The organism is Nostoc sp. (assembly GCF_036919555.1).
Classification (GTDB): domain Bacteria; phylum Cyanobacteriota; class Cyanobacteriia; order Cyanobacteriales; family Nostocaceae; genus Nostoc.
Genome location: NZ_JBALCS010000009.1, coordinates 1 through 51,569 on the forward strand (window position 1 = coordinate 1; position 51,569 = coordinate 51,569).

Sequence of the window (51,569 nt, forward strand, 5' to 3'; positions counted from 1 at the left end):
TAATAAAACAATGGCTAAACCTTTTAAGTGGACTTACAAGGGTAAAGTCCTGGCTATCTAATAGTCTGTTTATTTCCGCCAAGCTGTACTAGTCGCTTGCCTGTTCTGATTATAGCTGCTGCTTACCAAGCGGCTTCGGCTTATTTGGGACAAAGCTATCTAGCTCTTGCAAGCCATAATGCTGCGGATGAGTAAACAGGGGCACTTGGAGATGTAGAAATTATACTTCTCAACGAAGAGAATGTAATCACTAGCTATGAAATGAAAATGAAGAAGGTTACGGTGGATGATATTAACCGTGCCATCCAGAAAATTAGAAATTATCGTCAAAATATTGACAACTACATTTTTATAACTACAGACTTGATTGATCAATCTGTTCAAGAATATGCTTCAGGCATTTATGAACAAACAGGTGGAATTGAAGTTGTAGTTCTAGATTGTATCAGTTTTATTCGTCATTTTCTACATCTTTTTCATCGATTACGAATGGTTTTTTTGGAGGCATATCAACAATTAGTACTTGATGAACCTGATAGTGCTGTCAGCCAACCTTTAAAAGAAGCATTCCTCGCACTACGCCAAGCCGCTGAAAGTAGCAAAGAGGAGTTAGAAGAATGAATGTCTATTTATGATTACAGGACGGTATCCTTTGAGATTTCCTTACAAGATTTATACAACAAGGTGAAGTTTGAGCTTGTTTAGTCGCAAGGGGAAAGTAGTGATGTTGAGGGATTGGGGTAAGGTGCGTAGGCGTAGCCCATCGTACCCCTACGGGGAAGCAAGCTACGCGTAGGTCTGGCAGAGAAGATATCGCCCTACGCAAACCATCTAAAAAAGATTTAAGCCACTTTTAATGGTTTCTGAGGAAAAGTAATTGGCTCTGGCAAAGGTTTTCCTTGCTCTTTATACCATTCAATCAGAGACTCAATTACTTCCTATCCATGTTTAGCCGCTTCTTCATAAGTCTTACCATGAGTGTGGAATTGCTGCCAAGGAAATTCTGGTAAGTGTACTAAGTAGCAATTATCCTCATCTGACCATTGAATTACCATACTATAGCGATCGCTCATTATTCTTCCTCTATTTCTCCTAATTGCTTTAAAACACGATTGCCTTGCTTTTCCAAATATCGGGGTGCATCGTCTCCATCTTTTCTAGCAATAGTAACTGGTTTATCAGGTATCAATGGGTAAGTCCAGAAGGTATGACTAGCTTTTGCAGGACGATAGACAAACCCGGTCTTCAACAAAATTGCTTTTAACTCTCTAATTTTCTTGGGCATCTACCCTTAATCTAAATCCCCATACTGATTATTGTCCATTAAGCTGAGGAAGCGATCGCTTAATTTCAGTAGACCAAAAAGTTCTACAATCGCCAAAAAAAGTAGTTTACGATACCGTTTTTTAGTGTAGTTATTACTTAAACCGCTTTGATGTAAGAGGATAAATTAGTTACTCGGTGAAAAGTAGAGTTACAATGCGGCATTGCCCATTGCTTCTAGCTAGGGGGCATTGTCTAACCTACTTTCACATAACACAGCAATGATGGACTGGAAGCAACTCCTGACACCAAAAAGACTTGGCAAGATTGAACCAGAAGACCTCCAGTTTGATCGTACTCCCTTTCAAAGAGACTATGATCGCCTAGTGTTTTCTTCACCTTTTCGTCGTCTCAAAGATAAAACTCAGGTTTTTTCTTTGTCCACAAATGATTACATTCGCACTCGTCTCATTCATAGCCTTGAAGTTTCTTGTGTCGGTCGCTCTCTTGGCAGAATAGTGGGTGAGGCAATTGTAAAAAAATATGACTTTAATCAGGATGGATTACGTGCTTCAGACTTTGGTGATATCGTATCTGTTGCTTGTCTAGCTCATGATATCGGTAATCCTCCGTTCGGTCATTCTGGAGAGGATGCTATCCGTACAGGATTTGAATCGTGGTACAACACTGTTAATCATGTAGGAGAGGAACTTCTCAGCAAGTCTCAAAAAGCTGACTTTGATTCATTTGAGGGCAATGCACAAGGTTTTCGTATTCTAACTAAGCTTGAAATGCCCCCCAGCAAAGGTGGAATGCAACTCACCTGCCCAACTTTAGCTGCTTTTACAAAGTACCCTAGAGAATCATTACTATCAGAATCTACTTTAAACGGTTACTCAGGTAGAAGTGTTAAAAAATATGGTTTCTTTCAGGCAGAAAAAGATTTATTTGCTGAGGTAGCAGAGACAGTTGGGCTAATTCGCCGTCATGATAATGCAGCATGGTGGTCTCGACACCCGCTTGCTTTTCTTGTTGAAGCAGCAGATGATATTTGTTACTCAATTGTTGATGTAGAAGACGGTCATCGGATGAAGTACATCTCCTTTGAAAAACCGAGTACTTGCTTAATAAAATTGCAAATATTGATATTAATAAGCATGATGAAAGCGAGGAAGAAAAAGTTAAGCAACTTCGTGCCAAAGCTATCCACAATCTTATAAAGCAGACAACTGATATTTTCTTCGCACACGAAGAAGATATACTTTCTGGAAAGTTTGATAAAGACTTGTTATCTCTAAGCAGTTATGCAAACCATCTAGAAGAAATTGCAAAGGAAACCCGTGAGGCTGTTTTCCAACATCGTGATGTTGTTAGTATCCAGATTGCTGGGTATGAAGTTTTAGGGAAACTATTTGCTGAATTTGTTAATGCCGTTCTTCACAACAGTAAGAAAGATAATTTGGTCTATCATATGCTTCCCAAAGAATATAATAATCCGAATTCGGGCGAAGATACCTATAAGAAAATTCTTAGAGTTACAGACTATATCTCTGGCATGACTGATTCTTACGCTACCAGTTTATTCCAACAATTTAGCGGTATTTCCTTGGGATAAAATGACTGCGATCGCACCCTCCCCCACGAACTTAGATAAAATCACTATGGTACTATAGGACTAGTATTTGATTTCTGAAAAGATACCTAGGGGAGCCAGTGCGTTGCGGAGGTCCCCTCCGTTGTAGCAACTGGCGTTGTGTTAGCGACAGCGTAACGCACCATCATCAAGGGTTTGGTGCGTTACGAACTGCGTTCTAACACACCCTACAATACCTAATTTTGTTCAAAAATCAAATATGATTCCTATAGTTAACCCTTTCTAAATCTAATGAAAAGCGATCGCTCTTGTTTTTGCACCCTTTGATATTTCCCGAATTAACCCAAGTTGCTAGTTACTCTCCGTTAGCACTTTGCATTGGCGTATTCATAATAAAATCCCCTCCAGATAGAAAAAACAAGGGATGAAAGCTGCCAGAAGGTGTTTACGCCGCAGTGTTACATGGTAAAATACTCCCATCAGTACAAGATTTAAAAACCTACTCCCGGACTGGGAGAAAGTCACGCCCGAAAAACCTTGAGGAGATATCACTACGCTCTATGAGCAAACGTAGTGAGCCTAGGAACCTGAGTAATCAGGATATTAAAACAGCGATGTTTTAAGAATCTCTGACCCTTTAGGGCAGAGAGGGTCAACGTGCTAAATTACTAACACTTCGAGTTGGGAAACTCCGGTGAAATTCCGGGACTGTGCCGCAGCTGTGATGGGATCACCCAAGTCAGAATGCCAACTCTCAAGGACACACACACTATCTACTCTCTGCGTTGCACGGGGAAGGAGTTCCAAATTTGCTTTCTGGATTTGCCACTTGTCCTGGCCTGTTTTATGCTACACCTGCCGCAGATGGGATATTATCTCGCATTAGAATACCAGGTGGGATTATTAGTAGTCAGCAGTGCCGTGCGATCGCAGATATAGCAGAACAGCACGGTGGCGGCTATGTGGATGTGACTAATCGAGCTAACCTCCAAGTCCGCGAAATCCGCACAGGAATAAATGCTGAGATTCTCAAGTACCTACAAGATATCGGATTGGGTTCTGCTAATCCTGTTGTAGACCACATCCGCAATATTATGACCAGTCCAACTGCTGGTATCGACCCCCAGGAATTAATCGACACTCGCCCTTTTGTCCAAGGTTGGGATGATTATATTGCTGCACATCCGGCGCTTTCGGGACTGTCAGCAAAATTTAGCGTTTGCTTTGATGGTGGTGGGATAATTCGGGTGTGCGATCGCTTGAATGATATCGCCTTTGCTGCTGTCTTAGTTAACGGTAATGTTTACTTTCGTCTCCATCTCAGTGTGGGCGCAAAGGGTCAACCGCCTAGCGATATGGGAATTTTATTACCACCAGATGAATGTTTGCCCGTCTTGGCAGCTTTGGCGGATGTCTATCTAGCTCATAGTAATACTACAAGTAAGGGTCGGCTACGTCTCTTAGAGTTATTAAATACTTTCGGTTGTGAAAATTATCTCCAGGAAGTTAAGCAACGTCTACCTTTCCCTCTTTTATACAGTGAAACAAAAAAAGACTTAACTCCCCAACCCCCTTCCCTGCGTTCGCGAAGCGTGCCGAAGGCAGGGAAGGGGGAGGAATTTTCACTGCAAGGAGAGGGGAAGTATCAGCATATTGGCATCCACCCACAACGTCAGCAAGGCTTATTTTACCTTGGTATTGTCTTGCCCTTGGGGCGATTGGAAAGTAGACAGATAAAGGGTTTGGCAGATATAGCAGCAAAATACGGTAGCGGCACTCTGAGGTTAACCCCGTGGCAAAATTTACTCCTCACAGATATTCCTCAGCAATGGGTTGATGATGTCCAAAGTGAAATCGCTTTCTTAGGATTAAATACCTCTGCAACCAACATTAAGAGTGCATTAGTTGCCTGTTCTGGCAAAAAGGGTTGCGCCGCATCTGCCACAGATACCAAGGATCATGCGTTGGCATTGGCAGAATATCTTGAAACTCGCCTGACTCTGGATTGCCCAGTTAATATTCACTTTAGCGGCTGCGAAAAATCCTGCGCCCAGCATAGCAAGAGTGATATTACTCTCCTCGGTGTCAGCATTGAGGCTGACAATGGAACTGTTGAAGGATATCACGTTTATGTTGGTGATAGCAAGCATAAATTCGGACGTGAAATCTATCAATATGTGACTTTTGCCGAACTACCTGCATTAATAAAGCGGATGCTATATGTATATAAAATTCAACGCCTAAATTATAATGAGTCCTTTGGGGAATTTGCTAATCGATATGCGATCGCCCAATTACATCAATTATTTACGCTATTTTCAGGTAAATAGACCACGCAGTAAGGGCACAGTATTGCTGTGCCCCGACGACAGATGTGGTTCAAATACTTGAATTCTGCTGTAAGTAATCACAATTCAATCTAAAATCTAAAATCCCAAATTGAATGCCCGACTACATCCGAGATGCCAACGAAATTTACCGTAATTCCTTTGCAATCATTCGGTCAGAAGCGAACCTAGATGCGCTGCCACCAGATGTAGCAAAAGTTGCTGTGCGTCTCATTCATGCCTGTGGGATGACAGATATTGTCACTGACTTGGGATATTCACCAACAGCAGTACAATCTGCCAGGGCAGCACTGGCACAGGGAGCGCCAATTCTGTGCGATTGCCGGATGGTTGCTGAAGGTGTTACCAGACGGCGGTTGTCTGCAAACAATCAAGTTATCTGCACTCTCAATGAGCCAGAAGTGCCAGAAATTGCCCAGCGTCTAAATACTACAAGGTCGGCAGCAGCTTTAGAATTATGGCGATCGCACCTTGAAGGAGCAGTGATTGCAATTGGTAATGCGCCCACAGCACTGTTTCGGCTGTTAGAAATGCTCGATGAATTAGCTCACAAACCTGCTATAATCTTAGGCTTCCCAGTGGGGTTTGTAGGTGCAGCAGAATCGAAAGCAGCACTGGCAGCAGACAGCAGAAATGTACCATTTTTGACATTACATGGTCGGCGCGGTGGAAGTGCGATCGCGGCAGCAGCAGTTAACGCCCTGGCAACGGAGGAAGAATGATGATGAAAACCAAAGGTCGTCTCTATGGAATTGGTGTCGGCCCAGGCGACCCGGAACTATTGACTCTGAAAGCGCTGCGGTTATTGCGTGCGGCTCCCGTGGTAGCCTATCAATCAGCCACAGATAAGGCAAGTATTGCTAGAGCGATCGTGGCGCAGTATCTTCCTGGTAATCAAATCGAAGTGCTATTTCACCTCCCCCGCGCTTTGGAGCCAGAAAAGGCAAAGTCTATTTATGACAAGGAAATTGAACCAATTGCTGACCATTTAGCTGCGGGTCGAGATGTCGTGGTGCTATGTGAGGGTGATCCGTTTTTCTATGGCTCATTCATGTACCTGTTCACGCGGTTATCTGACCAATACGAAACAGAAGTTGTCCCCGGAGTTTCCTCACTGATGGCTTGTCCGGTAGCCTTGGGTGTACCTTTCACCTACTACACCGATATTCTTACCGTCTTACCCGCCCCATTACCAGCAGAAGAACTGACTACACATCTGCTGATTACCGACGCCGCCGCAATTATGAAGCTGGGTCGTCACTTTACCAAAGTACGAGATATCCTGCATAAATTAGGGCTAGCATCACGAGCAAGATATATTGAGCGGGCATCAACGTCACAGCAACGTATCGTACCCCTGGATGAAGTTGATCCAGATAAAGTACCCTATTTCTCAATGATTGTGATTCCAACTAAGAACCGACTGTGACATTACCCCGACCTAAAGGTGCGGGGCTTCCAAGAATTACTTCAAGGTTTTCCTAGTTGCTCCCTTACGGGTTTTCGACTTTGACCTAGACCGAGATATCTCAGTACAAGAGCAAACCGTCTGCATAGGCGTTTTGGATTCCGACGTGTCCCGCCGTACTAATTAGTTCTAACTATTTTAGCATATTTAGTGGCAGGTACGACGCTAGTAAATATAAAGCCGTGCTTCTAGCACGGGGTTTTAAACCCAATTCTCTAATAAACCAAAAACTAATACAGTTGAGTTAAGCATTTCTGTTCTTTTAGGAATGCGTTCTACTTCAAAATATCTGTTTTACCAGGGGCGATCGCATTTCCTGGATTTGGATAAATTCACAAAACGCATAAGCACCCCTTTTTGGAAGCAAAGCTACGGTGTACACACAAGTTTTTGAGAGTTGCCCCACAAGCTTTTGATCCCTTCAACCCCCTTAAAAAGGGGGACAAGAACCCTGAAAGTCCTCCAATTTATCGCGGAATTTAGGAGGATCTAGACGATTTTGGTTTTGTGCATTGTGTACCTCATTTACTTGCAACCTTCTGTAGTTCACAACACAAGTCTGTTGGTTCACAATACAAGTCTGTTGGTTCACAACACAAGTCTGTTGGTTCACAACACAAGTCTGTTGGTTCACAACACAAGTCTGTTGGTTCACAACACAAGTCTGTTGGTTCACAACACAAGTCTATTGGTTCACAACACAAGTCTGTTGGTTCACAACACAAGTCTGTTGGTTCACAACACAAGTCTGTTGGTTCACAACACAAGTCTGTTGGTTCACAACACAAGTCTGTTCTCAACCATTTGTTGTCTAGGGAAGAACCCCACCCCCAACCCCCTCCCCGCAAGCGAGGAGGGGGCTATGATGTGCGTTATGTGATTAGGAAACGTTATAATTACTGAGCTAGAAATTCAATCTTATTAAAAAAAATATATTTTTTGCAAGTTTTACTGAACCACTATATTGTCTTTTTAAGGCACTCTAGAAAAATAAAGTTTAGTAAAAAGTATGCATTGATGCCACGCAAAAAAAGAAGCTCTCCCGTGCTAGAAAAAACCGAAGAGAAAGTAATCGGATTTAAATCGATTAATTCCAACCTCGACTTTGGTGATTCCATCAGTTTAAACCATTTAACCCAGTTAACCGGGCAACTCCGCAACCAGATTGACCAGTATAATATGATGTTAACCGCCCTTGACTCCGCAAAGGCAGAAATAGAAACCCTTGAAAAGACCATTCGAGAAACTTCAGAACGCTTAGTTAATGGTGTGGCCTTTAAGTATGGCAAAGACAGCCGAGAATACGAAATGACAGGCGGAGTACGCAAAAGCGATCGCATTCGTAAAGCTATTATTACCCGATTAAAATCAACCGCAGACTTAAAAGCAACTTCTACACAGACGGCGTAACGAGCAATAAGTAGGCATCATTACACCATGAGTGATGCCCATTGCTTTACGATGATTTAGACTTTAGCATTAAGAAATACTTCAAAAAAAGTTGATGGCTCTTAATAGCACCCTCACTCCTGATGCAATCGCTGCTAACTTTCATGCCCTGTCTGACCCCCTACGGATTCAAGTATTAGAACTGCTGCGCTCTCAAGAACTATGCGTGTGTGACCTGTGCGACCACCTGGGAACCACTCAGTCTAAACTGTCTTTTCACCTCAAAACCCTGAAAGAAGCTGGTTTAGTTCGCCCTCGTCAAGAAGGGCGCTGGATTTACTACAGCCTCAATCTGCCGCAGTTTATTGCCTTAGAGCAGTATCTAGCAGAATTCCGCCGCTTTAGCCCAATATTACCTATTCGTCCTCCCTGCGAGACTTAAAAATTCATCAATTTTTTTTGTAATGTTTTGTTTACTTCTAGCTCTATAGTCATTGATAAATCAATTTTTTTTGATATGATATAAGTATATCGGCACGATAAAACCCATGTATATTTAGTTTTATAAAAACTGTGTGATCAGCGATTTATAAGCTGTTTGCTGATTTTACATTTCGTCATATAGGTTAATTTTTTAACGCCAACTTACTTAGATATACTGTTGATATAACTCACAGGGATGGTGTCTATGAAGACAACAGCAAAGGAATTGGCGATGCCTGGGTTGGGCTACGCCTACGCACTGGGAATATTAGCTTTAACGACTAGTTGCACAGTAGCATCTAACACATCTGCTCAAACTCAGGAGTTACAGAATGAAGCTAAGGTAAGAAATTCTGGTAAGGCTGCAACAACAATAATCGAAATTGATGGTTCCAGCACGGTCTATCCCATTACACAAGCGATCGTCAAAGACTATCAAGCTAACCCAAAGAATCAGGTACAGGTTGCAGTTAACATTTCCGGTACTACTGGTGGGTTTGAAAAATTCTGTGCTGGAGAAACCGATATTAGCGACGCTTCCCGACCGATTTTGAAGGCGGAGATGGAAACTTGCAAGAAAAATGGTGTGGCGTATATGGAGTTTCCTATTGCCTTTGATGCGCTTACCGTCGCCGTTAATCCGCAAAACAATTGGGCAAAAGACATCACAGTAGCAGAATTGAAAAAGATTTGGGAACCGGAAGCCCAAGGGAAAATTACTCGCTGGAACCAAGTACGTGCATCTTGGCCAGATCGCCCACTTAATTTGTATGGTGCTGGGAAAAAGTCTGGTACTTTTGACTACTTTACAGAAGCGACTGTAGGTAAAACTAGAGCCAGCCGTAATGACTACACAGCGAATGAAAATGATGATGTATTGGTGGATAGCATCAGCAAAGATCCAAATGCTTTAGGTTACTTTGGCTACGCCTATTACGAAAAATCCCAAAATAAATTAAAAGCGCTAGCAATTGACGGTGGCAAAGGTGCAGTACTGCCATCACGTCAAACTGTAGAGAAAGTTCAGTATCAGCCCCTTGCTCGACCTTTGTTTATCTACGTTAATTTTCGGGATAACCAAAACAAAGCATTAGTAAATAAATTTGTAGAATTTTACATTGATAAAGCACCAATAACGGCTAGTGCTGTGGGCTATATACCTTTACCAAATGACAGCAAACACCTCAATTATGTTCACTTGTATCAAGGCAAAGTGGGAACTGTATTTGAAGGAAAAGCAGAGATGAACCTAACAATTGGGGAATTATTACGGAAGGAAGGAAAGTTTTAGACATGGACAATCATCCAAACCAACTGAATTGTTCATTATGAAACTTTGAATAAAGTAACCTGTATGGACTCTGTAATGAACAAAAAGACTTCAAAACGCCTCTCTTTTATTGACCGCTTCCTAACCTTGTGGATTTTTTTAGCAATGGCAATCGGTGTTGGTCTGGGCTATTTCTTTCCGGGAGTAAAAGCTTTTATCAACCAGTTCCAAATAGGAACAACTAATATACCGATCGCCATCGGGTTAATTCTGATGATGTATCCACCTTTAGCCAAAGTGCGATACGAAGAATTAGGGGATGTATTTCGCAACGGAAAGATTCTTGGTGTGTCACTAATTCAGAATTGGATCATTGGGCCAATTTTGATGTTTGCTCTAGCGACTATCTTCTTACACGGTTATCCAGAATACATGACGGGATTGATTCTGATTGGATTAGCCCGGTGTATTGCAATGGTAGTTGTGTGGAGTGATTTGGCACGAGGCAATACAGAGTATACGGCTGGATTGGTTGCCTTCAACAGTATATTTCAAGTCATCTTTTATAGTCCTTATGCCTGGTTTTTCATCACTGTATTGCCGCCACTGTTTGGGTTACAAGGCAGTGTTATTAATGTCAGCATTGCCGAGATTGCCAAAAGTGTGTTTATCTATCTCGGTATTCCCTTTTTAGCTGGATTTTTTACTCGTTTCTTCTTAGTGAAAATGAAAAACAAGCAGTGGTATCACGAGGAATTTGTGACTAAAATCAGCCCGATCACGCTGATTGCTCTGTTATTTACAATCGTGGTTATGTTCAGCTTGAAAGGGAATTTAATTGTTCAAATTCCCTTAGATGTGGTGAAGATTGCAATTCCGATGATCATGTACTTTGTGATCATGTTTCTGGTCAGCTTTTACATGGCTTGGCGCATTAAGACAGATTATTCTAGAGCCGCAAGTGTAGCGTTTACAGCAGCAGGAAATAATTTTGAACTAGCGATCGCAGTGGCGATCGCAGTGTTTGGCATTAATTCGGGTGTTGCTTTTGCCGCCGTTGTCGGGCCTCTGGTGGAAGTGCCTGTATTGATTGGTCTTGTTAATGTTGCTTTCTGGTTTGAAAAACGTTATTTTTTGCCATCTGAATCGAGAAACTTTTAAATTTACTCAAATTATTTGGAGAAGTTGAACCATGAAACGTGTGATGTTTGTCTGTAAAAAGAATTCTGCCCGTTCCCAAATGGCAGAAGGTTTTGCCAAAACTCTTGGTAAAGGAAAGATTGAAGTGATTAGCTCTGGCTTAGAAGCAAGTGAGGTCAGACCAGAAGCGATCGCTACTATGAAAGATGCAGGTATCGATATTACCGATCAACACTCCAAACCCCTTAGTGATTTTAAACCAGAAGACTTTGATGTAGTGATTTCTCTGTGTGGCTGTGGCGTGAATTTGCCACCTGAGTGGGTTGTGCGGGAAGTCTTTGAAGACTGGCAGTTAGATGATCCGGCAGAGCAACCGGAAATTTTTGCTCGTGTGCGTGATGAAATCAGGGAACGGGTCACTCGCCTACTCCAAGTTACATCCGTTAAATGAGGCTAAACTTAATGGAGCAACATTTTTAGAACTAGCCTACTGTTAGATACTGGGATAAGGGAATGGATGAAGATTGGTGGAAGAACTTAAAGTCTGAAACGATAAAAGATAGGCTACCAGGAGTATTCATGATCTGCGCGACAGGACTAATTTTCTATGTTCTACTCGTTGTTTTGTTATGGATATGCCGTCCTTGGCTCAACAAACCCAAAGCAAATTTTCACGAAAAATATGTTTCCCAAGTTCAAGTCAAACGTGCAAGGATAGCAAGCCTCACATCTTCTGGTTTGGAATAACCAATAGGCATCTCCAGAAATTAGGTTTTCACCAAGACAGGTTAACAATTCAAAATTCAAAATTCAAACATTTTAGACAATTTCAGATGAAGAGGAGTGCGGTCTGGCTGTCATGCAAGTGAGCGGTGGTTCGCAGTCTTTCAACGCCGTCAACACATTAAGAATTCTTGGACGCTGGATGCGGATGTTTACTATCCCCAATCAATCCTCAGTGGCTAAAGCATATCAGGAGTTTAACGAAGACGGCACTATGAAGAATTCGCCCTACCGTGATCGCGTTTCCCGTCCCAGGCGATGTCTACGACGGGCGTAGCTGCGGCACTCATAGCACTTTTGTTCAACTCACTGTAATAACTGTTCCCACACTCTCATTCGCCAATCTATCCACCGCACAGACGGCATAGGTTCCCGCTAGTTGGACAGTAGCGAAGGTTGTGCCAGCAGACAAAATTCGCTGAATTGTCCAAATATCACCACTCTGACGATAAAGTGTCCAAGAACGAACTGGCTGATTATCTCCGGGCTGCCAACTCAGTTTGCGATTATTAACTTGTAGTTCAATGGGTGGAGGGAGTGATGTTGTATCCTGCCAAGACAAAGTTGGCGGTAGCGCAGGTTTGTTATAAAGCAGACTTTGGAATTTATCAGCAATGCCCTGATTATTTTCCCTCAAAACACTGAGATTAAAGAAGATATTCCCTAGTGACAACTGTCCAGCTTGGCTACGACTAATTTTCACCTGCTTTTCAATCTCATCACTCTCCCGACTCTTGTTACTTGGTTCTGTCAAATTGTTACCAGCGTAAACGTGTCTTTGCTTGGTATTTACCTGTGTCCACCACTTTAGCAACGCCGAATAACTTTGTTGGGTTTGATCTGTACGCCAGTAAAGTTGAGGAGCAATATAATCAATCCAGCCTTGTTCTAACCATTTCTTCGAGTCAGCATACAACACGTTGTAAGCGTCCAACCCAGTAATACCAGCAGGTTGTCCGGGGCGATAAATCCCAAAGGGACTAATACCAAATTTAACGTCGGGTTTGGTTGTTTTAATTCCCTGCCAAAGGCGCTGTACCATTTTGTTAACGTTGTCCCGTCGCCAGTCGCCAAGGCTGAGTGTACCACCAACTGCTTTATATGCAGCATAAGTTTTATCATCGGGGAAAGACTGTCCCTCGATGGGATATGGATAGAAATAATCATCTAAGTGAATACCATCAACATCGTAGCGCTTCACTACGTCGATAATTACGTTGTAAGCTCTGTCCTGAACTATTTTCAGTCCTGGGTCCATCCAGCGTTGAGTTTTCCACAAATAAACGCTTTCTGGATTGGTCGCTGCTATGTGGGGACGGACAGTTTTGGCTGGGTCAGTGGAAGTGCTGGCGCGGTAGGGGTTAAACCAAGCATGAAGTTCAATATTACGCTTGTGACATTCTGCGATCGCAAACGCTAAAGGATCATAAAATGGTTCTGGTGCTTGACCCTGAGTTCCTGTAATCCAAGCACTCCAAGGCTCTAATTTGGATTCATATAAAGCGTCTCCCTCCGGTCGCACCTGAAACATCAGGGCATTGAAGTTAAGCGCTTGTAATTTAGTAATAATCTCGCTGAGTTCAGCTTTTTGTTGGGCAACAGAAAGTCCCGCTTTGGAAGGCCAATCACCATTCCACACAGATACTACCCATACCCCCCGGAACTCCCGGCTATGATTTAGCCTAACACTACCGACAGGTGTGGGCGTGGGTGTTGGTGTTGCTATCGGTGTTGGTATGGGCGTGGGTGTTGGTGTTGATATCGGTATTGGTATGGGCGTGGGTGTTGGTGTTGATATCGGTGTTGGTATGGGCGTGGTTGTTGGTGTTGATATCGGTATTGGCGGCTGCACGAGGTAACTAGAAGCAATTTTTTCTGCCTGACCTAAATACACCAAAGCTTGATAAATAATCACTGCCACATCTGCACGGGTGGCGGCGAGATTGGGATTGAGTAATTTCACATTTGGGAAACTAACTACCAATCCAGCCCTAGTAGCAATAGCTATATGATTTCTGCCATACCCAGGAATCTGAACAGCATCTTGATAAATTTGTGGGAGTGCCCAGAGGAGATCAGGTTTTACCTTGGTGGCAATTTCTAAACCTGCTACCAAGGAAACCAAGACTTCTACTCTAGTAATCCGGTTAGCAGAACGGAAGGTATTATCACCAAACCCGCTAATAAATGCTTTTTCGTAAGCTGCTTGAATGGCCGCTGCTGCCCAATAATTAGTGGGTACATCAACAAAGGGGACATACTGCCGCTTCTTAGAAACTGTCCCAAATGCCTTGGCAACTATAGCGGCAAATTCAGCGCGGGTGAGTGAGTTATCGGGGCGATAAGTCTCATTCGGCAATCCACTGATAATACCACGTTGGGCTAAGGCTGTAATAAATAAACGTGCCCAATGGTTTTTAACATCCGAGAAGGGAGGAGTAATAGATACCATTGTTGATTGCAGCTAGCTGGCCTTGATTTTGATTTCCTTAGTTAATTTAGCAATATATATTCACAGCGATCGCTGCTGCAATGTCTTGTAAACTTTCACTCTCGAAGTTTGGGCATTGGGCATTGGGCATGGGGCATTGGGCATTGGGCATTGGGCATGGGGCATTGGGCATGGGGCATGGGGCAGTAATAATTGCTATTTCCTATTCCCCATCTACTAAGTACAGTTTTGCGTAAAAGCGTAGTTTTTTAATGCGGGGGAACGCATTAACATTGCATTGAGAGGCAATGTCAATGCAAAAAGACGGATTAACAATGCATTGCTATGGTTTAGCATTGCAACATATTGCCCAATTTAATTCGCTAGGGATTAATGAAATGCTGTACTAACGAATGTGGATTAAATAAAATGCAAAACTTCATCCTGTCTCCAGCTTCCCTCTCCTTTATAAGGAGAGGGATTGAGGGTGAGGTAAGCCAGGGACATAAATTATATGTTATTTAATTCTTATTCCTAAGCAGTTTGGTCAGAAGGATTCAAGGTAGAACGCGCATTCAATGAGAACATGACGCGTGAAACGCCAGTGAAAATAATGCTGATACCAACTAGTGTCCCCAGCAACCAAGGCGCATTGAAAGGCCACTGAAACCAAATCATTGCACCTAAGACCAGCGTAATAATGCCATTACTTAGTATCCACGTCCAGTTCGCTTGCGGACGTAACTGGAATGCCAGAATTAACTCAAATGTGCCTTCAGTCAGTAAAAAGGTGCCAAGCAACAGAGTCAGTGTGAGAACACCTGTATAAGGGTAAACAAACAGCATTATACCAGTTGCAATATAGAGTCCGCTCAAGAGAAGTTTCCAAATAAAACCACCTCGATCGCGGGTTTGAGTGGCATAAACTAGTTTTGTAAATCCGGCGAAAATCAAAATCGCTGCAATCCAAGTTTCGGTGAATATGGTAGTGAAATTAGGCGCTGCGATCGCAATAACCCCCAAAATACTCAGGAGAACACCAGTTATCAGTGACCCATTAACATTCTTCTTAATATCTCTAGAAACATCGGTTGTCATAAAAATCTTTTCCCTATTCTTAAACTCAACTCTACATTTAGATTAGAGAATTTCTAAGTAACAAGGTATGAACCCTAAGATAGACTCATCAGTATTGACTTAATCCTGATCATGACTTAAATTTATAACTATTGAGACACTAAAGCAATCATCTGATGATAACTGTATTGTCTCTAACCTAGCCTTCATAAGAGTTCTGCAAGATTGCTTAGGCGTTGATAAACAGCGATAAGGCGATCGCCTTCAAGTTCAACAGAAGTATTTGGATAATTCTGAATCGCTCCAAGCAGAGTAACTTCACCCTTTTGTTTAATAGATGCACTTAAAGCGCTTTGCAGGGCCTGCTGATCTAGTTGTCCTGCGGGAGGATGAACTACTTCACCAATTTGGTCAACCAAAATCGGCCCTGCCCAGCTAGACAGCAAGCTATTTAAAAAGGCGGGATCGGCTTTTATGGGGGCTTTCAGTGCCTTACGAGCTAGTGCGGGGTCTTGTTGGGCTGCCTGCAAATAAGCCCTTAACGTCGGGGTAGTCTTACCAGTTTCTGTAAACTGGCTTAATTCTTGAACAGATATTTGCCCCTGAAAAGTACCATACTTTAAAACAACTTGCTCGGCAGCATTGGCATTAGTACTTGAGAATAGAACAATAGTGCTTACGCCTAAAGCTACTGTTTGAGTGAGTAACTTAGTAAATTTCCTATTGTTTAATCGATTGAAAAGTTGAGAAATCTGCATTTTGTCTAACTTTATAATGGTACAGAGCGTACATAAGCGTTTTTGCCTATGTCTTAGGAATGTGAATTAAATAACGTCCAAATATGGTTTTTAACCTCACCCCGCCTTTGACTTTTGTCAAAGTCTCGCCTCTCCGAACTCACGAAGAGGGGTTGGAGGTGAGGTTTTGTATTTTATTAAATCCGCGTTCCTTAGTATTAAACCTATTTATTAGGCGCAGCATGAGGTAATATAGACTGCTGTTCGTCTAAAGTTGGTGCCGGTACGCCCAAATGCTTCCTTGCAGATTCTTCAGCTAGCTTTCGGTCTTGCTCGTTCTCGAACTGACTCTCATCTAACAAATGAGGATTTTTTGCCGCTTCATCTCGGCTTGGTCGATAGCCATTTTTCCACCTGTACTTCCAGTCCATAATTTGAAAGGCAGATATACTACGATTTGATTTCTTAGTTATTCATAGTAGGCGCTTAATGGAACATGACACTCCTGCTATAGGTTGAAGAGGCTCATTCTGAGGGTACAAATTTAACATAATCTTTGAGTAACAATACTCTATTGGCCAGAAGTTGATAGATTAGCACCCTGAAAACAAGTTATGAGTGGCGATCGCAAATCTAATAACTCTTGTCATCATCTGCGATCGCTGTTGCAATATCTTAATAAACTTTTACTATCGAAGCTTTGCTGCTTCTGCCTTATGCAGGAGAAGTTTATTAACTTTAAAAGGCAGACTTTCTTTGATTTTATGTTTTTATTCAAAAACCGAGTTATAGGAGTTTGCTGAAAGTAGTATTAATAATTAATCCCCCCTTTCCTCCTGAAAAAGCGAGATTATGTCCCCTATTTCTGAGAGTACTTGGGAGGATATTCAAGAGACAAATGTCACTAATGTACAAGTATTAATTATTTATTCAATTTAAACAGCACCTGCTAAAACTTAAGTGCTGATTAAACTAACAGGTACAGAGCCATTTGCCCGAGAGCGATTATTTAGGATAGGTTGACGAGTTTTCAAGTCAAATTTGAAACCATGTGGCAAAATATGAAGCTTTGCTCCGCAAATCGCCAAAGCCTCATCCTTCAAAATTTCGCCCATATTGTTATATGTACCCTCTGATTCATCAACAATCGTAACCGCACCTAGGCCAATCACTTCAACTTGGTTATTTGCCACTACCATAGCGGTATTTTCGTCAATACCGAATCCCAAAACAGCAGGCTGTAGTATCAAAGCTGAAATTAAGCGTCCCAAGCGTCCGCGCTGAGAAAAATGCTGGTCGATTACCACTCCTGGTAGGAAACCAAGACCTGGACCCATTTCCACAGTTTCAATCCGAGGATGTGTTTCTGAGTCGCCTTCCACAATCATGACGTCTGGCATCACGGCAGCTCCGGCACTTGTGCCTGCGATAACTATACCTTCAGAGAACCGTTTGTGAATCGCTGTATCTATTTCAGTGTCCTTGAGGATGCTGGTAATCCGAGCCTGGTTTCCCCCAGTAAAAAATACTCCAGTCGCTTTATTAATAGCTTCTAATGCGGTAGATGAAGATGCATCTTCGCGGGTTTCTGTATCAATAATGCGAACATTCTCGGCTCCCAGCCGCTCAAATACTCTGATATAATTTTCTCCCACTTCTCTTGGTAATTCTGTCGCCGCTGTAATAATTACAATGTACGCCTTCGTACCCCCAGCGCGTCGCACAAAGTCCCGCAAAATTTGGCAATCTCCTTCCTTGTCTTCAGCTCCTCCAATAATTATCAACTGCCCTTTGGTATTACTTTCCACAATGATCTCTCCTAAATTTAAGTTAATAAATTTCACTAAACCATGACAATTCAAACTATCCAAACACCCTTTTGGTAGATTATTTGATAGAAAGTAGTATTAAAGCTTGCGTAGACGCAAAGCGGCTTGTCGTTAGACATCGCAATCAAACCAAAAGATTTTTCCGAGAAAATTTACTTAATAAAATCCATAAAGACAACTGCCTCTAGAGAGATTTTCTAGAGGCATTGTTGACTATCTTGCTAATTGCCGATCAGGAATTTATCGTGCGATCGTGAATGATTGGTATTAACTCTAGGTAACTACGATTAGATATCTGATGGCAAGTCCTAATGAATGCGACTTCTGTAAAGCAAGTTAGTTAAGAAAAAACGTGCTTGTTCTAGTGGGAGATGCCTGGGTTTGCCTTGGTAGACAATTTGATACTCATTTATGTCTGGGCCATCACCATGCCCAGAGATCAGCTTTTGGTGAAAAGCTTTCTCAGCAAGTTCTCGAATTTCATCTCTTAGAGGAGCTTGTGTGCTATTCATAACTTTGCTGTGTTTTTAATACCCCATTATTTATACAAATTCTTGGGCTGGTTTTGCACCTTTCAAAGGTTATATCTTTGACTTGTCATGAGGATGAATTGATCTTTGTTTATTCTTTACTGAAGAAGGAGCATTTAATTAGGGACTTCCAAGTAAAAAAATATACCATCGCTTTTATGGCAGGGTAGCAGGGGCTTTCTAGCAAGGGGGATAGAAAAGAATTGGGATTCGACCCCACGGCCACGAGAACCAGTTATAAGAAGTGGGGGTTTCCACAATAACAAAAGGTGGGAAAAATGCGAAGAAGGAAGTTGCTTTACATTCTTTTGTATGAACTCTTGATTATCCTGTCGTTAGTTGATACATTCAGTACACAGTCAATAGTGAGTTACTGACACAAGTTCCCAGTCTCGCCAAGTAATTCTGTTATGACGAGTTGCTCAGATTCGGAATTCGATTGCTCACTCATAAGATGCAACTACCGTTGTTTTTCAGGAGTTGCTCAGATTTTGAGATTAACACACACACAAAAACAAGAGATTATTATGAATAAAAACAGAATCAAGGCAAAAGCAGCCGACGACAAAAATCTGCAAACTCCAGTTGGGGAGGAACTTTCGGACTATAAATCGCAGGCAGTATGTGGAGGAAATTGTAAACAGAAACCGAAAAAAAAACCACTAAGATTAACATTGTTGGCTTCCCATGACCCAAATTACCATAACCCAAATAGTGAATACTATGGATCTGGTGCTGCTCAACTAGAATTAGGTCGAGCTTTGCCCGTAATACACCTATAACCCCTGCATTTCTACAGAGGTTACACACGTTTGTTGACAAAATTCAGTTTTTATTATTAAGCCATCAATAGAAATGGCTTAATAATTAAGATAAGTAGCCAAAGTTGCTAGTTAGTTCAGGAAATTTCGAGTGCCACTACCACCATACCTACCAACAGCAGGAATTTCCAGTAGGCTATCTGTAGCATTACCAGTGCCGTCATTGGTAACAGAGGTAGAGTTACCCGGATGTCCATTAGGAACAAATAGTTGCGGGTGGTCAAAAGGTGCTTTCTCATGGACAACTCGCTCATCGGTAAGTCCTTTTAAAAAGGCAACCAATTGCTGTTTTTCCTCTGGTGACAGATTCAATATTGGAAGACCTCCAAAGTCACCACCCCGACTGTAAAAATCAACCACTTGCTCTAAAGTTCCCTGACCTCCGTTGTGAAAGTAGGGGGCAGTGAGTTCCACATTCCGAAGCCCAGGTGCTTTGAAGGCTCCGTCTGCAACTACGCTCTCACTGACATTCAATGGTGGAGTTAGGGTAGGAGGGTCTACGCCCAGGAGATTCCTAAATTTCCCCTGTTGAGCCAACCGTGCCTCTGAGAGTGGATTACCTAAAGGTTCATTACCACCCAAACCGGGATCGTCTGTGGCAGGTCTGACACCAATATTGAAGAAGCCAGTGTCTTCAGGTGATTTTGTACCAAACGGTGAACGTCTGATTCGTCCGTTTTGAGCCACGCTGCTCACTGAAGCAGATGTTAATTCCAATCCACTATGGCAACCGATGCACCCCTTGCCCTCGAATAGTTTCTTCCCTTGTTGCTGCTGCGCGGTGAGGGCGCTGGTGTTTCCTTCCAAGAAGCGATCGTAGGGCGTATCGTTGGCAATGAGTGTAGCCTCGTACAATTGAACTGCAAGCCCAAAAAATAGCGAGAAGTTATACTCCAACAGCGTGTACTCATTGGTTTGGGAAGAGTTATCACCCTTGTTGACAAAACTCCGTCTACCTTGAGCATCAACTTGGATGAGTCGATTAGAGTTCCACCACTGCGGCTTAAAGGCATCTTGAACCAGCTGTTGGTAGGTTTTATCCTTTAGCCCGGGTTTAGGCGATCTACTATTTGCACCTAAAACGCTGTCTTGTGGATGCACAACCTGTTTGCCTAGTGGTCTGAGGGTAGATAACTTTTGCCCCAGTACTCGGGGGAGCTTTGTACCCGTAATTGACAGAACATTTTGCAGCAGTCCACTGATAGAATTTATGTTGTCAATTTGCGAGAGATTATCATCAATTTCTTGAATGGAACTGAGTAGTGGTCCGAGCATAAAATCATCTTCCGGCAGTCCAGTAATAGATTTTCTTTTGTTAGTTTGCCCGAACTTATTACCGATTTCTTGAAAGGTGCGACCATCAGCCGACAACTCGGTGGAACTGAGTGGCGGTCCGAGCGCCTGAGAAGCCAAAGACGAATTATTCAGGCTGATTTTGACAAATTCGAGCTGATTTGGGTTATTTGCTTTCACCACAGAGGCGTTAGGATCTCTTAAACCAAATGGATTCACCCCATTAAAGATGTTTTGCGCCTTTCCGTCCAAGAAGTTGCGAAAGTTGAATGCTGCATTAATCACGGTTGGCGTGTTGCGCGCCTGGACGCGGCGCACATTCGTACCTCCCACATTAAACACCGGATCTGGATCAGTTTTTACTTGGTCTTGCGGACTACCAGGTGTGACACCAACAAACTTCGCATTGAAAGCTCCTTGAGATGAGCTAACATCGTTACGGTCAGACAGAACAGTTTTAGAATCACTGGCCAGCTTGTGGAAGGGAAAATCTTCCGGCTTGAGCTGGTAGTTTGGTGCGCCACCTACATTAAAAGCTGTATCTGGATTCGGTGTACCATCGGCGTTGACCCGAAAAAGCCCAGGATTGATCTGATTTTTGGATCTATTATCGGCTCCAGCATGGAAGTGACAACTAGCACAGGAGGTCAGTCCGTCGCTCCCAACCTGTATATCCCAAAAAAGAGTTTTTCCTAACTTTATTGCAGCTACTTTGTCTTTTACGAAGTCTCCAAGATTGTCAGGCTCTGGAACCGATACGCTCTTGAGCGAAACTGGAGGCGACCCCGTAACCTGCGCTGATACACTATTTCCAGCAATTACTGCTACCAGAATAATCGCAGCAATTGTTATAGTCTTTGAAAATCTTGATCTCAGGTAGTTAGGCTGGCCATCTTTGAATTTCCAGCCTTGGCGCTTTATTTTTGTCATCAAAGATTTGAGCAAAAATCGACCTTTTGAGGTCAGTAGCAAGTAAGTTGATAAGCCAGTAGTAAAGACTACTAGGCTTATTATGGGTATAATTCCCATAGTTTTTTCATAAAATAACAACGTGAAAAATTATACATCTGTGAGCAAGTTTCAAATTTATTATTCGTGTAAAGTAATTATGCAATTTACAAATTTTATGTGAACAAAAAACGCCATCGGACTACAAGTGACAATTCAAAATTCAAAATTCACGCATTCAAAATTCAAACATTTTAGACAATTTCAGACCGGAATTTAAACCTCGACTGAAATTGAAGCTATGTGTAATGGTACAGGTCTTAAACCCTTTGATTTACGATAAATTCAGTAACGTAGGTAAGCTATTCTATATTTAACTTGCATTAAGGCTGCTAATATGCTTACTTCACAATAGGTTGATAAAATTTAGATATGCAAATTAGATATGTTTTAACTTATGATCAGCCCTACTTTAATAGGATATTAGAATGTCACTACATCAAAGTTCTGGTCGGTGGCGCTTAGGGCTAGCGTTATCGCTGTTGACGGTTTTATTGTGGGGAATTTTACCTATTGCTCTGACGGTAACTCTGCAAGTACTTGATGTCTATACCGTCATTTGGTTTCGGTTTCTGGTATCTTTTTTACTGCTTGCTGCGTATTTAGTAATACGCGGTAAATTACCAAAGTTAGAACAATTATGTTCTGCTGCTTGGAAGTTATTAGCGATCGCTACACTTTTCTTAGGGATTAATTACTTTTTCTTTATGCAAGGTTTAGCACTAACATCGCCTGCTAATGCTGAAGTTCTCGTTCAATTATCTACCCTTTTATTAGGTTTAGGAGGGTTAGTAGTTTTTAAAGAACGTTACCGGCTGCATCAATGGATTGGTGTAAGTGTAATGACTTGCGGTTATCTTTTATTTTTTCGGGAACAACTAACAAATTTAATTACAGCGCATGGCACATATATACTAGGTAGTGTTTTGATTGTGCTAGGAGCAGCAACATGGGCTATTTATGCTTTGGCACAAAAGCAGTTATTACAATCTTTATCTTCCCCTAGTATTATGCTGATTATTTACGGGGGCTGTGCTTTATTATTCACCCCTCTAGCCAGAGTTAAATCACTTTTTACACTTGACACTTTCCATTTAGGAATATTAGTTTTTTGTGCTTTAAATACTTTAATTGCTTACGGTGCTTTTGCCGAATCATTAGAACATTGGGAAGCATCACGAGTGAGTGCAGTATTAGCTTTAGCTCCAATTGTGACATTAATATCAGTTACAGTTATATCAGTTATTGCACCTGATTGGACATCACCAGAACACTTGACTTTTCTAGCAGTATTAGGAGCGGGTTTAGTAGTCACAGGTTCAGTAGCGATCGCCTTGGGAAAAGCTGATTAATAAAAATGATTTTCAGGATTATTACTGGGTTTTTCATCTAGTAAATTCGTGCCATATTCAAAGCTACAACATAAATACTGAGGCAGGGTATTTTTTATTTGCTATGATTTAATAGTGAAGGCAAACTACTGGAGTCAAAATAATTCGTAATTCGTAATTATTTGATGAGCCGATTGCAAGATGGATACTTTACCTATCTATAGCCATTTTCAATCCGGTGAGGTACAGGTATGCAAACAGATATAACCCCCTAACCCCCTTCCCGAAGCGGGAAGGGGGAAAAATTCAAAGCCTCTCTCCTTTTAGGAGAGAGGAATAGAAGTGAGGTCAAAATTGTACCTCACGCTTGTCGAAAACCGCTATATGTGACTCTGTAGTATTTAATTGTTGACCTTATAGCCAACCAAAAAAGTCTTTGAATAAAAATTCATAAATCAGAATTCAGGAGCGGAGCCGAAGACACTCCGCCGAGGCGTCAGAATCAATTACTAGTTAATTGGGAATCACTAAATTTTTTGACTACCAAATACTAGATTTCGTGGAAATTTTAAACCCATTCAAACCCTTTATCCGAAGCCAGCTACATCCACAATTCATTGCTGAATTCTGACTCATGAATTCTGTTTGATAACTTAAGTAAACCAAGCAGGGTGCCCGAATAACTACCAAAGCCAACACCTAATAAAACCAGACTACCGAAACAGTTGAGCGATGAATAGTTTGTTTGGTAATTGGGCTAGCACCCTCAGAAAAAATTCTCTATTGCTGATTTTTTCAATGGTGCTGCCAACATTTGATATTAGTAATTCTGTCTTGGCAGCAGAGCGGATTTATGCCTCTTATTCAGCTTTAGAGCTTTCCATTTCAGTCACTGCTTTAGAAAACTACGCCAAAACAGGTGTAATTGACAACGATTTGGCAGCGTATCAGCAATATCTGCCTCTTGAAAAGCTTCAGGGATTGCGGCGGATTTTACTTCATCGTGTGAAAGTTAGTCCAGCAGTAGTTTCGCAACTTCTCTACACACCGCAAGGTAAATTTTTGCTACATCGGTTGGCGCAAGTGATTAGAACCAAATCTCCTCAGCCAGAACCAGAATTTGATGCCTTGCGTTCGGCGCTAATTTTAGCCTCTGCGGAATCGGGAGGCTTGACACTTTTGAATGTGTTGCGTAAATATCCCAACAGCAGTATTCACCTTGATGTAGCAGAGACTTTGGAAATAGCTAGGGAATTGGAGAAACTTGTTAATCAAACCCATCGGGCGATCGCAGCAGTTTCCCAAAAGTCTAAAATAGAAGCTGCTACCATTTCACAACCAAATTTCTCACAATTGCCCGATTTGCAGGTTCCGGGGAAGTTGAAGTCGCAAAAATACACCCGGAAGTTTTTTGACTCAACGCGCAATCGGCTTTTATTAACTGATATTTACATTCCGAATATCCAGAAGACTGCACCCGTAATTGTGATTTCTCACGGCTTGGGTTTAGACAGCAGCAACTTTCAATATTTAGCTACTCACCTAGCTTCCTACGGATTTGCCGTCGTCGTTCCCAATCATCCTGGTAGTGATGCTAAACAATTACATTCTCTGTTGAATGGACACGCCATTGAAGTAGCAGAACCAAGTGAATTTAAAGACCGTCCTTTGGATGTGACATATATATTGAATCAATTGGAAAAAGATAATCAATCTGATTCACGGTTTAAAAATCGGTTAAATCTGCAACAAGTCGGAGTATTTGGTCAATCTTTGGGAGGTTACACAGCCTTAGCTTTGGCAGGTGCTAAAATCAACTTTCAGCAGCTAAAACAAGACTGTCAACCAGCAGCACTGCAAAATACCTGGAATATGTCTTTACTGCTCCAGTGTCGCGCTTTGGAACTGAGCATCAGCAAGTCTGACAAGGATTATAACTTGCGGGATGAGAGAGTGAAAGCTGCGATCGCAGTTAATCCGATTACTAGCTCTATTTTCGGCAAAGCGGGCTTAAGTCAAACAAAAACTCCAGTGATGATTGTCAGCAGTAGTGATGATACAGTTGCACCAGCTTTATCCGAGCAAATTTTACCTTTCTCCTGGTTTGCAAATTCACAAAAGTATCTCGTCATGCTTGTAGGTGGCACCCATTTCTCCACTATTGGCAATGGCAACCCTGCAAATCAACAAATAGCACTACCTGCCGATATGATTGGTGATGCTTCCCAAGCGCGTCGTTACATGAATGTTTTGAGTTTATCTTTCTTCCAAACCTATGTTGCAGGAAAATCACAATACACCCGTTATCTTAACGCCGCCTACACTCAAAGTATTTCTAGTAAGTCCCTTGGTTTGAGTCTCGTCAAGTCATTGAATACAACCGAATTAGCTCAATTGCTGGATATAAAAGCAGCCAAACCCGCAAAAAAAAACTCCCCAATACTATAGTCGGCTTCGGATTTTGGATGTTGGATATTGGTGTTGCATTGCTGCATGTGATGATTTTTATTTGACTAGCAGCAATTGGGACTAAATTCAAAGAAATATACGAGTAAGGTGTCTTACGGTGTTATGTCTGTGGGGTGAACAGCCGTAATTTCTGAATAACGGGTAAAATCACTAACATTAAATGTAAGGATATGGGGTAAGCCATGAATATGAACTGTCTTGATCAATCTGCCGTATTCCTGAAGTGCCCACGTTAAAGGATGTTTGCGTGGAAACGATTTCTGCAAGATTAGGACGTCTTGAGGAGATCATACTAAACTAGCAGTCTCCCTAACAGCTTCTCGCAGCCGCTCCACATCGCGTATCGGTGGTGCACCAAAGAGCCGCTTGTACTCCCTGTTGAAGTGCGAGGCATCATCATAACCTACACGGTAAGCAGCACTGGTAGCGTCAAGGTTTTGCCCCTCTACGATTGGACTAGCAACCAAAACGACATCAAGTGAAGGAATTAAGAAAATGGACATCAAAAGAAGTGGCTTTCAGCCTTCCGCCAAAGGACCGACTGAGTATTTTACCGGCACTGTCCGCATTGATCCCCTGTTCGAGGCACACGATCCGGCACGCACGTCTGGCGCCAGTGTCACGTTCGAGCCCGGCGCTCGGACAGCAACCCACCCATTGGGACAGACCCTGATCGTGACGGCGGGCTACGGCCTTGTACAACGCTGGGGCGGACCGATCGAGGAAATTCGGCCGGGAGACGTGATCTGGATCTCGCCGAGTGAGAAGCATTGGCACGGTGCCACAGCAACCACAGCCATGACACACATCGCCATTCAGGAATGGCTCGACGGCAAGCCCGTGGACTGGATGGAAAAGGTCAGTGACGAGCAATATCGGTTCTGAGCGTGAAGTAAGACAGTTGCAACCTTTAATTCAAAGACAGGAGTTCAAAAAATGCAAAAGCGCAAACTTGGAAACAGTAATTTGGAAGTCTCAGCGATCGGGCTGGGCTGCATGGGGTTAAACTGTGTTTACAGCCATACTCTTGAAAAGGGAGAAAGCATCGCTCTACTCCAAGACGCAGTTGAGCGTGGAGTTACCTTCTTTGATACTGCCGAAATGTATGGACCATTCACTAATGAAGAATTGGTGGGTGAAGCGATCGCACCGTAGAAGAGGAAGGATCGGATGACAAATGAATCCCAGACAAACAGATCTGACCGGCCGTTGAGGATTACTGAAACAGTACACCGGAATCACGAAGAACTGTTTCCAAACCACAAATCAACGCTGAAAATAAGTGATCCCGAGTTGATCGAGCTTTTTGATAACTTCGCCTTCGACGAGGTTCTTGCTCATGGCAAGATGGATACAAAGGAGAAAGCAAAATGCAAACGCGCAAACTTGGAAACAGCAATTTAGAAGTCTCGGCGATCGGGCTCGGCTGCATGGGAATGAGCTTTTCCTATGGTCCGCCCAAAGACACGCAGGATTATATTCAGGATGGTCTGCTCGTCGGTTATAGCAATCTCGAATCACTGCAAAAAAGTCATCCAAATTGAATGAAAGACTCAGAACGCTATCAATTTCATCAATAAAAATAACAATATTTTCAGTAATTGTTTTTAGTAAAATTGTTTCAATAAACTTGCTCAAGCGCTGTACTGGAGAAAGCAAACCGTTATCAGTCCACCAAGTATCTAAATCAAAAGTTATATAAAGATTCAAACTTCCCACTAGAGTATCAATCACCCCGGCATACCACTGTTCTGGGGTAATATCTACCGTCCCAATAGCTGTAATATCAACAACAGCACAAGCAAATCCCTCTGTTTGCAACTGCTGCATTACCTGCACCCGCAAGCTAGATTTCCCCATCTGCCGGGAATTGAGTACATAACAAAAATCCCCAGCCTTCAAGCCTTCATAGAGGTCATAGTCAGCTTGCCGTCTAACATAAGTTGGGGCATTTTGAGGCAGACTACCACCGACTTGATATTGGTACTGGGTCATAAACAATTAAAAATTCACTCATTCAAAATTCAAAATTAACGCCGTGTGCGACTTTCTTTCAAACCTAACCCCCAGCCCCTTCCCTGCTAGGTAAGGGGTGCAAGAATCAAAGCCTCTCTCCGCTTGCCTAACGGCAGGCTGACGCCAACGGCGAGAGGAATGGAAGCGGGGTTCCAAGAATAAGTTGCACATCGCGTAAATTATGAAATCAAGCTAGTTTGGTAGGGTGTGTTAGCGATAGCGTAACGCACCGAGAGTATTGATATGGTGCGTTAGCCAAGGGTATAACGCACCCTACAAGATTACTACTATTAATGTACGCAATAATTACGAATTACGAATTAAATCAGCTAGGCGTTTTAAGACTTTAACGACAGTATGTATATCATCCCGACTATCTAAAGCAAACAAATCAGATAGGGCATATTGTGAGGTTTCAGCTTTCATCAGTTTGATAAATCTAAATTCATTACCATTGCAGATAAACCCAAAAACAGGTTTTTCGGAACTTACATCCGCTAGCATATAAGCCAATGCTTGTGGAATTGCTGGCACTAAGGAGTAATCTGCTCGTTTTGCTTCTACAACTAGAACCCAGAATGGTGGTTTAAAAACTAAGATATCAATACGTCCTCTAACAATTGTGCCTTCGTCTTCAGAACAAATTTCCACCTGTTGTTCCGACGCAATGTAAAAAGGCGGTTGATAAAAACCTGCTAGACGCAATAGTGGAGATAGCACCACCATTTTGACTACAGGCTCTAAAATTTGGTAGCGGGATAAATGCAAATATTCTGCCTTGACTTCGTTGAGAGATTGCTTTTCTAAGTCACTCAACTCAGGTAAATCATGCTGCCACTCTGAGAAAAACTGTTCGTTGTCTGCACGTTGTAGCCCAAATTCATCAATAAGTTGGGCTAAGGTTATATCTCTTCCTTGAATAACTTGAACCATTTTTTTATCCTTTTAGTTAAATAGTAATTGCAGATGAAAGTCCTATTGCACTCTTAATGTAGTTTTTTAATTTTTAATTCCCAAGCGATGCCTGCGGCGGGCTACGCCTACGCAAAAATATTGACGATACAATTCACATAGAGGTATCACTTCATTGCCTTGAAACTTCACTAACCCCATACTGCGGAGTTTAAACGCTTCACTTGTGCCTACATCCACGGGGCGATTTGCTGTCATCACTTGTTTAACCGCAGCCAGCAATTCTGCATCCTCTTGCAAATTCAGCCAATGACGGCGAAGATGGTCACTGTAAGGGCTTTCCTCTGTTGCAGCGTGCAGCGATTTTTTGCAGATTTTCCAGCGTCATCCTACCACGGGCAATTTCATAAAGCGCTACCCGCACTAAATAAGGATGACCACCCACCAGTGTTATTAATTCTTCAATTTGTGAGTTAGACCAATTGAGGTTGTGACATTGTACTAAATCTTGTACTTGTATTTGATTGAAGTCTGGCAACTCAATGGGTAAACCCACATTAAAAGGCGACTGATTTATATTGAGTGGGATATAAACTTCCTTAGAATGCACAATTACTAACCGGAGATTTTTCCAAACTGTCTCATTCTTTGACCGCTCATGCCAAGCTCGTAGTAATCCAAAAAAATCAGCAGCAATTATGGGATGCTTAAAGACTTCATCGACTTCATCCAAACCCAAAGCTATGGGGCTATTAATGGCGGGTAATAAATACCGTTGAAAATAATTTGTAGATTTATTCTTGCTACCTAAAATACCCTTCCAATACTCGTCTAATTTATCGGGTAGATTCAGCTCGTAAGTAATACTGCCACAAAACCACTGCAAAAACTGATCTAAATTACCAAAAGATTCTGCATCGGCTGATTGGAAATTCACGGATACTGTTTGATAGTCATGTTGACTAGCATGATGGAGAACCCGCGACATGAGCGAAGTTTTGCCCATCTGCCGGGGAGCTTTGATGTGAATTAAAGCCCCTGGTTGAAGAATCGCTTCATATACAGTCTACCTCAATAGGCGATCGCTCGACATAGAAGGCAGAGTTTAGAGATACCTGTCCTTCTGGATTTTCTAAGGAGACTGCTAGTTTTCTCTGGTTATCTGGAATAGTTTCGTTAGCAGAGATATCACCTTTAGGATTGTTCCGACTTTTCAGCACTGGGGTCGAAGACTCTGGAATACTTTCTAAGTCAATAGCGCTACAGCCAAACTCGTAAGCATCCTCATACGACCTATCAGCGCCCAGTGCATCATAAAAGCCTACCGCAAATTTAATTGCGGCGCGATCGCCAATTGCCCGATTCATCCCAACTACACAGTTAATCTGTTGGTAAATTGCCTCAGCTTGCACCACGCTATAGCAGGCATTTAATAAGATACACTCAATCTTGTCCTTAAATAACTTAAATAGCCTTGCCAGTGACTCTGTACTCACCAGATGCATTTGCCCTCTATTATTTTCCAAGGCTAAACCTTGATTTCCTCCACCATGTCCAGAAAAATGGATAATATGAGGATCGTGATCTAAAAGCGCACGCCGCAAATCGTCAGGACGCACTGCCCATTTAGTAATAAGTTCAAACTCAATATAGTTCAGTTAAGGATAATTGTAGGTTGGGTTGAAGGTCGTGAAACCCAACAAATGCCCGAAAATGTTGGGTTTCGTTCCTCAACCCAACCTACGCAATATATTTTTTGGGCTTATCTGAACCGTATTGTGACCAAACTGTTCCTCTGGTGGTATAAAACCTGGAGTTCTTGCTACAAAGCCTTTTTGCCTTTAGGGACGAAATTATTATCTTTGCGCCAGCCAATCGATAATCTGGGCATTAACAACATCTGGAACCTCATCGTGGGGACAATGACCAGTATTAGGAATGGGAATAATTTTGATTTCTTTGCCATTCTCACGCGTCTCTTCGTAAATCTTTGCCCCGGTAATTGGTGTCCAGGGATCGTCAGCACCCCAAATTATTAAAAGGGGGCGTTCAACTTTGGGCAATAGTTCCTCTGGACTTGGACCAGGAGGGGCTGTGAGAATGGAGACGAAAACTTGTTGCGCTCCTGGATCGCAAGAGGGAGTATAAAGTAAATCGACTAATTCATCAGTGACGGCTTCACGATCGCGGTAAACTTGGTAGAGGGTACGGCGAATTTGGGCTTTTTGGCGGATGCGGTTATAGACAAATTTACCTGTAATTGGCGATCGCACAAACCTGTTAAAAGCTGCCATGACAATCCGTAGCGGCGGGTTCAATTCGTGGGGACGATGACTCAACCCACCCGCAGAGTTAATTAAAATACCACCAGCAGCAATTTCTGGATGTTCCACCAGTACTATCAAACTCAAAAGTGCGCCGATGGAGTTGCCAATAAATACAGCAGGTTCGTGTATATGTGCTATGCAAAAATCTTTCAGAAGTTCCACCCAAACTTCCATACTGTAATCAATGGGCGCTTTATCAGAACCACCAAAACCTAAAAGGTCTATGGCAAATACCTGGTAGCCAGCATTAGCTAAAACTGGGATATTTTTCCGCCAGTGTCCAATGGAAGCACCAAAGCCGTGAACCAGAATCAAAGGTCGCCCTGTACCCATGATAGTATACTGAATTTTGTAGCCCTGCCAATTCCAAAAGAATTTTTCAAAAGCGTCTTGGGTTGCAAACTGGCGTGTAGTTACTGTCATTATTAAGATTTATAAAGTGTTTCTTCAATATATAGCAATCCGAGACGAGTTTCGACTACTTCGACCCTCAAAAGCCTTGTAGAAACGCTGCATTGCAACGTTTCTACATCTAATCTAATCAGCTAAATCTTCTACAGCACTGGCACTAGTCGGTAATGCGGCTGTTAAAATCTCGCTACCTTCTGTTGTAACTAAAACATCATCTTCGATGCGGATTCCGCGCACATCGGCAAATTCAGATAAACGCTGCCAATTTACGATATTATGATATTTTGAGCGGAGATTGACGTCATTTAAAATTGCTGGTACTTGATAAAAACCAGGCTCAATTGTGACTAACATTCCTGGACGCAAAGGACGATTTAAACGCAGGTAGCTTAAACCAAAGCGATCGCTCCTTTCACGTTCCTCTTCATACCCTGCTAAATCGCCCAAATCTTCCATATCATGAACATCTAAACCCAATAGATGACCGATACCATGAGGGAAAAACAGCGCGTGAGTATCCATCTCTACTAAATCTTGGGGATTTCCTTGTAAAATACCTAACTCGACTAAACCTTCAGCTATGACCGTGGCAGCTAGCAAATGAATATCCCCATACTCTATACCAGGATGTATTTTGGCAATGCAAGCATCATGGGCTGCCAATACGACATTATAAATATCTCTCTGGGTTGATGAGAATTTACCGGAAACTGGCCATGTGCGAGTGACATCACCTGCCCAACCCGTCTGGGTTTCAGCACCAACATCGGCAAGCAGTAAATCACCTGGTTGTAGATGCTGGTGATATTCTTCGTTATGCAAAACTTCACCGTGAACGGTGACAATACTGTTGTATGAGGTGGTCATATTGTGGGCAATAATTACCCCTTCCATCGCTGCACGAACTTCTGCTTCCAGCTTGGCTTGAGGTGTTGCTGCCATACCAGCTTTGTGTGCTTTAACGGTGACAGCAGCAGCTTTTCGCAACTCGGTTAATGCAGCTTGATCGTGGGTGAGGCGTAGGGTAACGATCGCCTTAGCTAACTCCAAATCAATTCCTTGGGGAGGACTTTGTGGTAAAACCCATCTATTTAATAGCTGCGATTGCTGCGTCCAAGTAGCGGCATCTTGTACAGCAATTGTCGCGGCATCTTCTATCCAAGACTCTAATTCTGCCATTGGTCGAGCCACATCCGCCCCAATCTGCTGGGCTATTTCCTCACGCGTTGGCATTTCTCCATGCCAAAGGGCGCTGCTGGGTGAGGGATCGTCGATGAATAGTTCTAGTTTGCCCGCTTCTAGACGAATTGCCGCCTTTGATAATGGCAGTCCGGCGAAGTAGAGAAAATGACTGCTAGCGCGAAACGGAAAAGCATTTGCTGGAAAGTTGCGCGAACTGTTGCTACCTGACCAGAGAATTACGGGAAAATTAATCAGGTTGGCTAGTTGTTGCCGTCGGAGGCGTAAAGTATCGATTAGGGAAGTAGAAGTTTGTGGGATAAGCATAAATGGAAACTCAAAGAAAAGGTGATATTTTTGCCTTTATTTAGTCGTTATCTTGTTTATCGTCGTCTTTTTGATCATTCTTGCGATCGCCATGTTTGTCGTCTTTTTGATCATTCTTGCGATCGCCATGTTTGTCATCGTCATTTTTGTCGTTCTGCTTTACTTGGTTAGGCTGTTGGGTAGATTGTAGGACTGGTTTTTGTTGCTCATTTGGAGCAACTGGCCGCGGTACTTCAACAACACAACTAACTAATCCTCCAGAAATTAGGGCTAAGTTGACAGCACCAAAGATGCTTCTGAAGATTTTTATCCTCATGTTTCCGTTTTCCTTTAACATTCACCCTAGTTTTTAAAGATTGTATGACTAATTTCTAAGGTAACGTGAGTTGGATGAACCTCTCCCTGTCTTGAGCTTTAAGTAAGTGAGTCAAATTAAATATAAAACCTCACCCTGCCTCCGGCTTCCCTCTCCGAACTCACGGAGAGGGATTGAGGGTGAGGTTTGATCTTATATTGAATTACGCCTACCTACTTATTTCAAGTCTGCCCCTCTCCATTCGACTACGGTAGGTTCTGCGTAGGCGTAGCCCGCCGCAGGCATCGCACTCACTCAGTATATTGCTCAAAGCGCTACCGAGATGCGAAAAACCCTCATTCGCTATCTAAGTCGCCAATATCCTGGAAACTCCTTCTGGGTTAAAGTTGGGGGAGAACGGAGAAAAGTTACGGTTCTCGTGTCTGATTTAAAAGGATTCTCAGCTATTTCTGAACAATTGCCCTCTGAAGAAGTAGTAAAGATTTTGAATGCCAATATTAACCTCCAAATTGCTGGATAATTACAAATAGAACATCAGGGAATGAAACACCGTGTGAAAATTTGTGAAATTCGTGGCATTGGCGGTCAATATAATTTATTCTTGACTAAAGATAATATCAAAATAATCATTCTCAATCAATAAGTACCTGTGGAATACACTATTTTACAGGGAAAAAATGCCGTGGTAACAGTATTTCATGGTTCATTGATTAGCCTCTTTGAAAAAGGGGCATAACTGCGATCGCCACATTCTTTAGAACTCTTGAGTAATCTCAAACTCAAGTGATTGATTGAAGCAAAACTGGTTACAGAAGAAGAATATATCTATGCCAAGGTGAGCCAACAATCTAATGTTGACGATCATCTTTTTCTGCTTCGGTTTATAGATGTTCCCCCAAAAGCGATGGCAATTCTCAATTCACTCCCTCAGCCTGGGTGAAATTAGGGCATCAATATTCAAATGTTAACGAAGGGAGGTGTATGTAAATACGGTCAACTGAAAAAGTAGGTAGTTCAGCTTTTTTTAAAAAAGTAGCAATTGTTGCTGATATAACCAAGCGATCGCGGTAAGATTTGGGACTTAAGCCTGATCCATCTCCAGTAACTCCTAACTCTGACCGAATAATTAATAATTCGTAATTTATGGTATAGAGCAACTAGCTTGAGTTCTGGAGATAAAAATATGATTTCTTCTAAAACTAGATTAAATTACATCCAAAGGACAGATGACGAACGTAAACAAGTTTCAAAAACTAGTAGAACTTGCAAATGATTATGGAATTATTTGCCAGCCAACACCAGAAGAATGCTTGATTGCATCCTTACCTGGAGACGATGATTTCTTATTAGCTTTTACTTGGTCTGGTACAATTGAGGGAGAGCCGCCAGAGCATGAATTAATCGCAATTAGTGTACAGGATCTAGTCAAACAAGTTACCGTTGCAGCTTGGCAGATTCCTATTTATTTATTTGGAAACGTTTTAAGGCAGGCTCAGATGCTTGTCGCTGCCCACAAAGATTTTGTTAGCTAAGTACAGCATTTGATTAATTCGTAGCGAATTAAATTTGGCAATACGTTGCAATGCCAATGCATCAAGATGCATTGTTAATGCGTCCCTCTACAATGCCAATGCTTCCCAATAGAATGTTAATACGTCTTTCTGCAATGCCAATGCAAGGGGAGGCATTGTTAATGCGTCCCCTTGCAATGCTAATGCATCCCAATGTAATGTTAATGCGTTCTCCCGCGTTAAAAACGCTACGCTTTTACGCAAAACTGTACTAAGAGACAAGCCCTAGCTAAAAACTACTATCCCTGTCCACAGTGGCAGGGATTTTTATTTGGACTACTGTGCCCACAAGAGAAGCTGACACGCGATGCCATGCTTGATGGGAATAAATAGCGCCTTCACTCTTTCTCATTCCCAGCCCCATGCACTCTCTACAAGATTTATTTTCCATTGATGAATTTGATAAATTCTTTGAATTTGGTCTTTGTTATTCAAAAAAAATCACAATTATGTTGTCAATTTTCTGACATCTTCTAAAAAATTTAATATAGTGCATTAATTAATATTAACTAGCTTCTAGCAGACTATGAGCTATCCAGATTTTTCCCCACAAGGCTATCAAGTCATTAACGAATTAGGGCGGAATCGAGAAGGAGGAAGGATTACATGGTTGGTATCAAACCTCAATACAAGTCAACAGGTGGTAGTGAAACAGTTCTGTTTTGCTCAACTTGGTTCTAATTGGTCAGCTTTCACAGCACATGAGCGAGAGATTCAAGTGCTACAGGGACTTAATCACCCTGGTATTCCTAAATATTTGGGTGGGTTTGAAACATCTGATGGCTTTTGTTTGATTCAAGAATACAAAAACGCCCCGACATTGGCACTCAGGCGCAGTTTTGAGGCTGAGGAAATTAAACAAATTGCTGTCAATGCACTCTCGATTTTAGTTTATTTGCAAAATCGTATTCCTCCCATCATCCATCGAGATATTAAACCAGAAAATATTCTGGTGGATGACCAACTCAATGTCTATTTAATTGACTTTGGCATGAGTCGTGTTGGTAGCGAAGAAGTATCTGGTAGCAGCGTATTCAAAGGCACACCTGGTTTTATTCCCCCAGAGCAATTGCGCCAGCCGACAATAGCCTCTGACCTTTATGGTTTGGGTACAACATTGATTTGTCTGCTCACAGGCACAAAATCAACGCAGATTCAAAACTTAACAGATGATGATGACCCTTATCTCATCAACTTCCGTCATCTGTTACCTCAGTTAAATCTCCGCTTTATTAACTGGTTGGAGTTGATGGTTAAACCTAAGCTTAAAGACCGTTTTGCTAATGCACAAACAGCTTTAGAAGTCTTGAAGCCGCTTGATGTCCTTCGTGCCCCTAAAGTTGAGTTGAGTAAATTGGTGCTGGAGTTCACCGCAACTTGGTTAGATGAAAAGCTAACACAAACTATTACGATTGAGAATCGAATCCCAGATACAGTGCTACAAGGTAAATGGGAAGTCGCGCCTCATCTTCAAGACCCACCACATACCCCAGGCTCCCACCCTTGGATTTGTGTAGAACCAGCTAACTTTAGTAGTAATAATACTGCGTGTTGTGTGCAAGTGGATACTAGCCAATTGATGGCTGACAAGTTGTATAAACGTCAGATGCTGTTGCATACCAATGCTTATCCTGAAGTTCACTATTTAAATGTGAAAGTACAAACTGCCCCTCTGCTGATTGAAAGGCGAAAAGTTCCTTATACTGGGCTTTCTGTTTGGCTTTTAAGTTGTGCTATAGCATCTATAGCTATAACTTTTTCTATGAATGTTGCTGGGTTTAGGACTGGGGTTAAGGTTGGGTTAGTTGGAGCTGGGGTTGGGTTTTTGCTAGGGTTTAAGGTTGGGTTTGAGGCTGTGTTAAAGGGTGAGGATGATTTGTTTGGGCTTTTAGTTGGGGTTGTGATGGTGGCTGGGGTTGGGGCTGGAGTTAGGTTTTTGATAGGGGTTGTGGCTGTGGGTGGCTTTGGGGCTGTGGTTACGGCTGTAATTGGGTTTGTGGCTGTGGTTGTGGCTGTGGTTGCGGCTGTGGCTGTGGTTGCAGATGTGGAGAATCAGTTTACTGCTGTATTTTTGTTACTACTTACAGCAGGATTAGGAACCAGCATTGGAATTGGTTGTCTAGTCGGACTTCTCAATCTTTACATTCTACTGGCACTAGCAGGAACTGGATTACCCTTAGCAACTATGCTGCTTTATCCACGCCGACAACAACGCAAGTTAATTACCAAATACCGCCAGTCAGAAGAACGCCTCATCAAGCCATGAATATGCCTCTACTTGTGGGGATTTTCTATCCAACAACATCGGGAAATCCCCGCATTTGTGTTTGAATTTTTCTTTGTGATGTTGATTTTGGTCAAATTAACGGTAATGCTACTTAAATGCTACTTAAAACGGTAGCCTTAAATAATCCAGCAACTCACACACTGCATCATGTTACCTAAACCCAAAAAGCACTGGACACCTCAGCACTGGGCAAGTTGGAAACCTTTTGGCATTGGCGAACAGTACCCCAACAACTACTGGGAGGTCTTTCGGGCAATCTGGCTGTCTCGTGACAAACTACCCTATGCGTGGAATATTCTCGATAAAGGTGTTTGCGATGGTTGCGCTCTCGGAACAACCGGGATGAAAGATTGGACTTTAGATGGCATCCATCTCTGCAATGTCCGGTTGCGGCTGTTGCGGATGAATACTATGCCAGCTTTTGACCCTATGCTATTAGAGGATGTTTCGCAGTTTCAAAAGCAAAAAAGTGCCCAACTACGAGACTTGGGACGACTTCCTTACCCGATGATTCGTCAAAGAGGAGAAAAAGGCTTTCGCCGTGTTAGCTGGGATGAAGCTTTAGGGATAATTAGCGATCGCATCCGCACTACTACACCAGACCGCCTCAGTTTCTATGTTACCAGTCGCGGTACTGTCAACGAAACTTATTATGCTACCCAAAAAGCTGTGCGGGCAATGGGAAGCAATAATATTGATAACGCTGCCCGCATCTGCCATTCTCCCAGTACGGCGGGACTGAAAGCTGCTATTGGTGCAGGGGCTACCACCTGTTCTTATAAAGACTGGATTGGCACTGATTTATTAGTTTTCATTGGCTCCAACGTTGCCAATAATCAGCCTGTTACTGTCAAGTATCTCCATTACGCCAAGAAAGCTGGCACAAAAATTGTAGTTATTAATACTTACCGTGAGCCAGGAATGGAGCGCTACTGGGTGCCCTCAATTGTGGAAAGTGCCGTTTTCGGTACAAAGTTTGCCGAAGACTTCTTCTTAATCAATATGGGCGGGGATATAGCATTTTTGAATGGCACAATTAAACATATAATTGCTAACAACTGGGTAGACCAGTCATTTATAGATTTGCACACAGTTGGCTTTGCTGAACTCAAAGCATCGTTAGAAAGCCAATCTTGGGAAGGATTAGAGCGGCTTTCTGGTACATCCCGCGAGGAAATGTACGCCTTTGCCAAAATGGTTAAAGAAGCTAATAAAGCGGTATTTGTTTGGAGTATGGGCATTACCCAGCATGAATGCGGCGAAGATAATGTGCGAAGTATCATTAACTTAGCTCTCACCAAAGGTTTTGTCGGTCGGGAAGGCTGCGGTTTAATGCCAATTCGCGGTCACTCTGGGGTGCAAGGTGGTGCAGAGATGGGATGTTACGCGACAGTGTTTCCTGGTGGTAAACCTATCACTCTAGAAAATGCTGTCCAATTGAGTCAGCATTGGGGCTTTGAAGTGCCAGCAAGTAAAGGTTTAATTGCTCCAGAAATGATTAACGCCGCACATCAGGGAGAGTTAGATGTGTTGTTTTCCGTGGGCGGGAATTTTTTAGAAGTGCTACCAGAACCAGATTATGTGGAAGCTGCGTTGAAAAAAATACCGTTGCGGGTACACATGGATATTGTTCTCTCTAGCCAAATGTTGGTGGAACCTGCTGACACTGTGGTGCTTTTACCTGCGACGACTCGCTACGAAATACCAGGGGGAGTCACAGAAACTAACACCGAACGCCGGGTAATTTTCAGTCCAGAAATTCCGGGGCCACGCATTGGGGAAACCCGTCCAGAGTGGGAAGTCTTTTTAGAATTGGCAAGGCGGGTAAAGCCAGATTTGGCAGATAAGCTGGCTTTTGCTGACACAGCTGCTATCCGCCAAGAAATTGCTCAAGTCGTCCCGCAATATGCTGGTATTCAACACTTACAGCAAGCTGGTGATCAATTTCAGTATGGCGGGTCACATTTGTGCTTTGGTTGGAATTTCCCGACAGTGGATGGGAAGGCACACTTTGGCGTATTATTGCCACGCCAAAGAGAATTACCAGAGGGCTATTTCTTATTAGCAACGCGCCGAGGCAAACAATTTAATAGTATGGTGCAGGAACGCAAGGATGCAATTACTGGGGCGGTGCGAGAGGCTGTGCTAATTAATGCTGCTGATGCGGCACTATTGGGTTTAAAAGATGGGGATAAGGTAATTCTGAAGAATGAGTTAGGCGAGTTATTCTGTCAAGTCTACATTGCGCCAATTCAGTCAGGAAACTTGCAAGTACATTGGCCAGAAGGGAATGTGCTACTAGATAAAAGTAAGCGATCGCTTGAAGGTGTACCTGATTATAATGCGATCGTGCGGTTGGAAAAAATCTGAATCAAGTCTCATTTTCCCAGTTTTAATAAACAAAACCTACTGCTTGACAAAGTGGATTCTATCTGAGCCAACAAGAACAGAGGCACGCTTAATTAGTTTAGCCATATTAACTTGCATCAAGACTACCGCAAAGATGAGCATCTCTGCGGTAGTTGTAAGTTAACCACTATAAAAGTAGAGCAAAAACAGCCAGGTCTAGCTTAATTTGCTACTTTCAGTTATCCCCAATTCTAGAAAGCGATTGAGAGTTCTTGGACTTGACTAACCCATTGCTTGCACCGCAGTCAGCATGAAATTAATCCGCTGCTCAAACTCTAGCTTTTTGATTAATGCAACAAATTCGTCCGTTTCAGCAGGTGGTTGATAGTCAGACGGCACTTGAATGATACTTCCATTCTCCATTCCTTCTGCCAGCAGCAGCCAAACGTCTAATCTGGCATTGGCACTTAGCGCATTATAGGCTTGGCTAATATTGTTAGCTGCACCATTAATAATATCGCGTTGTGCTTGCAGTTGCTCTTCAGGAGACAAGTCCAGAAATAGGTCAAACACTGCTTTAGCAGGAACTTCTATCCTTTGAGGAGGTGCCGGCTTTAGCTGCTCTTTAAGATCCAAGTAACCAAACCAAAGTAAGGCTAGTTGAGTATCTACATCAAAGCGTTGAAAAGTTTCTAAAGCCGGTTTTGTTGCTTCATCAACTGTATAAGTCATAAAAAACTCTAACTAAGTTAAGGGTATTCTGATTTCTTCAGTTACTGAAATGAGAAAATCTACTTTCAGTATCTTCATATAACTTAACGAAAAAATGAAGATGGATAACTCTACTTAGGGTATGAATAGGACTCACTACATAAGACAGATATAGATAACTTAAGTTGCTACTTACAAAAATGCCTGCTTTGATGTATGGAAAAGTAAAGATAAAAGTTAAAACTTTAAGTAACATTTGTGACTGTAAGGGTTTTGCTCATATCCAGACATTACCCAAAGTTGAGAAGCTTGTCTCCAAATGAGCGAAACGTCAGTGATAATGCCTAGAATTTTTAAGTAAGCGATCGCTCGAAGGAGTTCCTGATTATAATGCAGTAGTACGCCTAGAAAAGCAAACCTAATATTAACGCTTTCCGACTGCTACCCTCGACTTAATATTAATCCAAAACTTGCAGCCATGTCTGTCGCCAAAGATTTTGAAACCCCAGAAGATGTTATATTTCCACCAGGAGATTTAGAAAGTAATGAGCCACAATTGGAAACATACCTACATTTGCAGCAAATGCTGCTATTGATAAAATGCCTTGATTGGTGGTGGCGAGACCATAACGACTTTTTTGCTGCCGGTAATCTTAGCATTTATTACAGTCCACGCCAGCGTAAATCCCAAGACTTTCGAGGGCCAGATTTCTTTGTCGTGTTGGATACTGAACGCAAACCCCGTGATAGTTGGGTTGTTTGGGAAGAAGACGGCAAATATCCAAATTTGATTATAGAACTGCTTTCAAAGTCAACCGCAGTGATTGACAAGGGCTTAAAAAAACAAATTTACCAAGATATCTTTCGCACTCCTGAATATTTTTGGTTTGACCCCAAGAATCTAGAATTTGCTGGGTTTATTTTGTTGGGTGGTACGTATCAACCTATAGAACCCAACCCACAAGAATTGTTATGGAGTCAGCAGCTAAGTTTGTACTTGGGTGTTCATGAAAATCAATTACGCTATTTCAATGCGGAAGGACAGTTAATGCCTACACCTGAAGAAATTGCACAGTGGGAAGCGAATCACGCCGAACAAGAAAGGCAACGTGCCGAACAAGAAACACAACGTGCTGAACGCCTAGCAGCAAAATTGCGAGAATTAGGTGTTGATCCAGAGAGTTTATAAAAGGCGATCGCTCCCACCAGTTTCCGATTAAAATGCGTAGACGCTCCGCGAATGCGTCTTGTAGAGAAGTGGCTTGTCGTTAGACATCGCGGGGTTTTAAAAGATTTTAATGAGTAGAGATAATGCCTAAAAGTGCAAGCTATCATGAAAAACTGATTGAAGACCTCAAGGCTCCATTAGAAGCAGCAGCTTATATCGAAGTTGTCTTAGAAGAAGGCGACCCGAAAATGTTGAGTAAGGCGCTGAAAAATGTGATTGAGGCAAAAGGTGGAATTGATCAATTTTCTGTACAAGTTAAGCAAATTTATGAAAAACTCGAACAGATATTATCCGAGAAAGAAGAAATAGAATTTTATTGCCTAAATGCTTTGCTGGATGCATTAGGCTTGCATTTGGCAGTAACAGTTAAGTTAAGCTGAAAGCCTTAAATGCTACATTTAGTAACTGTCAATGCGAGAGAAAATAATTATAACTTTCCCCTCTAGTTTCCCGCTTACTACGGGAAGATGACCCTCAGGCGATGAAATATCAAAATTAATTTCTTCGTCTTCATCACAGCCGCAAATCCATATTTCATTCACTCGCCATCCAATCTTATCGCCAAATTTTCTCCAAATGTCTTGGTAAAAATCACCATCAAGCGGATCTCCAACACTTAAGTAAATTTTCTGTTGAATACTGAAGCCAAAATGTCCAGCACTGTGTTTTACCCACAGATTGTCAATAGTGTGTAGGTCTGTGCAGGGAAAACTTTTCATCTCTTCGACGGTGAATATGTGACCCTTGTTCTTACCTAAAACCTTAATCATAACTTGGTAAGTTTCTTCATCGGCTTGTTCCCACTCTTGTGCTACTAGTAGGTCGCGCAGTCTGGTGTAGTCGATGCCTTTTTCTGAGGCTAGGTCATCTGTCTGAGTAGGTTGAGGCTGAGTATCAAGATATGGCTTAAGATGCTCTACTGCCTCAATGGCTGAAATGTTTGGCTGAACACCAAGATGTGAGTTAAGAAGTTCTAAAGCGTTTTGAGGAGGTTGAGGCTGAATTATGAATGGTGAATCCAGGATTTTAATTATTGATGGCTCTTGTGCATTTGGTTTTCGACCTCTAATGCTACGTATCAAGTCTTGTAATGCTGCTTCATCATTTAAATGAGTGAATTTAATCCAGCGCCATTGCCTCAAATACCATAACGTGTCTGGAACATCGCTGATACCAGGAAGTAGGACAGGAATCACACGGAAATTTTGTGATTTGTGTTTCTCAAGAAAAGATTGTATTACTGTGTCTAGTTCAATACTCTCCTGGAAATTTCCCAATCCATTTAGACTAATAAATAATGCGCCTGCTTTAGACTGCAAAATCCCGTGGAAAATGGCTTGCAGAATCCTGTCTCCCCCAAGAATTTGATCCTCATCTAACCACGGTTTTAGATTGTGCCGCTTAAGTTCTTCTGCAATTGCTCTAACTTCAGGCTTGTCCAAACTATTGTGAGCAAGAAACACATCGAAGTTTGTCATCAGTTACTCTTCCACACCTGCAATTACCGCCAACGCCTTCGCATACTTTTCCAACCCATCACGCAAAACTTCCAACTCATTTCTCAACTTCGGTTCCTCTGACCAATTCTGCTCATGTTCCTTCGGACTCAAACCCAAGGGACGCTTTGCTTCCCACGCTTGCAGTAATGGATGCCATTTAGCCAAAAACGGCCTTAAACCATTATTCAACACTGCGATCGCAATTCCCCCCACGGAATCACGAGAACCCCCCACATCAGGCCCGGCTGCTTTGAGAACTTCACGGGTAATTCCAAATAAACTATAGAGAGAGTTCAACGCTTCCCGTACCAACCCTTGGTCAACTTCCAATGATTGCACAGCAATACGGGTCACAAGTTCCACATACAGCGACCAAGCAGCTTTACGTTCTGTTGGGTCAGCTTCCCAAGACATCGAACCAATCCCAAAAGGCAGACTAACAGATACGGTTTTTAAGATAGCCCGATCGCGCATAAGTGTAGTAAGCAAATTTAACTAATTCTTTGTGATTATTATAGTAATTATTAAATGAATACTCAAACTAGCAGCAAAACCAAAGCCACTGTCTGGATGCTACAAAAAGGTCAGATACGGCCTCCTTTAGACTAACTCACCACCGAGGAACCTTTAGAAATTCGCCTTGTTCCTCTCTAGAAGACAGTAGCTGTAACAATACGGACACCAGGGACAGATTTTAAACTAGCAGCTGGTTTCATCTACAGTGAAAGAGTCAAGTGGATGGTGAGCAGCGCTACAACATCGTAAATGTAGAACTGCGGAAGTAAATCTAATTCCTACACCTGAAGAAGTCGCTGAACGCCTAGCAGCCAAATTGCGAGAACTGAATATTGACCCAGAAAATTTATAATGTCAGCCCTACAAGCATAATTACTAATTAGGATCATTTATTCTCGACAACCTCTAAACCTGTCCTAGCTACTGATTTAATATCAATATCCTGATTGTTTAGTAGCACTATTATGGTGGTATTTTGATTAGGTAAATATGCAAGCAATGTTACGAAGCCATAAGCTGTACCAGTATGCCCAATTGCTTTTGCTAAAGGAGATGAAAAGCGTTCTACACCCAACCCATAGCTATAACCTTCGCCATTATCTTTAAATTTCAGCATTTCTTTGATCATCTTCGAGGAAAGTAAGGTTTTTTTGACAAATAACGCTTTGGCGAACTTGGCTAAATCCTCTGCTGTTGAAACCAATCCACCATCTCCTAAACCATTGCCATCATTGACTTTTGCGTAGCTATCTAGCTTACCATCCTTATGGCGATGGCCATAACCTGTAGCTACTTCTCCAATTGTCGGTTCGCGCAATTCCGTGAAGGTATGTTTTAATCCTAATGGTTTTAAAATCCGACTGCGGATTGCTTGTGCGAGAGTTCCCCTAGTTATATTTTCAACAATCAGTTCCAAAAGAATGTAGTTGCCATCAGTATAAATAAATTTTTCTCCGGGATTTGCACGCGGTTGTTCTTGGTACATATATCGAATAGCTTCTCTAGCTGTCCAAGGCTGTGAGCGACTTCTTTTCGCAGTAGCTTGAATAAACTCTTTTGTTTCTAAGTATTCAGCAATACCACTGGTGTGGTTGAGCAGTTGACGAACTGTAATTTTGTCGCTGTTAATAATATGAGGACTGATGTCTCTTGGTAGGTAGGTTGCGATCGCCCGATCTAATTCTATTTTCCCTTGCTCCACTAATTTCAGCACAACCACCGCCATAAAAGTTTTACTCATACTGGCAATGGCAAAGCCATCTGTGGGTTTCATCCGGGTTTTAGTTGACAAGTTATTCACACCAGATGCTCCCAACCAAGAACCTTTAGGTGTAGTAATATACATGACTGCACCAGGGATTTTTTGTTTTACAACTATCTCATTTAAAAGTGTCTGTAGTCGAGAACTTTTCCCTACGGTGGAGGTAGACATGACTTGTTTAGCAAGAGATTTTTCAATTACTCCCTGACTAATGTTATTACCCACTAGATATCCTGCAAAACTAAGGGAAATCACAAAGACTATTGCAAATAAAATTTTACTGAAAGCCAAAAATTTTAGGTTCATTTTACTTCCTAAACAGAAACCTGGTACCGCAGGGCGAAATTCAAAATTCAAAATTCAATATGATTACAGCATAAGCGTTTCATTGATTTTGAATGGGTGGTTTATTTACGCCATGCTGTACTAGCCGAACTAGCTCAACTACACAAAGTAGTTGGTGAGTATCAACCTGACATCTGATATACAAATAGCATTACTCTGTTTCCAGATTAGTATCAAAATTTCAATTCACCAACTCTCATAAATATGACAATGCCAACTAAAAGCAAGACCAAAGCCACTGTTTGGGTAGTGGAAAAAGGTCAAGTACGGCCTCGTTTAGATCATCTCACTACTGAGGAACCTTTAGAAATTCGCCTTGTTCCTCTCCAGAAGACGGTAGCTGTAACCATGCGGACACCAGGGGCAGATTTTGAACTAGCTGCTGGTTTCCTCTACAGTGAAGGAGTCGTTAGCCGCAGGGAAGATATCCGACGTATCAGCTACTGCGTAGATGGTGAGCAACGCCATAACATCGTAAATGTAGAATTGCGGGATGGGTTGATTCCAGACTTACAGCCTTTAGAGCGTCATTTCTACACTAGTAGCGCCTGTGGGGTGTGTGGTAAAGCTAGCCTTGAAGCTTTGCGTCTGCGGGGATGTCCAGTGATTCCTTTTGGGCCAACGGTAACACCTGAGATTATCTACAGCCTACCAGACAAGCTCCGGGCTGCTCAAGGTATCTTTACTGCTACAGGGGGTTTACACGCTGCGGCTACCTTCAATGCTCAAGGACAGTTGTTAAACCTGCGGGAGGATGTTGGGCGACACAATGCTTTGGATAAATTGATTGGTACAGCTTTGCTCAGTGACGAGTTGCCTTTAGATAATTGTATTGTCCTGGTCAGTGGACGCTCTAGTTTTGAGATTTTGCAAAAGTCTACAACTGCTGGAGTTCCCATTGTTTGTTCTGTATCCGCTCCCAGTAGTTTGGCGATGTCTGTCGCCAAAGAATTCGGGATTACCTTAATTGGATTCTTGCGCGGAGAACGGTTCAATATTTATACTGGTTTGCAAAGAATAAACGCTGCTTAAGAACTTTCGTAAGGTGTGTTACCGCCAAGCGTAACGCACCGAAAGTATAGCGGCTGCCATCCTGGTTAGGACAAGTCTACTATGGATAGCTGTGACAGCAACTCTCTTAGATTTGCCAATGTCCTAAGCTGTCTGACCACTGCTATACCTGCTTATTCCCCGGACTTCAATAAGATTGAGCAATGCTGATCTTGGCTCAAAAGTCGGATTCGCAAGCAACTTGACCAGTTTGAGCGTCTAGGCGATGCGATGGAGCATGTCCTGCATCTAGCGTCCTAACCGCCTTGGCGGTTGCTATATATTCATGCCTTACAAGCAAGCTAATGCCACTCTAGTTAATTGCCAAAGTTAAAATGAGGACATCTTCACAACATTAAGCTTGGTAAGGCTATGCACAACAATACTAACAGCGAAGAAACACTAGTACTGGAAGATGGATAAGTACCACCTCCAGATATTACCACTCCACCACGAAAGCCAAAGTGGGATGACACATTCAAGTACATGGCGAATCCAGATCAGTTCTGCCGTCAAAATTTTGAAAAGTACGGCCCCATCTTCAATACAGCAGTCTTTGGAGGCACTACTATCTTTGTCGGTTCTGCGAAAGCTATTCAAATGGCATTTAATGGGGACTTGAGATATACGGAGATTGGACTGCCATCAACCACGATGGATATGTTCGGCGAGTATAGCCTATTCCAGCGACCTGATTTGCATCGGCAGCGCAAAAATGCACTCGCTCCCGGATTGAGTGGTCGTGTTCTTGATGGGTACACTCCTCATATCAATCAGGTGATTGTGCATGGTATCCAGGACTGGCCTACCTCTAGCAGAATAGCGCTCTATCCTGCTGTAGAGAAGATATGCTTTGATGTACTCGTGCCGTTGCTGCTGGGAATCAGCTTGGATGATTCTGAACCCGCTACTTTTACAGGGCTACCTGTATCATCCAAGGCAGAGCTAAAAGCTTTGTACAAAACATACTTTGACGGCTTCTATGGTCTGTTTAAGTGGAAGTCACGTTTCACAAAATACGGGCGGGGATTTTCGGCACGCGCGGGGTTGCTCGACTTTATGCGTGCCGTCGTGGTGCGTCGGCGGCAAGCAGAGGGAGCCATTAACCCCACAGCAGACTTTCTCTCTATGATGCTATCCAGCCAGCAGGAAAATCCAGATGGGGTATTTAGTGAAATACTTATTGTAAATCAGTGTCTATTACAGCTGTGGGCGTCACACTATGAGATATCTGGACTGGTATCTTCGCTCATCTACCAAATCGCCCGACATCCGCAGGTGTTGCAACGGCTACGTGAGGAGCAAAAACAGGTAGTAGGTGAAAAGAGCAATGTCAGCATCTTCTCACCGGAGCATTTGAAGCAGATGATTTTCCTAGAGGCGACAATCAAAGAGACACTACGCACACTACCTCCCAGTTCTACAGCTAACCGTCGGCTCACTAAGTCTGTAGTACTGGATAATGTGTTGTATAAAAAGGGCTGCACCATTATTGCAGAGCCACGGATTGCACACATCATGTCAGAACACTTTTGCGAACCAGAGGTATTTGCTCCAGAGCGCTTCTTACCGGAACGTGCAGAGGGCAAGATGTACGAATTTATTCCGTTCGGTGGTGGTGTCCACGCTTGCTTGGGGGCGCAGATGGCGATCGCAGTCACAAAAATCTTTGCATCTCATCTGCTACATACCTTTGACTGGAATCTCATCGGTGAGCCAAAGTTTGTCCAATTTCCCTTGAAGAAGATTAGGGATGATTACCAAATAGATATTTCATCTCTAAACAAATCCATCCTTAACTAAGTGCGACGTTCACATGAGTGTAGTAAAGCTGCGGTACTTGTTGCCACAAGCTTTCCCATTGGTTGCAGAAATTCTCTAGGCAATGCCCAATTAAACTAAACTGTCCAGTCTAGTTTTCGCGTCATCCCAGACTCATTAATTCAGTCACGTTCCCAGGTGATTATTCAGGGAGATGGTATTGTTCAGCAAGTGCAAAGCCTAGCAATTTCACCCCTGCTGCAATTTCAAAGCACTTCTTGCTCTTTGGGTAACTTCCCTTGAACGAGAGGGGTCTTCCGGGCACTATCCTCACAGATAAAATGGTATTCCCCATCTCCATTTTGGTTTAATCGTTAATTTTAAAAGTCATTATCCCTAAAGGGAACTTGGGAAATCACCAGATAGATTTAGTGATGGCGTACCACTAACCTTAAGAGCGATGGCACAGCTTGAGCTAGTCAAGCTGTGCAAATATTTTTTAGTCAAGATTCCTCAAATAAGCGATCTCCTTTATGTAAGCGTTCAGCAATTTGATAGGTTTGTCCTTGAGATCGCATTGTGGGAGAATGAGCTGCTAAATACCGAGATGCAGCTACTAATATGTGAATACCAGCCGGAGTTTCCCTAAACAGAGAGTACTGACCAAAAGCTGCTTCTATTTCTTGAATGACATGAAAATCGCGGTTTTCTCGCAGCATCAATTTTCCCAGCATTGCCATCAGTTTTTCAGCACGACCACCGCTATATAAATAGTTAGCAACTAACTGGCCTGTCTGGTTTACTTGTTGCTGACGGTTTAATAAATCCGGTAGCTGCTGTAGTAATTCTTCAGGATTTTCAACGGTGTCTTTGGGTTCTGGCAGCCGTGCTGGTGGGACATTCAAAAAACGATTTAAATAAACACTCATAGCTGCATCAAACACACCTCTTAGTAGTTCTACTGTTGGTACTCTTCGTAACCCTCGATGCACGGCATTAGCAAAAGTAAATGGATGGTGTGCTGAATTCCAATCTTCAAAGTCATTGTTAGTGTGGAAACGAGCTACTCGCAATGCTGTTGTATAAGTAACCACACTGGCTAATTGTTCTTCAGTACAACCTGCAAGCAGTGCATTCAGCAGCGAGTCAGCGATCGCTTGTGGGTCTTCACCCAATAAAATTGGTACTAATTCATCTGGTTTTGACCAAGTTCCTTGTCGAGATTTTCCCACACTTAATACAGTAGGTAATTGCTCAAAAGCCGACTCCAATATTGCCACCAAATCTACAGGGTAGCACCAGGAATTAGATTCTTCCATACGTACTGCATTAGCTAAACCTGAAACGAGGCTAGCCAAAATCGATTCAGATGCTTGCCAATCTACAGCATCAAGTGCTTCTAGTGCTTTGTTAATAAAATCAAGCGTATGCCCAAAATCAAGATAGCGATGATCCGTAGCAGCACAGAACAGCATATCTGCAATTTGCTGGGAATTTGCTCCTGAGCGAATCGCAGATACTAGACATCTTTGTGCTGCTTCAGTATCCCGTACCTGAATAAATTGGCGAAACCAGCTTTTGAGAGTCACAAAATCAACTTTAGAGTTGGGTAAAGGGTGAACAACAAACTGTGGTGGGGCATCGGCACTATCATTAGCTACTGCCGAAAGTCCGTGGAATAAAGCACGAGGTTTGTCTTCTGCATCTAAGTAAGGTAGTAAATTCATCATGCAAGTATGGATAGTTAAACCTGTACTCCAACCTGCTTTGTGATAACGAGTACCGAATTCTAGCCCCGTGAGAAATGGTTCTGCCGGATTGACTCCGATATCTAACAGTGCGATCGTTGATTTAGCAATAATTAAGGAAATATTCTGCTCTAAACCGTCTTGCAGACGTTGACGGTGGTGGGCATGAGGGTTAACTGGTGGGGCTAAATTTACCCAAACTTCACCATCACGGATTTCTACAGGGAAACAAGGAACATCATCTGCCCAAGAATCAAAGGTTCCACCACTAGCGAGGTCAAAGCGGGCATAGTGCCAAGGGCAGGTAACAATACCATCCTTACAAGTACTTCCTTGTAGGGGAAAGCCCATGTGGGGGCAACGGTTATCTATTGCATAAACTGTATTGTTTGAGTAAAATAAAGCGATCGTATGCTTTTCCTTGTGGACTAGCAAACTACCTGCTGCCTGAACTTCTACAAGTTGAGCAACACGGATATAATCGTCTCTTTTCGTTGCAGCAACAAATATTTGAGTCATTTAATTGCACATAGATAAATGTCAAAACCCTTACTTCTAGTTTGACGAAGTTTTTCAGGTTTGAGCATTTATGCAATTCTAATTTTTGTTAACTGACTCCAGTTCTTTAACTTTTGAACGCATCGCGGCAGTCCCTACCCTCAACTCTTAGTAGGGTAGGGATTAGAGGGGGTTATGGAACGAAGTGGAAATAACCAATCCATATTTATTCAGTTGGTGCATCTTGCTCTTTAATATATTGTTTTAATTTATCAATCGGTGCGCCACCACTTGAAGCTACATAATACGAGCTAGACCAAAATGCATGTTTACAGTAAAACTTTTCAATATGCTCCTGAAATTCTTTGCGAATAATCCTACTGCTGGCAGATTTTAGACTAGAAGTAAAATCAGAAATATTGTTATCTGGGTGGTAATCTACCAACAGGTGAACATGGTCTTGTTCACCTGAAACTTCTAGCAAAATGCAATTAGTTTTAATGCAAATATTTGCAAAAATCTCGTGCATCCGCTCAAGTATTGGTACACTAATTACTTTTTTGCGATCTTTGGTAATAAAAACCAAGTGCAAGTGAATAGAAAAAACAGCGTGTGAACCTTTGCGAGGAAGCATTTGACAAGTAACCGTGTCTGATATACTCTAGCTAATATACCAGGTTTGTGGAGGAAACAAAAACGTACTGTGGCAACAAGACGAATGACTTTTCGGCTATACCCAAACGAGAAAACCCAATATGCATTGCGGTATCACCGAAAGCTCCAAAAGGACTTGTATAACGCCGCAGTAAATAACAGATTTAATCAATATCAAATATATAATCATCAAGTTGATTACTTTGAGCAGCAAAACTGTTTGCCTGCATTTAAAGAGGTTTGGATCGAGTACAAAGAACTTCCTAGTCATGCATTGCAAGCAACTCTTAAGCGTGTTGATTATGCTTTTGAGCGTTGGCTTAAAGGATTAGCTAAACGTCCTAGATTCAAGTCAATTAGATATTATTCAGGTTGGACGTATCCAGATTGTGCAGGTTTCAAGGTAGAGTCAGATGGCAAAAATGGGTATCTTAATTTATCTAAAATTGGGCGTATCCAGATGCGTGGTCAGGCTAAATATTGGGGGACTCCTACTACTTGCACTATCGTTTACCGTCACGGAAAGTGGTATGCCTCTATCACTGTCAATATATTAGATCAAATTCTCAAGCCAGAGATTTTACCCATCGGTGCAGTTGGTATCGACTTAGGATGTCTGACTGCATTATCAATTACTGATGGAGAAAATCATCAACAAGTCGTTGCTCCTAAGTTTTTCCGAAATGCTGAACATCTAATTAATATTGCATCTCAGGAGAAAAGACGAAAGCGCCAACCGAATAGGAAGAAGAAAATATTTGCTTCTAGAAGATGGAAAAAAGCCCAGTCCAAAGTTAGTAAACTCAAACGCAAAGTTGCTAACCAGAGACAGAATTGGGTTCATCAAGTCGCCACACAAATAACCAGCAGTAACAGCATGGTGGCGACTGAAAATCTAGAAGTCAAGAACATGACTCGTAAGGCTAAAAAGCGACGCAGTGTGGTCTTGGGGGTTTCCCCCATGAACAACTCCCTCAAGAAAGGTAAGCGCAAAAAGCAGAAGGCTGGACTGAATAAGTCAATACTCGATGTTGGATTTGGAATACTTCGCAGCGCCATTAAATACAAAGTAGAGCAAATTGGTGGTGTGTTTATCGAAGTCCCAACTCGTACAGTCAAACCTTCTCAAACCTGTCCTAAATGCGGACATCAACACAAGAAAACACTCGATATTCGAGTACATCAATGTGCTGTTTGTGATTATCAACAGGATCGAGACATTGCTGCCGCCGAAGTTATGCTTTATTGGGCATTGGGAAGTGCGATTCGTTCAGTCTAAACCTGAGAAGGAGGACGGCTGGCTTCGGTTGAGTAACCCATTCCAGGGTAGAGTTCGCAC

At 42.4% G+C, this 51,569-nt stretch carries 49 protein-coding genes, 5 pseudogenes and 1 riboswitch; of the genes and pseudogenes, 30 read left to right on the top strand and 24 right to left on the bottom strand.

The window, feature by feature from the left end:
* The first annotated feature begins 267 nt into the window (after positions 1-267).
* Positions 268-621: a hypothetical protein gene (locus V7K36_RS03525; RefSeq protein ID WP_335113252.1), complete on the top strand. Its 354-nt coding sequence runs from the start codon at positions 268-270 to the stop codon at positions 619-621.
* 221 nt (positions 622-842) lie between these two features.
* Here V7K36_RS03525 and V7K36_RS03530 read toward each other — a convergent pair.
* Positions 843-1,073 (bottom strand): annotated as a pseudogene (locus V7K36_RS03530) (type II toxin-antitoxin system HicB family antitoxin).
* Positions 1,073-1,285 (bottom strand): type II toxin-antitoxin system HicA family toxin, encoded by a 213-nt coding sequence (locus V7K36_RS03535; RefSeq protein ID WP_335113254.1) that lies wholly within the window; start codon positions 1,283-1,285, stop codon positions 1,073-1,075. Before V7K36_RS03535 ends, V7K36_RS03530 begins: the two are co-directional and overlap by 1 nt.
* A 259-nt stretch (positions 1,286-1,544) precedes the next feature.
* Here V7K36_RS03535 and dgt point away from each other — a divergent pair, with 259 nt between their 5' ends.
* The 13 genes and pseudogenes from dgt to V7K36_RS03600 form a co-directional block, all read left to right on the top strand.
* Positions 1,545-2,483 carry a dGTP triphosphohydrolase gene (gene dgt, locus V7K36_RS03540; RefSeq protein ID WP_335113256.1) on the top strand — a complete coding sequence of 313 codons (939 nt, stop codon included), beginning with the start codon at positions 1,545-1,547 and terminating at the stop codon, positions 2,481-2,483.
* Entirely contained in the window at positions 2,384-2,878 is a 495-nt protein-coding gene (locus V7K36_RS03545; RefSeq protein WP_335113258.1) for a hypothetical protein, read from the top strand. Before dgt ends, V7K36_RS03545 begins: the two co-directional genes overlap by 100 nt.
* A 611-nt stretch (positions 2,879-3,489) precedes the next feature.
* A riboswitch (cobalamin riboswitch) is annotated at positions 3,490-3,627 on the top strand.
* A gap of 39 nt (positions 3,628-3,666) precedes the next feature.
* A complete protein-coding gene (cobG, locus tag V7K36_RS03550; protein ID WP_335113260.1) occupies positions 3,667-5,187 on the top strand; it encodes a precorrin-3B synthase in 1,521 nt (506 codons plus the stop codon).
* A 113-nt stretch (positions 5,188-5,300) separates the two neighbouring features.
* A complete protein-coding gene (locus tag V7K36_RS03555; protein ID WP_335113262.1) occupies positions 5,301-5,927 on the top strand; it encodes a precorrin-8X methylmutase in 627 nt (208 codons plus the stop codon).
* 2 nt (positions 5,928-5,929) lie between these two features.
* Positions 5,930-6,634, top strand: a complete 705-nt coding sequence (locus V7K36_RS03560) for a precorrin-2 C(20)-methyltransferase (protein WP_335094015.1) — start codon at positions 5,930-5,932, stop codon at positions 6,632-6,634.
* 546 nt (positions 6,635-7,180) lie between these two features.
* Positions 7,181-7,576 (top strand): hypothetical protein, encoded by a 396-nt coding sequence (locus V7K36_RS03565; RefSeq protein WP_335113264.1) that lies wholly within the window; start codon positions 7,181-7,183, stop codon positions 7,574-7,576.
* A 114-nt stretch (positions 7,577-7,690) separates the two neighbouring features.
* Complete coding sequence (locus tag V7K36_RS03570; RefSeq protein ID WP_335113265.1) at positions 7,691-8,083, top strand: hypothetical protein; 393 nt, start codon at positions 7,691-7,693, stop codon at positions 8,081-8,083.
* A gap of 94 nt (positions 8,084-8,177) precedes the next feature.
* Complete coding sequence (locus V7K36_RS03575) at positions 8,178-8,504, top strand: ArsR/SmtB family transcription factor (RefSeq protein WP_335113277.1); 327 nt, start codon at positions 8,178-8,180, stop codon at positions 8,502-8,504.
* Between the two features lie 246 nt (positions 8,505-8,750).
* Positions 8,751-9,836, top strand: coding sequence for a PstS family phosphate ABC transporter substrate-binding protein (locus tag V7K36_RS03580; RefSeq protein WP_335113278.1), 1,086 nt, complete (start codon positions 8,751-8,753; stop codon positions 9,834-9,836).
* Between the two features lie 75 nt (positions 9,837-9,911).
* Entirely contained in the window at positions 9,912-10,976 is a 1,065-nt protein-coding gene (arsB, locus tag V7K36_RS03585; protein ID WP_335113279.1) for an ACR3 family arsenite efflux transporter, read from the top strand.
* A 31-nt stretch (positions 10,977-11,007) separates the two neighbouring features.
* Positions 11,008-11,406: an arsenate reductase, glutathione/glutaredoxin type gene (arsC, locus tag V7K36_RS03590; protein WP_335113280.1), complete on the top strand. Its 399-nt coding sequence runs from the start codon at positions 11,008-11,010 to the stop codon at positions 11,404-11,406.
* A 62-nt stretch (positions 11,407-11,468) separates the two neighbouring features.
* Entirely contained in the window at positions 11,469-11,702 is a 234-nt protein-coding gene (locus tag V7K36_RS03595) for a hypothetical protein (protein ID WP_335113281.1), read from the top strand.
* Positions 11,703-11,805: 103 nt separating this feature from the next.
* Positions 11,806-11,982, top strand: a pseudogene (locus V7K36_RS03600) (arsenical resistance protein ArsH); the annotation flags it as partial.
* 57 nt (positions 11,983-12,039) lie between these two features.
* Here the strand turns inward: V7K36_RS03600 and V7K36_RS03605 are convergent.
* Positions 12,040-14,190, bottom strand: coding sequence for a glycoside hydrolase family 10 protein (locus V7K36_RS03605; RefSeq protein WP_335113283.1), 2,151 nt, complete (start codon positions 14,188-14,190; stop codon positions 12,040-12,042).
* A gap of 80 nt (positions 14,191-14,270) precedes the next feature.
* On the opposite strand from V7K36_RS03605, the gene V7K36_RS03610 reads away from it, so the two are divergent.
* Positions 14,271-14,426, top strand: coding sequence for a hypothetical protein (locus tag V7K36_RS03610; protein ID WP_335113285.1), 156 nt, complete (start codon positions 14,271-14,273; stop codon positions 14,424-14,426).
* A 277-nt stretch (positions 14,427-14,703) separates the two neighbouring features.
* On the opposite strand, the gene V7K36_RS03615 is transcribed toward V7K36_RS03610, so the two are convergent.
* The 5 genes from V7K36_RS03615 to V7K36_RS03635 all read right to left on the bottom strand — a co-directional run bounded on the left by V7K36_RS03615 (position 14,704) and on the right by V7K36_RS03635 (position 18,324).
* Complete coding sequence (locus V7K36_RS03615; RefSeq protein WP_335113288.1) at positions 14,704-15,267, bottom strand: HdeD family acid-resistance protein; 564 nt, start codon at positions 15,265-15,267, stop codon at positions 14,704-14,706.
* A gap of 185 nt (positions 15,268-15,452) precedes the next feature.
* Positions 15,453-16,004, bottom strand: a complete 552-nt coding sequence (locus tag V7K36_RS03620; RefSeq protein ID WP_334939563.1) for an alpha/beta hydrolase — start codon at positions 16,002-16,004, stop codon at positions 15,453-15,455.
* Positions 16,005-16,207: 203 nt separating this feature from the next.
* Positions 16,208-16,414: a bromodomain-containing protein gene (locus tag V7K36_RS03625; RefSeq protein ID WP_334833027.1), complete on the bottom strand. Its 207-nt coding sequence runs from the start codon at positions 16,412-16,414 to the stop codon at positions 16,208-16,210.
* 525 nt (positions 16,415-16,939) lie between these two features.
* Positions 16,940-17,794 (bottom strand): cyanophycinase, encoded by an 855-nt coding sequence (locus tag V7K36_RS03630; RefSeq protein WP_335113335.1) that lies wholly within the window; start codon positions 17,792-17,794, stop codon positions 16,940-16,942.
* A gap of 326 nt (positions 17,795-18,120) precedes the next feature.
* Positions 18,121-18,324, bottom strand: coding sequence for a hypothetical protein (locus V7K36_RS03635; protein WP_334833029.1), 204 nt, complete (start codon positions 18,322-18,324; stop codon positions 18,121-18,123).
* Between the two features lie 545 nt (positions 18,325-18,869).
* Here V7K36_RS03635 and V7K36_RS03640 point away from each other — a divergent pair.
* Positions 18,870-19,124 (top strand): hypothetical protein, encoded by a 255-nt coding sequence (locus V7K36_RS03640; protein WP_335113290.1) that lies wholly within the window; start codon positions 18,870-18,872, stop codon positions 19,122-19,124.
* Positions 19,125-19,235: 111 nt separating this feature from the next.
* Here V7K36_RS03640 and V7K36_RS03645 read toward each other — a convergent pair whose 3' ends face one another.
* Positions 19,236-21,386, bottom strand: a complete 2,151-nt coding sequence (locus tag V7K36_RS03645; RefSeq protein ID WP_335113292.1) for a cytochrome-c peroxidase — start codon at positions 21,384-21,386, stop codon at positions 19,236-19,238.
* Positions 21,387-21,892: 506 nt separating this feature from the next.
* Here V7K36_RS03645 and V7K36_RS03650 point away from each other — a divergent pair.
* Both V7K36_RS03650 and V7K36_RS03655 read left to right on the top strand, forming a co-directional pair.
* Positions 21,893-22,816: a DMT family transporter gene (locus tag V7K36_RS03650; RefSeq protein ID WP_335113293.1), complete on the top strand. Its 924-nt coding sequence runs from the start codon at positions 21,893-21,895 to the stop codon at positions 22,814-22,816.
* A 711-nt stretch (positions 22,817-23,527) separates the two neighbouring features.
* Positions 23,528-25,243, top strand: a complete 1,716-nt coding sequence (locus V7K36_RS03655) for an alpha/beta hydrolase (RefSeq protein WP_335113295.1) — start codon at positions 23,528-23,530, stop codon at positions 25,241-25,243.
* A gap of 308 nt (positions 25,244-25,551) precedes the next feature.
* Here V7K36_RS03655 and V7K36_RS03660 read toward each other — a convergent pair.
* A pseudogene (locus V7K36_RS03660) lies at positions 25,552-25,707 on the bottom strand (AraC family transcriptional regulator CmrA); the annotation flags it as partial.
* Positions 25,708-25,759: 52 nt separating this feature from the next.
* On the opposite strand from V7K36_RS03660, the gene V7K36_RS03665 reads away from it, so the two are divergent.
* Together V7K36_RS03665 and V7K36_RS03670 are read left to right on the top strand one after the other, a co-directional pair.
* Complete coding sequence (locus V7K36_RS03665) at positions 25,760-26,149, top strand: (R)-mandelonitrile lyase (RefSeq protein ID WP_335113299.1); 390 nt, start codon at positions 25,760-25,762, stop codon at positions 26,147-26,149.
* A gap of 51 nt (positions 26,150-26,200) precedes the next feature.
* Positions 26,201-26,419 carry an aldo/keto reductase gene (locus V7K36_RS03670; RefSeq protein ID WP_335113301.1) on the top strand — a complete coding sequence of 73 codons (219 nt, stop codon included), beginning with the start codon at positions 26,201-26,203 and terminating at the stop codon, positions 26,417-26,419.
* Between the two features lie 264 nt (positions 26,420-26,683).
* On the opposite strand, the pseudogene V7K36_RS03675 reads toward V7K36_RS03670, so the two are convergent.
* The 8 genes and pseudogenes from V7K36_RS03675 to V7K36_RS03700 form a co-directional block, all read right to left on the bottom strand.
* A pseudogene (locus V7K36_RS03675) lies at positions 26,684-27,259 on the bottom strand (AAA-like domain-containing protein); the annotation flags it as partial.
* Positions 27,260-27,586: 327 nt separating this feature from the next.
* Complete coding sequence (locus tag V7K36_RS03680; protein ID WP_335113302.1) at positions 27,587-28,213, bottom strand: type I restriction endonuclease; 627 nt, start codon at positions 28,211-28,213, stop codon at positions 27,587-27,589.
* A 66-nt stretch (positions 28,214-28,279) separates the two neighbouring features.
* Positions 28,280-28,492: an AAA-like domain-containing protein gene (locus V7K36_RS33975; RefSeq protein WP_442948431.1), complete on the bottom strand. Its 213-nt coding sequence runs from the start codon at positions 28,490-28,492 to the stop codon at positions 28,280-28,282.
* A 25-nt stretch (positions 28,493-28,517) separates the two neighbouring features.
* Positions 28,518-29,198 carry an AAA-like domain-containing protein gene (locus V7K36_RS33980; RefSeq protein ID WP_442948432.1) on the bottom strand — a complete coding sequence of 227 codons (681 nt, stop codon included), beginning with the start codon at positions 29,196-29,198 and terminating at the stop codon, positions 28,518-28,520.
* Between the two features lie 49 nt (positions 29,199-29,247).
* Entirely contained in the window at positions 29,248-29,811 is a 564-nt protein-coding gene (locus tag V7K36_RS33985) for a CHAT domain-containing protein (RefSeq protein ID WP_442948433.1), read from the bottom strand.
* A gap of 237 nt (positions 29,812-30,048) precedes the next feature.
* Entirely contained in the window at positions 30,049-30,942 is an 894-nt protein-coding gene (locus V7K36_RS03690) for an alpha/beta fold hydrolase (protein WP_335113304.1), read from the bottom strand.
* 114 nt (positions 30,943-31,056) lie between these two features.
* On the bottom strand, positions 31,057-32,436 hold the full coding sequence (locus V7K36_RS03695) for an aminopeptidase P family protein (protein WP_335113306.1): 1,380 nt from the start codon (positions 32,434-32,436) through the stop codon (positions 31,057-31,059).
* A gap of 40 nt (positions 32,437-32,476) precedes the next feature.
* A complete protein-coding gene (locus V7K36_RS03700) occupies positions 32,477-32,752 on the bottom strand; it encodes a hypothetical protein (RefSeq protein WP_335113308.1) in 276 nt (91 codons plus the stop codon).
* A gap of 322 nt (positions 32,753-33,074) precedes the next feature.
* Between V7K36_RS03700 and V7K36_RS03705 the strand changes: the two genes are divergently transcribed.
* From V7K36_RS03705 to V7K36_RS03720, 4 genes are all read left to right on the top strand, one after another.
* Positions 33,075-33,272 carry a hypothetical protein gene (locus tag V7K36_RS03705; RefSeq protein WP_335113310.1) on the top strand — a complete coding sequence of 66 codons (198 nt, stop codon included), beginning with the start codon at positions 33,075-33,077 and terminating at the stop codon, positions 33,270-33,272.
* A gap of 706 nt (positions 33,273-33,978) precedes the next feature.
* Complete coding sequence (locus V7K36_RS03710; protein WP_334831709.1) at positions 33,979-34,284, top strand: hypothetical protein; 306 nt, start codon at positions 33,979-33,981, stop codon at positions 34,282-34,284.
* Between the two features lie 565 nt (positions 34,285-34,849).
* Complete coding sequence (locus tag V7K36_RS03715) at positions 34,850-36,589, top strand: serine/threonine protein kinase (protein WP_335113312.1); 1,740 nt, start codon at positions 34,850-34,852, stop codon at positions 36,587-36,589.
* A gap of 168 nt (positions 36,590-36,757) precedes the next feature.
* Positions 36,758-38,980 carry an FdhF/YdeP family oxidoreductase gene (locus tag V7K36_RS03720; RefSeq protein WP_335113313.1) on the top strand — a complete coding sequence of 741 codons (2,223 nt, stop codon included), beginning with the start codon at positions 36,758-36,760 and terminating at the stop codon, positions 38,978-38,980.
* Positions 38,981-39,241: 261 nt separating this feature from the next.
* On the opposite strand, the gene V7K36_RS03725 is transcribed toward V7K36_RS03720, so the two are convergent.
* Positions 39,242-39,691 carry an orange carotenoid protein N-terminal domain-containing protein gene (locus tag V7K36_RS03725; RefSeq protein WP_335113315.1) on the bottom strand — a complete coding sequence of 150 codons (450 nt, stop codon included), beginning with the start codon at positions 39,689-39,691 and terminating at the stop codon, positions 39,242-39,244.
* Between the two features lie 457 nt (positions 39,692-40,148).
* On the opposite strand from V7K36_RS03725, the gene V7K36_RS03730 reads away from it, so the two are divergent.
* Complete coding sequence (locus V7K36_RS03730; protein ID WP_335113317.1) at positions 40,149-40,859, top strand: Uma2 family endonuclease; 711 nt, start codon at positions 40,149-40,151, stop codon at positions 40,857-40,859.
* Positions 40,860-40,981: 122 nt separating this feature from the next.
* Positions 40,982-41,278, top strand: coding sequence for a helix-turn-helix domain-containing transcriptional regulator (locus V7K36_RS03735; protein WP_335113319.1), 297 nt, complete (start codon positions 40,982-40,984; stop codon positions 41,276-41,278).
* 18 nt (positions 41,279-41,296) lie between these two features.
* Here V7K36_RS03735 and V7K36_RS03740 read toward each other — a convergent pair whose 3' ends face one another.
* A complete protein-coding gene (locus V7K36_RS03740) occupies positions 41,297-42,376 on the bottom strand; it encodes a GUN4 domain-containing protein (protein ID WP_335113321.1) in 1,080 nt (359 codons plus the stop codon).
* A 3-nt stretch (positions 42,377-42,379) separates the two neighbouring features.
* Positions 42,380-42,871: a hypothetical protein gene (locus tag V7K36_RS03745; protein WP_335113337.1), complete on the bottom strand. Its 492-nt coding sequence runs from the start codon at positions 42,869-42,871 to the stop codon at positions 42,380-42,382.
* A 298-nt stretch (positions 42,872-43,169) separates the two neighbouring features.
* Between V7K36_RS03745 and V7K36_RS33990 the strand changes: the two are divergent.
* Positions 43,170-43,265: pseudogene (locus tag V7K36_RS33990) on the top strand (Uma2 family endonuclease); the annotation flags it as partial.
* A gap of 33 nt (positions 43,266-43,298) precedes the next feature.
* Here the strand turns inward: V7K36_RS33990 and V7K36_RS03750 are convergent.
* Positions 43,299-44,480, bottom strand: a complete 1,182-nt coding sequence (locus V7K36_RS03750) for a serine hydrolase domain-containing protein (protein WP_335113323.1) — start codon at positions 44,478-44,480, stop codon at positions 43,299-43,301.
* Between the two features lie 243 nt (positions 44,481-44,723).
* On the opposite strand from V7K36_RS03750, the gene fdhD reads away from it, so the two are divergent.
* Together fdhD and V7K36_RS03765 are read left to right on the top strand one after the other, a co-directional pair.
* Complete coding sequence (gene fdhD, locus V7K36_RS03755; RefSeq protein WP_335113325.1) at positions 44,724-45,551, top strand: formate dehydrogenase accessory sulfurtransferase FdhD; 828 nt, start codon at positions 44,724-44,726, stop codon at positions 45,549-45,551.
* A gap of 504 nt (positions 45,552-46,055) precedes the next feature.
* Positions 46,056-47,372 (top strand): cytochrome P450, encoded by a 1,317-nt coding sequence (locus tag V7K36_RS03765; RefSeq protein ID WP_335113327.1) that lies wholly within the window; start codon positions 46,056-46,058, stop codon positions 47,370-47,372.
* Positions 47,373-47,833: 461 nt separating this feature from the next.
* On the opposite strand, the gene V7K36_RS03770 is transcribed toward V7K36_RS03765, so the two are convergent.
* Together V7K36_RS03770 and tnpA are read right to left on the bottom strand one after the other, a co-directional pair.
* Complete coding sequence (locus tag V7K36_RS03770) at positions 47,834-49,597, bottom strand: Rieske (2Fe-2S) protein (RefSeq protein WP_335113329.1); 1,764 nt, start codon at positions 49,595-49,597, stop codon at positions 47,834-47,836.
* 205 nt (positions 49,598-49,802) lie between these two features.
* Positions 49,803-50,210 (bottom strand): IS200/IS605 family transposase, encoded by a 408-nt coding sequence (tnpA, locus tag V7K36_RS03775; protein WP_335113331.1) that lies wholly within the window; start codon positions 50,208-50,210, stop codon positions 49,803-49,805.
* A gap of 84 nt (positions 50,211-50,294) precedes the next feature.
* On the opposite strand from tnpA, the gene V7K36_RS03780 reads away from it, so the two are divergent.
* Entirely contained in the window at positions 50,295-51,509 is a 1,215-nt protein-coding gene (locus V7K36_RS03780) for an RNA-guided endonuclease InsQ/TnpB family protein (RefSeq protein ID WP_442948434.1), read from the top strand.
* Positions 51,510-51,569: the final 60 nt, after the last annotated feature.

Bases quoted from the DNA above. Each gene is read 5' to 3' on its own strand.
- V7K36_RS03525 (WP_335113252.1), top strand. From the start codon at position 268: ATGAAGAAGGTTACGGTGGATGATATTAACCGTGCCATCCAGAAAATT.
- V7K36_RS03535 (WP_335113254.1), bottom strand. From the start codon at position 1,285: ATGCCCAAGAAAATTAGAGAGTTAAAAGCAATTTTGTTGAAGACCGGG.
- dgt (WP_335113256.1), top strand. From the start codon at position 1,545: ATGATGGACTGGAAGCAACTCCTGACACCAAAAAGACTTGGCAAGATT.
- V7K36_RS03555 (WP_335113262.1), top strand. From the start codon at position 5,301: ATGCCCGACTACATCCGAGATGCCAACGAAATTTACCGTAATTCCTTT.
- V7K36_RS03560 (WP_335094015.1), top strand. From the start codon at position 5,930: ATGAAAACCAAAGGTCGTCTCTATGGAATTGGTGTCGGCCCAGGCGAC.
- V7K36_RS03570 (WP_335113265.1), top strand. From the start codon at position 7,691: ATGCCACGCAAAAAAAGAAGCTCTCCCGTGCTAGAAAAAACCGAAGAG.
- V7K36_RS03575 (WP_335113277.1), top strand. From the start codon at position 8,178: ATGGCTCTTAATAGCACCCTCACTCCTGATGCAATCGCTGCTAACTTT.
- V7K36_RS03580 (WP_335113278.1), top strand. From the start codon at position 8,751: ATGAAGACAACAGCAAAGGAATTGGCGATGCCTGGGTTGGGCTACGCC.
- arsB (WP_335113279.1), top strand. From the start codon at position 9,912: ATGAACAAAAAGACTTCAAAACGCCTCTCTTTTATTGACCGCTTCCTA.
- arsC (WP_335113280.1), top strand. From the start codon at position 11,008: ATGAAACGTGTGATGTTTGTCTGTAAAAAGAATTCTGCCCGTTCCCAA.
- V7K36_RS03595 (WP_335113281.1), top strand. From the start codon at position 11,469: ATGGATGAAGATTGGTGGAAGAACTTAAAGTCTGAAACGATAAAAGAT.
- V7K36_RS03605 (WP_335113283.1), bottom strand. From the start codon at position 14,190: ATGGTATCTATTACTCCTCCCTTCTCGGATGTTAAAAACCATTGGGCA.
- V7K36_RS03610 (WP_335113285.1), top strand. From the start codon at position 14,271: ATGTCTTGTAAACTTTCACTCTCGAAGTTTGGGCATTGGGCATTGGGC.
- V7K36_RS03615 (WP_335113288.1), bottom strand. From the start codon at position 15,267: ATGACAACCGATGTTTCTAGAGATATTAAGAAGAATGTTAATGGGTCA.
- V7K36_RS03620 (WP_334939563.1), bottom strand. From the start codon at position 16,004: ATGCAGATTTCTCAACTTTTCAATCGATTAAACAATAGGAAATTTACT.
- V7K36_RS03625 (WP_334833027.1), bottom strand. From the start codon at position 16,414: ATGGACTGGAAGTACAGGTGGAAAAATGGCTATCGACCAAGCCGAGAT.
- V7K36_RS03635 (WP_334833029.1), bottom strand. From the start codon at position 18,324: ATGAATAGCACACAAGCTCCTCTAAGAGATGAAATTCGAGAACTTGCT.
- V7K36_RS03640 (WP_335113290.1), top strand. From the start codon at position 18,870: ATGAATAAAAACAGAATCAAGGCAAAAGCAGCCGACGACAAAAATCTG.
- V7K36_RS03645 (WP_335113292.1), bottom strand. From the start codon at position 21,386: ATGACAAAAATAAAGCGCCAAGGCTGGAAATTCAAAGATGGCCAGCCT.
- V7K36_RS03650 (WP_335113293.1), top strand. From the start codon at position 21,893: ATGTCACTACATCAAAGTTCTGGTCGGTGGCGCTTAGGGCTAGCGTTA.
- V7K36_RS03655 (WP_335113295.1), top strand. From the start codon at position 23,528: ATGAATAGTTTGTTTGGTAATTGGGCTAGCACCCTCAGAAAAAATTCT.
- V7K36_RS03665 (WP_335113299.1), top strand. From the start codon at position 25,760: ATGGACATCAAAAGAAGTGGCTTTCAGCCTTCCGCCAAAGGACCGACT.
- V7K36_RS03670 (WP_335113301.1), top strand. From the start codon at position 26,201: ATGCAAAAGCGCAAACTTGGAAACAGTAATTTGGAAGTCTCAGCGATC.
- V7K36_RS03680 (WP_335113302.1), bottom strand. From the start codon at position 28,213: ATGGTTCAAGTTATTCAAGGAAGAGATATAACCTTAGCCCAACTTATT.
- V7K36_RS33980 (WP_442948432.1), bottom strand. From the start codon at position 29,198: ATGGGCAAAACTTCGCTCATGTCGCGGGTTCTCCATCATGCTAGTCAA.
- V7K36_RS03690 (WP_335113304.1), bottom strand. From the start codon at position 30,942: ATGACAGTAACTACACGCCAGTTTGCAACCCAAGACGCTTTTGAAAAA.
- V7K36_RS03695 (WP_335113306.1), bottom strand. From the start codon at position 32,436: ATGCTTATCCCACAAACTTCTACTTCCCTAATCGATACTTTACGCCTC.
- V7K36_RS03700 (WP_335113308.1), bottom strand. From the start codon at position 32,752: ATGAGGATAAAAATCTTCAGAAGCATCTTTGGTGCTGTCAACTTAGCC.
- V7K36_RS03705 (WP_335113310.1), top strand. From the start codon at position 33,075: ATGCGAAAAACCCTCATTCGCTATCTAAGTCGCCAATATCCTGGAAAC.
- V7K36_RS03710 (WP_334831709.1), top strand. From the start codon at position 33,979: ATGACGAACGTAAACAAGTTTCAAAAACTAGTAGAACTTGCAAATGAT.
- V7K36_RS03715 (WP_335113312.1), top strand. From the start codon at position 34,850: ATGAGCTATCCAGATTTTTCCCCACAAGGCTATCAAGTCATTAACGAA.
- V7K36_RS03720 (WP_335113313.1), top strand. From the start codon at position 36,758: ATGTTACCTAAACCCAAAAAGCACTGGACACCTCAGCACTGGGCAAGT.
- V7K36_RS03725 (WP_335113315.1), bottom strand. From the start codon at position 39,691: ATGACTTATACAGTTGATGAAGCAACAAAACCGGCTTTAGAAACTTTT.
- V7K36_RS03730 (WP_335113317.1), top strand. From the start codon at position 40,149: ATGTCTGTCGCCAAAGATTTTGAAACCCCAGAAGATGTTATATTTCCA.
- V7K36_RS03735 (WP_335113319.1), top strand. From the start codon at position 40,982: ATGCCTAAAAGTGCAAGCTATCATGAAAAACTGATTGAAGACCTCAAG.
- V7K36_RS03740 (WP_335113321.1), bottom strand. From the start codon at position 42,376: ATGACAAACTTCGATGTGTTTCTTGCTCACAATAGTTTGGACAAGCCT.
- V7K36_RS03745 (WP_335113337.1), bottom strand. From the start codon at position 42,871: ATGCGCGATCGGGCTATCTTAAAAACCGTATCTGTTAGTCTGCCTTTT.
- V7K36_RS03750 (WP_335113323.1), bottom strand. From the start codon at position 44,480: ATGAACCTAAAATTTTTGGCTTTCAGTAAAATTTTATTTGCAATAGTC.
- fdhD (WP_335113325.1), top strand. From the start codon at position 44,724: ATGACAATGCCAACTAAAAGCAAGACCAAAGCCACTGTTTGGGTAGTG.
- V7K36_RS03765 (WP_335113327.1), top strand. From the start codon at position 46,056: ATGGCGAATCCAGATCAGTTCTGCCGTCAAAATTTTGAAAAGTACGGC.
- V7K36_RS03770 (WP_335113329.1), bottom strand. From the start codon at position 49,597: ATGACTCAAATATTTGTTGCTGCAACGAAAAGAGACGATTATATCCGT.
- tnpA (WP_335113331.1), bottom strand. From the start codon at position 50,210: ATGCTTCCTCGCAAAGGTTCACACGCTGTTTTTTCTATTCACTTGCAC.
- V7K36_RS03780 (WP_442948434.1), top strand. From the start codon at position 50,295: ATGACTTTTCGGCTATACCCAAACGAGAAAACCCAATATGCATTGCGG.